The sequence below is a fragment of the Streptomyces sp. NPDC111744 genome (genome assembly GCF_055634995.1).
This window is the reverse complement of the sequence record NZ_JBVKCG010000013.1, coordinates 1-56861: the sequence shown is the minus strand read 5'-3', so window position 1 is coordinate 56861 and position 56861 is coordinate 1. Positions and strand designations below refer to the sequence as shown.

The 56861-nt window shown below is 71.2% G+C and carries 47 protein-coding genes and 4 pseudogenes (1 of these 51 running past the window's edge); 20 read left to right on the top strand and 31 right to left on the bottom strand.

Going from position 1 to position 56861, the window contains the following annotated elements:
• On the bottom strand, positions 1–1076 hold the 5' portion of the coding sequence (locus ACZ7OO_RS26650; protein WP_471508370.1) for a cholesterol oxidase substrate-binding domain-containing protein. 631 nt of this gene lie to the left of the window's left edge; 1076 of the gene's 1707 nt are visible here — the first part of the coding sequence; the start codon lies at positions 1074–1076; its stop codon lies off the left edge, out of view.
• Positions 1077–1213: 137 nt separating this feature from the next.
• On the opposite strand from ACZ7OO_RS26650, the gene ACZ7OO_RS26645 reads away from it, so the two are divergent.
• The gene (locus ACZ7OO_RS26645) at positions 1214–2197 is read left to right on the top strand and encodes an aldo/keto reductase (protein ID WP_471508368.1); all 984 of its coding nucleotides are present in this window, start codon (positions 1214–1216) and stop codon (positions 2195–2197) included.
• A gap of 84 nt (positions 2198–2281) precedes the next feature.
• Complete coding sequence (locus ACZ7OO_RS26640; RefSeq protein ID WP_471508366.1) at positions 2282–2767, top strand: DUF6328 family protein; 486 nt, start codon at positions 2282–2284, stop codon at positions 2765–2767.
• A 23-nt stretch (positions 2768–2790) separates the two neighbouring features.
• On the opposite strand, the pseudogene ACZ7OO_RS26635 reads toward ACZ7OO_RS26640, so the two are convergent.
• From ACZ7OO_RS26635 to ACZ7OO_RS26595, 9 genes and pseudogenes are all read right to left on the bottom strand, one after another.
• A pseudogene (locus ACZ7OO_RS26635) lies at positions 2791–2934 on the bottom strand (DUF2238 domain-containing protein); the annotation flags it as partial.
• 209 nt (positions 2935–3143) lie between these two features.
• Positions 3144–3569, bottom strand: coding sequence for an SsgA family sporulation/cell division regulator (locus ACZ7OO_RS26630; protein ID WP_471508648.1), 426 nt, complete (start codon positions 3567–3569; stop codon positions 3144–3146).
• Positions 3570–3631: 62 nt separating this feature from the next.
• Positions 3632–4684: a hypothetical protein gene (locus ACZ7OO_RS26625; RefSeq protein ID WP_471508364.1), complete on the bottom strand. Its 1053-nt coding sequence runs from the start codon at positions 4682–4684 to the stop codon at positions 3632–3634.
• Positions 4685–4775: 91 nt separating this feature from the next.
• Positions 4776–5747 (bottom strand): LLM class F420-dependent oxidoreductase, encoded by a 972-nt coding sequence (locus ACZ7OO_RS26620; RefSeq protein WP_471508362.1) that lies wholly within the window; start codon positions 5745–5747, stop codon positions 4776–4778.
• A 37-nt stretch (positions 5748–5784) separates the two neighbouring features.
• On the bottom strand, positions 5785–7398 hold the full coding sequence (locus ACZ7OO_RS26615) for a serine/threonine protein kinase (protein WP_471508360.1): 1614 nt from the start codon (positions 7396–7398) through the stop codon (positions 5785–5787).
• Between the two features lie 199 nt (positions 7399–7597).
• On the bottom strand, positions 7598–8557 hold the full coding sequence (locus ACZ7OO_RS26610) for a threonine/serine dehydratase (RefSeq protein WP_471508358.1): 960 nt from the start codon (positions 8555–8557) through the stop codon (positions 7598–7600).
• A gap of 150 nt (positions 8558–8707) precedes the next feature.
• A complete protein-coding gene (locus ACZ7OO_RS26605; protein WP_471508356.1) occupies positions 8708–9385 on the bottom strand; it encodes an AIM24 family protein in 678 nt (225 codons plus the stop codon).
• A 56-nt stretch (positions 9386–9441) separates the two neighbouring features.
• Complete coding sequence (locus tag ACZ7OO_RS26600; protein WP_471508355.1) at positions 9442–10785, bottom strand: CAP domain-containing protein; 1344 nt, start codon at positions 10783–10785, stop codon at positions 9442–9444.
• Positions 10786–10894: 109 nt separating this feature from the next.
• The gene (locus tag ACZ7OO_RS26595) at positions 10895–12121 is read right to left on the bottom strand and encodes a serine hydrolase domain-containing protein (RefSeq protein ID WP_471508353.1); all 1227 of its coding nucleotides are present in this window, start codon (positions 12119–12121) and stop codon (positions 10895–10897) included.
• Between the two features lie 311 nt (positions 12122–12432).
• On the opposite strand from ACZ7OO_RS26595, the gene ACZ7OO_RS26590 reads away from it, so the two are divergent.
• From ACZ7OO_RS26590 to ACZ7OO_RS26570, 5 genes are all read left to right on the top strand, one after another.
• Positions 12433–14211, top strand: coding sequence for a M4 family metallopeptidase (locus tag ACZ7OO_RS26590; RefSeq protein WP_471508351.1), 1779 nt, complete (start codon positions 12433–12435; stop codon positions 14209–14211).
• Between the two features lie 193 nt (positions 14212–14404).
• Complete coding sequence (locus ACZ7OO_RS26585; protein ID WP_471508349.1) at positions 14405–15595, top strand: ROK family transcriptional regulator; 1191 nt, start codon at positions 14405–14407, stop codon at positions 15593–15595.
• A 31-nt stretch (positions 15596–15626) separates the two neighbouring features.
• A complete protein-coding gene (locus tag ACZ7OO_RS26580) occupies positions 15627–17423 on the top strand; it encodes an alpha-galactosidase D (protein ID WP_471508347.1) in 1797 nt (598 codons plus the stop codon).
• Between the two features lie 98 nt (positions 17424–17521).
• Entirely contained in the window at positions 17522–19867 is a 2346-nt protein-coding gene (locus tag ACZ7OO_RS26575) for a glycosyl hydrolase family 95 catalytic domain-containing protein (protein WP_471508346.1), read from the top strand.
• On the top strand, positions 19864–21084 hold the full coding sequence (locus tag ACZ7OO_RS26570; RefSeq protein WP_471508344.1) for an SGNH/GDSL hydrolase family protein: 1221 nt from the start codon (positions 19864–19866) through the stop codon (positions 21082–21084). Before ACZ7OO_RS26575 ends, ACZ7OO_RS26570 begins: the two co-directional genes overlap by 4 nt.
• An 18-nt stretch (positions 21085–21102) precedes the next feature.
• Here the strand turns inward: ACZ7OO_RS26570 and ACZ7OO_RS26565 are convergent, their stop codons facing one another.
• The 4 genes from ACZ7OO_RS26565 to ACZ7OO_RS26550 form a co-directional block, all read right to left on the bottom strand.
• Positions 21103–21366 carry a hypothetical protein gene (locus tag ACZ7OO_RS26565; RefSeq protein ID WP_471508343.1) on the bottom strand — a complete coding sequence of 88 codons (264 nt, stop codon included), beginning with the start codon at positions 21364–21366 and terminating at the stop codon, positions 21103–21105.
• Between the two features lie 77 nt (positions 21367–21443).
• Positions 21444–21797 (bottom strand): UBP-type zinc finger domain-containing protein, encoded by a 354-nt coding sequence (locus ACZ7OO_RS26560; RefSeq protein WP_471508341.1) that lies wholly within the window; start codon positions 21795–21797, stop codon positions 21444–21446.
• Entirely contained in the window at positions 21794–23272 is a 1479-nt protein-coding gene (locus ACZ7OO_RS26555; RefSeq protein ID WP_471508340.1) for an ATP-binding protein, read from the bottom strand. Before ACZ7OO_RS26555 ends, ACZ7OO_RS26560 begins: the two co-directional genes overlap by 4 nt.
• A complete protein-coding gene (locus tag ACZ7OO_RS26550; RefSeq protein ID WP_471508338.1) occupies positions 23269–24945 on the bottom strand; it encodes an NAD(P)/FAD-dependent oxidoreductase in 1677 nt (558 codons plus the stop codon). The genes ACZ7OO_RS26555 and ACZ7OO_RS26550 overlap by 4 nt, the downstream gene beginning before the upstream one ends.
• 195 nt (positions 24946–25140) lie before the next feature.
• Between ACZ7OO_RS26550 and ACZ7OO_RS26545 the strand changes: the two genes are divergently transcribed.
• On the top strand, positions 25141–26025 hold the full coding sequence (locus tag ACZ7OO_RS26545) for a universal stress protein (protein WP_471508337.1): 885 nt from the start codon (positions 25141–25143) through the stop codon (positions 26023–26025).
• On the opposite strand, the gene ACZ7OO_RS26540 is transcribed toward ACZ7OO_RS26545, so the two are convergent.
• The 3 genes from ACZ7OO_RS26540 to ACZ7OO_RS26530 form a co-directional block, all read right to left on the bottom strand.
• Positions 26012–27247 carry a DUF4032 domain-containing protein gene (locus tag ACZ7OO_RS26540; protein WP_471508335.1) on the bottom strand — a complete coding sequence of 412 codons (1236 nt, stop codon included), beginning with the start codon at positions 27245–27247 and terminating at the stop codon, positions 26012–26014. The two genes, ACZ7OO_RS26545 and ACZ7OO_RS26540, sit on opposite strands and share 14 nt — an antisense overlap.
• A 9-nt stretch (positions 27248–27256) precedes the next feature.
• Positions 27257–28006 carry an MBL fold metallo-hydrolase gene (locus tag ACZ7OO_RS26535; protein ID WP_471508333.1) on the bottom strand — a complete coding sequence of 250 codons (750 nt, stop codon included), beginning with the start codon at positions 28004–28006 and terminating at the stop codon, positions 27257–27259.
• An 87-nt stretch (positions 28007–28093) separates the two neighbouring features.
• Complete coding sequence (locus ACZ7OO_RS26530) at positions 28094–28720, bottom strand: alpha-ketoglutarate-dependent dioxygenase AlkB (protein ID WP_471508331.1); 627 nt, start codon at positions 28718–28720, stop codon at positions 28094–28096.
• A gap of 118 nt (positions 28721–28838) precedes the next feature.
• On the opposite strand from ACZ7OO_RS26530, the gene ACZ7OO_RS26525 reads away from it, so the two are divergent.
• Positions 28839–29465: a TetR/AcrR family transcriptional regulator gene (locus ACZ7OO_RS26525; RefSeq protein ID WP_471508329.1), complete on the top strand. Its 627-nt coding sequence runs from the start codon at positions 28839–28841 to the stop codon at positions 29463–29465.
• A gap of 17 nt (positions 29466–29482) precedes the next feature.
• A complete protein-coding gene (locus ACZ7OO_RS26520) occupies positions 29483–31156 on the top strand; it encodes an FAD-binding dehydrogenase (RefSeq protein ID WP_471508327.1) in 1674 nt (557 codons plus the stop codon).
• Here ACZ7OO_RS26520 and ACZ7OO_RS26515 read toward each other — a convergent pair.
• Positions 31153–31503 (bottom strand): DUF488 domain-containing protein, encoded by a 351-nt coding sequence (locus ACZ7OO_RS26515; protein ID WP_471508325.1) that lies wholly within the window; start codon positions 31501–31503, stop codon positions 31153–31155. The two genes, ACZ7OO_RS26520 and ACZ7OO_RS26515, sit on opposite strands and share 4 nt — an antisense overlap.
• A gap of 173 nt (positions 31504–31676) precedes the next feature.
• Between ACZ7OO_RS26515 and ACZ7OO_RS26510 the strand changes: the two genes are divergently transcribed.
• From ACZ7OO_RS26510 to ACZ7OO_RS26495, 4 genes and pseudogenes are all read left to right on the top strand, one after another.
• Entirely contained in the window at positions 31677–33080 is a 1404-nt protein-coding gene (locus tag ACZ7OO_RS26510; RefSeq protein ID WP_471508323.1) for a M1 family metallopeptidase, read from the top strand.
• A 49-nt stretch (positions 33081–33129) separates the two neighbouring features.
• Positions 33130–33868: pseudogene (locus ACZ7OO_RS26505) on the top strand (hypothetical protein).
• Between the two features lie 30 nt (positions 33869–33898).
• The gene (locus ACZ7OO_RS26500; RefSeq protein WP_471508321.1) at positions 33899–34597 is read left to right on the top strand and encodes a response regulator transcription factor; all 699 of its coding nucleotides are present in this window, start codon (positions 33899–33901) and stop codon (positions 34595–34597) included.
• Positions 34594–36453 (top strand): HAMP domain-containing sensor histidine kinase, encoded by a 1860-nt coding sequence (locus tag ACZ7OO_RS26495; protein WP_471508319.1) that lies wholly within the window; start codon positions 34594–34596, stop codon positions 36451–36453. The genes ACZ7OO_RS26500 and ACZ7OO_RS26495 overlap by 4 nt, the downstream gene beginning before the upstream one ends.
• Here ACZ7OO_RS26495 and ACZ7OO_RS26490 read toward each other — a convergent pair.
• Positions 36446–36700: a WhiB family transcriptional regulator gene (locus ACZ7OO_RS26490; RefSeq protein WP_471508317.1), complete on the bottom strand. Its 255-nt coding sequence runs from the start codon at positions 36698–36700 to the stop codon at positions 36446–36448. The genes ACZ7OO_RS26495 and ACZ7OO_RS26490 overlap by 8 nt on opposite strands.
• 111 nt (positions 36701–36811) lie before the next feature.
• A pseudogene (locus ACZ7OO_RS26485) lies at positions 36812–37009 on the bottom strand (ATP-binding protein); the annotation flags it as partial.
• A gap of 2 nt (positions 37010–37011) precedes the next feature.
• On the opposite strand from ACZ7OO_RS26485, the pseudogene ACZ7OO_RS26480 reads away from it, so the two are divergent.
• A pseudogene (locus ACZ7OO_RS26480) lies at positions 37012–37173 on the top strand (TetR/AcrR family transcriptional regulator); the annotation flags it as partial.
• Here the strand turns inward: ACZ7OO_RS26480 and ACZ7OO_RS26475 are convergent.
• On the bottom strand, positions 37153–38037 hold the full coding sequence (locus ACZ7OO_RS26475; protein WP_471508315.1) for a LysR family transcriptional regulator ArgP: 885 nt from the start codon (positions 38035–38037) through the stop codon (positions 37153–37155). The pseudogene ACZ7OO_RS26480 and the gene ACZ7OO_RS26475 overlap by 21 nt on opposite strands.
• A gap of 86 nt (positions 38038–38123) precedes the next feature.
• On the opposite strand from ACZ7OO_RS26475, the gene ACZ7OO_RS26470 reads away from it, so the two are divergent.
• Both ACZ7OO_RS26470 and ACZ7OO_RS26465 read left to right on the top strand, forming a co-directional pair.
• Positions 38124–38741, top strand: a complete 618-nt coding sequence (locus ACZ7OO_RS26470; RefSeq protein WP_471508313.1) for a LysE/ArgO family amino acid transporter — start codon at positions 38124–38126, stop codon at positions 38739–38741.
• A gap of 129 nt (positions 38742–38870) precedes the next feature.
• Positions 38871–40175 carry an MFS transporter gene (locus ACZ7OO_RS26465; RefSeq protein ID WP_471508311.1) on the top strand — a complete coding sequence of 435 codons (1305 nt, stop codon included), beginning with the start codon at positions 38871–38873 and terminating at the stop codon, positions 40173–40175.
• Positions 40176–40255: 80 nt separating this feature from the next.
• Here the strand turns inward: ACZ7OO_RS26465 and ACZ7OO_RS26460 are convergent, their stop codons facing one another.
• The gene (locus ACZ7OO_RS26460) at positions 40256–40705 is read right to left on the bottom strand and encodes a cyclic nucleotide-binding domain-containing protein (RefSeq protein WP_352226438.1); all 450 of its coding nucleotides are present in this window, start codon (positions 40703–40705) and stop codon (positions 40256–40258) included.
• Positions 40706–41121: 416 nt separating this feature from the next.
• Between ACZ7OO_RS26460 and ACZ7OO_RS26455 the strand changes: the two genes are divergently transcribed.
• Entirely contained in the window at positions 41122–41541 is a 420-nt protein-coding gene (locus ACZ7OO_RS26455) for an ATP-binding protein (RefSeq protein ID WP_471508309.1), read from the top strand.
• Positions 41542–41772: 231 nt separating this feature from the next.
• Complete coding sequence (locus ACZ7OO_RS26450; protein WP_471508307.1) at positions 41773–42597, top strand: SigB/SigF/SigG family RNA polymerase sigma factor; 825 nt, start codon at positions 41773–41775, stop codon at positions 42595–42597.
• A 7-nt stretch (positions 42598–42604) separates the two neighbouring features.
• Here ACZ7OO_RS26450 and ACZ7OO_RS26445 read toward each other — a convergent pair whose 3' ends face one another.
• A complete protein-coding gene (locus tag ACZ7OO_RS26445; RefSeq protein ID WP_471508305.1) occupies positions 42605–44854 on the bottom strand; it encodes an FUSC family protein in 2250 nt (749 codons plus the stop codon).
• A 16-nt stretch (positions 44855–44870) separates the two neighbouring features.
• Positions 44871–46247 (bottom strand): NAD(P)/FAD-dependent oxidoreductase, encoded by a 1377-nt coding sequence (locus ACZ7OO_RS26440; RefSeq protein WP_471508303.1) that lies wholly within the window; start codon positions 46245–46247, stop codon positions 44871–44873.
• A 247-nt stretch (positions 46248–46494) separates the two neighbouring features.
• Between ACZ7OO_RS26440 and ACZ7OO_RS26435 the strand changes: the two genes are divergently transcribed.
• Positions 46495–47304, top strand: a complete 810-nt coding sequence (locus tag ACZ7OO_RS26435; protein WP_471508301.1) for a methyltransferase domain-containing protein — start codon at positions 46495–46497, stop codon at positions 47302–47304.
• Positions 47305–47340: 36 nt separating this feature from the next.
• Here ACZ7OO_RS26435 and ACZ7OO_RS26430 read toward each other — a convergent pair whose 3' ends face one another.
• The 7 genes from ACZ7OO_RS26430 to ACZ7OO_RS26400 form a co-directional block, all read right to left on the bottom strand.
• A complete protein-coding gene (locus tag ACZ7OO_RS26430) occupies positions 47341–47775 on the bottom strand; it encodes an ATP-binding protein (protein WP_471508300.1) in 435 nt (144 codons plus the stop codon).
• Positions 47776–47880: 105 nt separating this feature from the next.
• Positions 47881–49785, bottom strand: a complete 1905-nt coding sequence (locus ACZ7OO_RS26425; RefSeq protein WP_471508298.1) for an AMP-dependent synthetase/ligase — start codon at positions 49783–49785, stop codon at positions 47881–47883.
• Between the two features lie 129 nt (positions 49786–49914).
• The gene (locus ACZ7OO_RS26420; protein WP_471508297.1) at positions 49915–51057 is read right to left on the bottom strand and encodes a glutamate--cysteine ligase 2; all 1143 of its coding nucleotides are present in this window, start codon (positions 51055–51057) and stop codon (positions 49915–49917) included.
• A 52-nt stretch (positions 51058–51109) separates the two neighbouring features.
• Positions 51110–53323: a 1,4-alpha-glucan branching enzyme gene (gene glgB, locus ACZ7OO_RS26415; protein WP_471508295.1), complete on the bottom strand. Its 2214-nt coding sequence runs from the start codon at positions 53321–53323 to the stop codon at positions 51110–51112.
• A gap of 4 nt (positions 53324–53327) precedes the next feature.
• Positions 53328–54683, bottom strand: a complete 1356-nt coding sequence (locus ACZ7OO_RS26410) for a maltokinase N-terminal cap-like domain-containing protein (RefSeq protein ID WP_471508293.1) — start codon at positions 54681–54683, stop codon at positions 53328–53330.
• A 31-nt stretch (positions 54684–54714) separates the two neighbouring features.
• Complete coding sequence (gene treS / locus ACZ7OO_RS26405) at positions 54715–56433, bottom strand: maltose alpha-D-glucosyltransferase (RefSeq protein ID WP_471508291.1); 1719 nt, start codon at positions 56431–56433, stop codon at positions 54715–54717.
• Positions 56430–56861 (bottom strand): alpha-glucosidase C-terminal domain-containing protein (locus tag ACZ7OO_RS26400; protein ID WP_471508289.1); only part of this gene is annotated, 432 nt, incomplete at its 5' end. The genes ACZ7OO_RS26400 and treS, both read right to left, overlap by 4 nt.

Here is a 56861-nt window from a genome sequence, read left to right as displayed (position 1 = left end):
GCGTTGCCCAGCACCGGCGCCAGATACCAGGCCGTGTCGCCCACCATCCGCCCCACGAGGTCGGCGACCACTGTCGGCACGCTGTCGGAGAAGGGGTGGTTGTACGGTGACGTGACATGCCGCGAGGCGAGCGGCCTGCTCGGGGCGACGCTCCACTCCTTAAGCCACGGGTACTCGGTGAACGCGAACCAGATCGCCTCGATGCGCCCGGACCGCGTCAGGAAACCGTCGAGGGTGCGCCCGCCGGAACCGGGCGCGGCGAACAGTTCGCCGGCCGGGATGTCGGTCCGGCTGACACACCGCAGATTGCTGTCCGCCCCCACCCGCAGGACGACCTCGGTCACGAACGCGCGCCCCAGATGTGTGAGCAGGGCCGCACAGTCCGCCTCGTCGCGCCGAAAGGTCCGCAGGACATACGCTCCCGCGTTCCCGTCCCACACCACCGCCGTCAGCGACAGCACCAGATTGCTCAGCGAACCGTAGGTGTGCCCAGGCAGTCGCTTCTCGCCGTCGGCAGGTACGGCGGTGCCGTGCGCGTCGATCGCCAGCGCGCCGCCGAGCGTCAGATCGCCGGGCGCGGGCGTGGCCGTGAGTCCGAGACCGTGGCCCTCCAGGAAGGTGAGCAGCGCCTCCATGGTGACGCCGGTCCCGGCCCGTACCTCCGCCCCGGAGTCCAGGGAGAGCCCCGTGAGGTGCGTCCTGGTGTCGACGAGCAGCACCTTGTCGTCGGCGGCCGTCCCCTCGGTGACGGTCAGTGGTGACCAGCCGTGCGAGGAGCCACGCGCGCGTACCCGCCAGCCGTTGCGCCAGGCCCAGTCGACGACCGTGAGCACCTCGTCCGCGTCGGCCGGGGCGCAGGCCCACAGCCCGTCCGCGGTGATCTCGCCGACCCAGTTGCGGTACGCCGAGCGGTACAGCTCGACCGCCGCCGGGAAGCCGGGCAGTTCGGCGGCGGCCACGGCCGGGTCCGCCGCCAGCAGTACCGGTACGGCGGCCAGCGCGGCGGCGGACCGCAGGAAACCCCGACGGCTCCAGCCACCCCTGGCAGGGAAGTTGTTCGCTGAACAATCAGTCACGCCGACACGCTAGGGCCGGGTTGACGTCCCCCGATTTCTGTCGAACACAATCACCCGTGTGGGTGAAGGATTCACAGGTGGGCGGGGTCGAAGAGGCCCGTGACACCGTTGTCGGTGGCGGGTGACAGACTGGCCCCATGGACGAACGCGTAATCGACAGGTCGCAACAGCGGGCATCGGTCGTCGGCCTCGGCACCTGGCAGCTCGGCGCCGACTGGGGCGATGTGGACGACAAGGAGGCCCTGGCCGTTCTGGAGGCCGCTGCCGAGTCGGGGGTGACCTTCTTCGACACCGCCGACGTGTACGGCGACGGGCGCAGCGAGCAGACCATCGCCGGCTTCCTGCGCGGCAGGCCGGACCTGCATGTGCTGGTGGCCACCAAGATGGGCCGCCGGGTCGACCAGATCCCGGAGAACTACGTCCTGGACAACTTCCGCGTGTGGAACGACCGGTCCCGCCGCAACCTCGGCGTGGACCGTCTGGACCTGGTGCAGCTGCACTGCCCGCCGACCCCGGTCTACTCCTCCGACGAGGTGTTCGACGCCCTCGACACCCTGGTCGAGGAGGAGCGCATCGCGGCCTACGGCGTCAGCGTCGAGACCTGCGCGGAGGCGCTCACCGCGATCGCCCGCCCGGGCGTGGCCAGTGTGCAGATCATCCTCAACCCGTTCCGCATGAAGCCGCTGCGCGAGGTCCTCCCGGCCGCCCGCGAGGCCGGCGTCGGCATCATCGCGCGCGTACCGCTCGCCTCCGGTCTGCTGTCCGGCAAGTACACCAAGGACACCGTCTTCGCGGCCGACGACCACCGCACCTTCAACCGGCACGGAGAGGCCTTCGACCAGGGCGAGACCTTCTCCGGTGTCGACTACACCACGGGCGTCGAGGCCGCCGCCGAGTTCGCCGCGCTCGTCCCCGAGGGGTACACCCCGGCTCAGCTCGCCCTGCGCTGGATCGTCGAACAGCCGGGCGTGACCACGGTGATCCCGGGCGCCAGGAACGCCGAGCAGGCCCGCGCCAACGCGGCCGCCGGCAAGCTCCCGGAACTGCCCGCGGAGACGCTCACCGCCATCCGCGAGCTCTACGACCGCCGCATCAAGGACCAGGTGGAGAACCGCTGGTAGCACCCGCCGGGCCAGGGCCGCCACCACGGTGCCGCCCCCGGCCCGGCCCGTTTGAACGACGGGTCCGACGGTTACACGGACCCCATGACGAGCCAGGAGACGAGGAGAGGACGCGACGAGACGGAGGAGGAGCGCGCCGACCGGATGTGGGGTGAACTCATCCAGGAGGTGCGTGTCGCCCAGACCGGTGTGCAGATCCTCTTCGGCTTCCTGCTCACCGTGGTCTTCCAGCAGAAGTACGCCGGGCTGCCCGACGTGGACAAGACGATCTACATCGTGACCGTCTTCCTGGGCGCCTCGGCGACGGGCGCTCTCATCGGCCCGGTGTCCCTGCACCGCCTGCTCGCCGGCCGCAAGGTGAAGCCGGAGGCGGTGCGGCTGGCTTCCAAACTCACCCAGATCGGCCTGTTCCTGCTGCTCGCCACCATGGCCTCCTCCCTGGTGCTGATCCTGCGGGTCGCCACCAGTGGCAGCCATGTGACCTGGTTCGTCGGGGTCGTCGTCGCCTGGTACCTGGTGTGCTGGTACGGCCTGCCGCTGTGGGCCCGGCGCCGTCACACCACCCGCTGAGCCGCCTTCAGGGCTCGCGGCTGCCGATCGTGCAGGCGGCTGAGCAGCAGTAGTGACACCGTCGCCCCGATGAGCGCGCAGAACATGTCCCACTGGGTGTCCCAGACATCGCCCTGCGTGCCGAGGAAGGTGTCCGCACCGTGCCCGCCGATCTCGGCAGCCAGCCATCCCGGGCACCCCACGCCGACACGGCCGTGCCGGCCACCACCACACCGGTGAGCAGGGCGGGCGGGATCCGGCGTGGCACACGGTGCGGAACGGGGCGCGGGGCGGGGTGCACTGCCGTCATGGCGGACTCCTCGTCGTGGGAGCCCCATCGTGGCCGCGCGCCCGGAAGCAGACATGAGTACGGCTACTCAGCCTGTCAGGCGGTTACTCAGCCGGTGGCGAGGATCTCCGCCAGTACGTCGTCCACGCGGACCTCCTCCCGCCCGGGCGGCACGGCCATGTAGGTGTCGCCCAGGAAGGAGGCCAGCGCGGGCGCCCAGGCGAACACGACCGCGTGATGCCGGCCGCCGCCGGGCAGGGGGTCGCCGAGGAAATCCATGCGCACTTCCCTCCAGCGTCCCTGCCGTACGGGACGCAGGCGGACGTCCCCGACCCCGACCGGCTCCCTGAGAGCGTCGTTCAGCATCTCCCGGTCCAGCCGCCACCTGGCGAGCACCCGGCCGTCCAGGGTGAACATCGCGGTGACGGCGAACGGGTCCGAGGTGTCGTACGACAGGTGGGCGAGGACGGGACAGCGGGCCGTTCCGTCCGCGCGGAGCTGTACCACCAGGGTCCTGTGCACGATGGGGTTCACGCGAGAGCCCTCCGAGACGATCGACTTGGTGCCCTCTAGTACCCCTCTCACATGAAAAACGCTCAATCGTGAGCGGAATCCATGGCGGAATCGCCCTTCGTGCCGCGCAGCGCGGCCAGGCAGGAGCCGATGGCCTGCTGGAGTTCCTCCAGGCGCTGGACCATGTCGTCCTCGTAGAAGTCCTGGGCGTCGTCGAAGGTCAGCTCCTCGAACGCCTTGGTCGCCTTCTGCAGGCTGCTGTAGAACTTGGTGCGCTTCTCCTGGACGCGGAGTTCGGGGTCCGCCTCGACCGTCTCGACGACGAGGTTCTTCATGGTGTCGTAGGCCTCGGTCGCCCACTCTCCGGTGTCCTCGTCCTCGTCCAGCTCGTCGAGGAGCGACAGATGGCGCTCGGCCTCCTGACGCAGTCCGACAGGTGCGTCGACCGTCTGCCCGGCCGGTGTCCTGATCTGGCCGGTCTCGGCGATCTGGCGGACGTAACCGATGCGGTCGGCCGAGCGGCTCTCGGTGGCGACGGCCTTCTTCAGGTCGGCCATGCGGACCACGTCGCGGGCCAGCACCGTCTGCAGGTCGGGGTCCTCCTTGATGCGGTCGAGCAACGCGGAGCGGGCCGCGCGGGCGGTGGAGGGGTCGGCGAGGATGGCGGCCCGCAGCGCGGTGGGGTTCTCGGCCACTTCGAGGGCCTTGGTGGGCCGGATGCCCTCGGCCTCGGCGGCCTCGGTGATGGCGGTGCCGCGCTCGGACGTGGCGCTGTTGCGGGAGACGTAGTAGTCCAGCCACACCTCGGAGTCCGGGAGTTCGACCTCCTGGCCCGGGGCGAGAGCCTCGAAGTGCGGGACGACTCCGTCGTCGGCCGCCCTGTCCCACGCCTTGTAGTAGCGCATCACCCGCTCCGGGGAACAGCCGGCCAGCTCCGCGAACTCCTTCGCCGACACCTTCGGCGTCTCGTCCGCGCCCTGCCCTCCGGGCCGCACACTGCGGGCCACCATCAGCCCGAACGTCCACCCTCCGGTGCGTACGTAGGCGCCGAACTCCCGGGCGTCCCGCGCCACGAGGTCGGACAGGGGAGCGGGGGACGCGCTGGACGTCTCGGACGGGTCGATCGCTAGGGTCACGGAGGACGCTCCTGAAGGCTGCCGAACTGCATACGTACCGACGGGCAGCCTATATCGACCCATTGGCCGGGGTTTGCCGCACGGTCGAAGATCAGCCGAGCGCGTCGCGCAGCGCCGGCAGCAGCGTCTTGCGGGACCAGTCCAGGAAGTCCGGCTGCGACTCGCCGCCGATCTGCACCAGGGCGATCTCCCCGAACCCGGCCTCGGCGTACGGCCGTACGGCCTCGACGAAGTCGTCCGGGTCGTCCCCGCACGGGATGGAGGCGGCCACGTCGTCCCGGGTGACGAACTGGGTCGCGGACTCGAAGGAGTCCGGGTGCGGCAGCTCGGAATTCACCTTCCAGCCGCTGCCGAACCAGCGGAACTGGGCGTGTGCGCGCTTCACCGCCGTGTCGCGGTCGGGGTCCCAGCACACCGGCAGCTGGCCGACCCGGGGCTTGCCCGACCCGCCGTGCCGGTCGAAGGCCTCCAGGAGGGACGCCTTGGGCTCGGTGGCGATGGCCAGGTCGGCGAGGTGCCCGGCGAGCTTGCAGGACTGTTCGCCGGAGACCGCGATGCCGATCGGCGGCGGCTCGTCCGGCAGGTCCCACAGGCGGGCCGACTCCACGTCGTAGTGCGGGCCCCGATGGTTGACGTGGCCGCCCGCGAACAGCGCCCTGATGATCTCGACTGCCTCCTGGAGCATCTCGTGCCGTACGTCCACCGACGGCCAGCCGCCGCCCACCACGTGCTCGTTGAGATTCTCTCCCGAGCCGAGGCCCAGCCTGAAGCGGCCCCCGGACAGCAGTTGCATGGTCGCCGCTTTCTGGGCCACGACCGCCGGGTGGTAGCGGAACGTCGGGCAGGTCACATAGGTCATCAGCGGGATCCGCGTGGTGGCCTGGGCGGCGGCGCCGAGCACGCTCCACGCGTACGGGGAGTGACCTTGTGAGCGCAGCCACGGAAAGTAGTGGTCCGAGGTCACCGAGAAGTCGAAACCCGCCTCCTCCGCCCGCACCACATGGTCCACGAGATCACGCGGACCGGCCTGTTCGGTCATCATCGTGTATCCGATTAGCACCATAGCGTCCGAGTCCCCCGACGGGGACGGGGGAAACGGCTCAGCTCGCCGGCCCCCGGAACGTGGCCAGGAACGTCTTCAGCGCCAGCGTGTTCGCGGCGTCGTCCCAGGCGGCGGCGGGTGCCGTGACGCGCAGCGAGAAGCTGCGGCCGCCGCCGAGCAGGAAGCCGCGGCCGAAGGTGCGCACCTGCTCGGCGCCCGTGCCGGAGAGCCACTCCAGGTCGGCCGCCTTGTACCCCTGGTAGGTGGTCGCCCTGATCTCGCCGATCCGTCGGTAACCGTCCAGCCGCTCCAGCTGCGGCTCCACGTCGTCCCGCCAGACCGCGACCGGGTCCGGGCCGGCCTGGGTGCTGTAGGTGACGGCCAGGGTACGCAGGTCCCCGCCGCCCGGGCCGAAGGTGACGCGGTAGGCGAGATCGTCGACCCGGGAGGTGTCGATGCGCTTCCAGCCCTGCGGGAGTGCCACGGAGAAGCCCTCCGGGGCGGTGTAGCGGTGGTACCCGGCCGGGAGGGCACCGGCCGTGGCCGACGGGGAGGGCGACTGGGCGGGCGACGGCGATGTCTTCGGGGAAGAGGGAGACGGGGAGGCGGTGGGCGCGTTGCCGTCCGTGCGGTTGCCCGGCTCGGTGGCCGTCGCGGAGGCGCTCGGCACCGAGCCGGCCGAGGAGCCGCCGCCCGGGAGCCCCTGGGTGGCGGCGAGCACCGCGACCGACACGGTCACCACGGCCAGCGCGGTCCCTCCGATCATGGTGGTCCTGCTCCAGCCCGAGGCCCGCGCCGCCACATAGGCACCGCGCAGCCGGGGCACGGGGGCGGGCTGCCCGATGGCGTCGGGGTCCTCGGCCAGGACACGTGTCAGTGCCTGATGGACCACCGGCCTGCTCAGGCGTTCACGGGAGTTCTTGCGCAGCAGCCCCTGCACGGTCTGGGTCAGCGGCCCGGCCCGCAGCGGGGTGCGCAGCGGCAGCCGGTCCACGCCCTTCAGGGTGGCTTCGGCCCGGCCACGGTCCCGGAACGGCGGCCGTCCCTCGACCATCGTGTAGAGGATCGCGCCCAGCGCCCACAGATCTGCGGCCGGGCCGAGGCGCTCGTCCCTGGCCTGCTCCGGTGAGGCGTACGACGGGGCGCTGACCCGGGGGGCCAGGGTCGCGCCCGCCAGCCCGAAGCCGGTGATCACGACCGGGCCCTTGTCACGGACGAAGATCTGGCCGGGGCTGAGCTCGCCGTGCGTATAGCCCTCGCCGTGCGCGGCGTCCAGCACGTCGAGCACCTCGAGGCCGATCCGGGCGGTCCGCGCGAAGTCGAACGTGGCCTGCTGGAGGAGGAGTTCGGTGAGCGGCGTGCCGTCGATCAGCTCCGTGACCGTCCACAGCGCGCCCGCCTCCTCGAAGGCGTCGATCACCATGGCGACCCGGCCGGGCCGCAGCGCCCCCATGACCTCGGACGTACGCAGGATGCGGGAGGTGGTCCGGCGTACGACGTCCTCGGTGAGGGCGTCGGGGAGCACGATCTGGGTCACCAGGCGCGGTCGCTCGGCCCGCACGTCCTCCGCGTACCAGCTGATGCGGTTCGGCTCGCGGTCGGCGACCTCGAGGAGCCGGTACCTTCCGGCGACCAACTGCTGTGCGGAGACATGCGCCTTGACCATCGTCATCCCTCGCTGGAACCCCTGCCTCGTCTTGACCAGAGGTACGCGGGGGACGCCCGGGTTTGTTCAAAGAATCTGCAACTCCGGGCCCGTTCTTGCCTTTTATTCAAACGCCCGCACCCATCTGGGACTTGCGGACAACGGCCTATGGCCGGGCCCCCACCTGCGGGTAACCGACGGTAAAAGCCCGACTCCGGTCCGCTGGTCAGCCCAGCCCGAAGCGCTCGGTCCACTCGGCGATTTCCCGGTGTGTCACATTGCCCCCGCACACCACGAGCCCGATCCGCGCTCCGTCACCGACCCGCTCCAGCACCTGGCGGGCCGCGGGCAGCAGACATCCGGCGGCCGGCTCGGTCCACACCTTCGCGTGCTCGGCGAACTCCAGACTGCCCCGCACGGCCTCCCGGTCCGGCACCACCACAACCTCCTCCACCAGCGCCGACACATGGTCGTACGTCAGCCGGGACACGGACGGCGCGCTCAGCGTCGTCACGATCGAGGACACCGTGACCGGCAGCGGCCCGTCCTCCTTGAGCGCCTCGGACATGGCCTGCGCGCCCTCCGTCTCCACCCCCCACACCCGCACGCCCGGGCGCCGTGCGCGCAGAGCCGCCGCGACACCGGCGATCAGGCCTCCGCCGCCGATACTGACGATCACATCGGTGACGTCGTCCGCGTCCTCGGCCAACTCCAGGCCCACCGTGCCCTGTCCGGCGATCACGACCGGGTCGTCGAACGGGTGGACCAGGGTGAGCCCCTCGTCCCGCAGCCGCGTCACCAGCTCGAACGCCGTGCCCATGCCGTCGGTCAGCCGCACCGAGGCCCCGGCGGCCTCGACCAGCTCGATCGAGCGGGCGGGCGCCGTACGCGGCATCACCACCGTGGCCTTCACATGGAGGGCCGCCGCCATCACCGCGAGGGCGATGCCGTGATTGCCGCCGCTGACGGCCACCACGCCCGCCGCCCGCTCGGCCTCGCTCAGCGACAGCAGCTTGGCCGTGGCGCCGCGCGCCTTGAACGAACCGGTGCGTTGGAGGAGTTCGAGCTTCGTGATGACCGGGGCGCCGAGCAGTTCCGACAGGCCCGGGCTGGGCACGGTGGGGGTCCGTACGACGTGTCCGGCGATGAGCTGTGCTGCGGCTTCGATGTCCGAGATGCGGATCAAGGCGGTGCACCCTTCAGGCGCGGCGATGTGGTGTGTACTGTGCACCGAAATTCTGCCCTGGCCACAGGGGCCAGGGCCTCGCTGTCGTACATCAGGACGGCGGCACGGCCGCCGGGGTCGGCCGCGTGGTGTGGATCACCGCGCGGGATGTCAGTGCTGCTGTGCCTTCTGCGGGGTCACCTCGCTCGGCCGCACCACGACGTAGCCCTCGCCCTGGAGCATCAGCTGGACCGCTTCCCCCGAACCACCGCGCAGCATCGACCCGATGGACTGCGAGCGGTGCAGCGAGGTCTGCAGCTGTGCGGTCCAGCCCACCACCGCGTCCGTGTCGACGTACACCGGCGCCTGCGGCGAGACCGGGATGACCAGCGGGTTGCCGTCGCAGATCAGCCCCAGTCTGCCCTGTCCGGTGAACACGCTGTTGAACAGACCGCCGCCGGCGATGCCGGACCCCTTCACGGTCTTGATCTCGTACGACAGCGAGGCGTCGAAACACAGGACGTTGCGGCCGTTGACCGTGAACTGGTCGCCGGGCTCGACCTCGACGATGAAACAGTTCTGTGCCTCGTGCGCGAACCAGGCCTCGCCCTGGCCCTGTACGGACATCAGGGGCAGGCCCTCGCCGGTGACCGCGCGCTTGAGCATCCCGCCCACGCCCTGGCCCTTGCGCTCGAACTTCAGATTGCCGCGGTGCACGATCATCGCGCCCTGGCGGGCGTACATCTCACCGTTCACGGTGTACTTGATGCACTTGGCGTTCTCGATCGTCATGCCCGGCTCGACGGCGGGCCCTACCATGTGCTGACTGGAAAAGAGATCACCCTTCATGGCAGGCATGGTGTCCCGGACGGACGCGTTCCGCCAAGATCACCGACCGTATCGGTTCAGGCACCGAACAACTGCGTCCAGTACGTGCCCGCCCGGCCGCCGCCCGCGAAGCCGATGCCGATGTGGGTGAAGTCCGGTTTGAGGATGTTGGCCCGGTGTCCGGGGCTGTTCATCCAGCCGTCCACCACCTCGGCGGCCGAGCGCTGGCCGCAGGCGATGTTCTCGCCGATGGTGCGCCGCCGGGAGCCCGCGGCGGCCGCCCGGTCCCAGGGCTGGGTCCCCTCGGGGGAGGTGTGTGAGTAGAAGTCCCGGGTCGCCATGTCCATGCTGTACGCCTGAGCGGCCGTCGCCAGCTGTGGATCCACCGCGAGCGGTCGCAGCCCGGCCCGGGCGCGCTCCCGGTTGGTGAGGTCGACGACCTCGGCGTGGGTGCGGGTCAGTTCGGACGGGGTGAGGGGTCTGGCCCACAGCGCGGTCCAGTAGGTGTCCCCGTCCCCGGGGCCATGGACGTGGGCCAGGCCGGCGTGGGTGAAGGCCGGGTCGAGCAGGGTGCGCCGGGCGCCCTCGGTGCGCAGGCAGTAGTCGACGAACTCGACCGGGGTGCGCGGGCCGGAGACGAGATGCTCGCCGACCGTGACATACGCGAATCCGGTGCGGCTGATCCGCTGGTGGAGGGAGATGCCGTCCTGGCTCTCGGTGGCGAGGCGGCCGGCGTCGGCCATCGTGGTGGCGTGGGCGAGGGCGGCGGAGGTGAGCCGGGCGTCAGGGGCCACCGGTGGCCGGCCGGCCTGGGCGCGGGCGGAGTTGACCAGACCCAGCAGGCCGTCCGGGTCCGGGAGCGCGGCCGCCGAGGGCCGGGGCGGCGCGGTCGCCGTGCGCTGGGTGGGGATCGTGGCGCGCAGCCCGGGCGCCGGCTGCCGGTCCTCGACGACATCGACCCCGAAGTCCCGGGCCAGCCCCGCCAGTCCGTCCGAGTACCCCTGCCCGACCGCGCGCAGCTTCCAGCCGGTGTCCCGGCGGTATATCTCGGCCAGCAGCAGGAGGGTCTCCGTCTGCGGACGCGGCGGGGCGAACCGCGCCAGCGTCCGGCCCAGGCGGTCGGTGACATGCAGCGTCGACGTGGGCAGCCGGCCGAGCGGGGTGCCCGGCTCGGCGGCGGTGACCGTGAGGGTGACGCGCTGGGCGCCGGTTCGCAGCCGGGCGGGCTCCACGGTCAGCGTGTCGCCGCGCAGCCGGACGCCGGGTGCGTCCGGCTGGTTGTAGAAGACGAAGTCGGTGTCGCCGCCGACCTTGCCGCTCTCGTCGGTGATCAGCGCGGAGACGTCGAAGGGACCGGGCACCCGCAGCGTCAGCGCGCCGTCCGGAAGGGGCAGATTGCCCCCGGGGACCAGCTCGCTCATCGCGCCGCCTCTGCGAGGTCAGGGGCCGAACGTCGCGCCCGGTGGGGGAGTCGCCGGTAGAACGTCCGGCCCGGGCGCGAGGTTCCCTCGGCGAGGTGAGGTGCCGCGGCTACTGCTCCCGCGGCGCGGCCGGTGCGATGTCCTCCCGCTCGACCGGCGTCCCGGCACCGCGCGTTGCCGCGCGCTTGCCGCAGAACGCCGGCTCCAGCGTCTCCGCCAGTGTGTTGAGCACGGCCGAGCTGTTGGAGGCGTTGGCCACCGCGGTCAGGCTGCGCGTGCCGTCCTTGGTGGTGAAGGCGTACGTGTAGTAGCCCTGGACGGCGCCCGTGTGGCCGTACACCGAGATCCCGCAGGACAGGTCGCGGCGGCGCAGCCCCAGGCCGTAGGAGGTGTTGGAGTTGACCCGGGTGAAGCGCTCCATCTCCGCAAGGCGTGCGGTCGACGTCAGCTTCCCGCGGACCAGCGCCGAGTAGAAGGTGTCGAGGTCCTGGGCGGTGGAGATGATGGCGCCCGCACTCTGTGCCCAGGACACCGTCTGGTCCGTCGCGTCGACCGGCTTGGCACCCGACTTGTCCGCGGTGAGATAGCCGTTGGCGTGCTGCCCGGGGATCTTCGTGTCGGGGTGGACATAGAAGGTGTCGCGCAGCTTCAGCGGCTTGAAGATGCGGTTCTCGTACGCGGTCCGCACGCTGTGCCCGGTGATCTTCTCGATCAGCATCCCGGCGACCACGAAGTTGGTGTTGGAGTACGAGTAGGCGGCGCCCGGCGCGTTGGTGCGCGGCTTCTTCAGGGAGAGGTTCACCAGCTGGCGGTAGGTGAAGACCTTGTTCCGCACCGCCTCGAAGCCCGACACACTGCTGGCGAACATGTCGTTGGTGTAGTCGTACAGGCCGCTGCGGTGGCTGAGCACGTGCCGCACGGTGATGCGGTCGTCCGGCAGCAGCCCCGGCAGATAGCGGTTGACCGGCGCGTCCAGGGCGAGCTTGTGCTCGTCCACCAGTTGCAGCAGGACGACCGCCGAGAACGTCTTGGTGACACTGCCGACGCGGAAGCGGTCGCCGGTGGTGATGGCGCGCCTGGTCGTCCGGTCGGCTACGCCCCGCGTCGTCTTGTAGACCTTCGTGCCGTCGTCGATCCGGGCCATCGCGCCCGGTGCCCCCTTCGCCACGACCGAGCTCAGCACCGCGGCCATGCCCGCGGTGTCGGGCGCCGGCAGGGCGGCGGCCGGCCGGGGCTCCGCTCCCGCCTTCATGGGCGCCGCCTGGGCCGGGACCGCGAGCAGCGACAGCGCCACCGCTCCGAGCACCGCGCTTCTGCTCACCTTTGCCGAGACCATTCGAACCCTGCTCCTCTCTGCCTGTTTCCGATGCGAGATGGGTCACATTCGCTTCAGGGAACCCTCTCGCATCCCGTCACATCTCCACAGTCGACGCACAGTTGGTCACTCTGCGATCACCATGCCGTGCGAATTCGCAAAGAATTTCCATGAAGCGCAAGAAAAGCGACGAATTGCGCTTTACATGCACATGACTCGTCCGGAAGGGTTGCGGCCCGGGGCCCGACCAGCCCCTTGGCGCCCAACGGCGCCGTGCCGCAAGGCGGTCGGTGACGATTCCGGCCGCCTTCGAAGGTAAGGAACCCTGATCAGTGCGTAGCGCGCACATACGCAGCGTGGCGGTCGCCGTCGCCGTGACGACGGCCGCCACGGGCCTGACCGGTACGGCCTTCGCCGGTCCCACCACGGGGGTGGAGCAGCAGGCCGCGACCGCCGCCACCACGGCCGCGCAGGTGGTGAGGGCGGCACGGGCCGCGGCCTTCGCCCACGCCTCGGCGACCGGTGTCGGCGCGGGCGACGAGCTCCGGGCACAGGACGTGATGATCGACCCCGAGGGGGCACGTCATGTCCGCTTCCTCCGCACCCACCGGGGCATGGCGGTGCTCGGCGGCGACCTCGTCGTCCATCTTTCCCGCCGGTTGGCCTACGCCGGTGTCACCCGAGCGGCCGACCACGCCGTCCGGCCCGCCACCACCGAGGCGAAGCTGACGGCCCGCCAGGCCGAGCAGAAGGCCGCCTCCGCCGCCGACGGCGACGCCGGCACCGCCGCGCTCGTGGTGGACGCCCGCGGCGGTGCATCGGCCCTCGCCTACCAGGTGGCGGTCGACGGCCCGGACGGCTCCCGTACGGTCGTCGTCGACGCCGTCAGCGGCAAGGTGCGCAGCAATACGCCGGACAACGACGAGTTCCTCTCGCCCAAGGTGCTGGACACCCTCCGCGAGCACGGTGAGACCCTCGACCCGGCCACCGGCACCGGCGCTCAGGCCGACGCCTTCGCCGGCGCGTCCGTCTCCGCAGCCGCCCGCTACCCAGCGACCGCGCACGGCTTCGGCAGGTCCCTCTTCGTCGGCAAGGTCCCGCTCACCACCACGCAGACCGCCCCCAAGAGCTTCCTGCTCAAGGACCCGACCCGCTACGGCACCGAGACCCGGGACGCCAAGGGCAAGGAGACGGAGAGCTTCGCCCAGGGCACCAAGTTCACCAGCGGCACCGACAGCTGGGGCAACGGCGCCACCAGCAGCCGGGGCAGCGCCGCGGCCGACGCCCAGTACGGCATCACCAAGACCCTGGACTTCTACAAGAAGACCTTCGGCCGCAAGGGCATAGCGAACAACTCCAAGCCCGCCCGCGCCATGGTCCACTGGGGCAAGAAGGTCGGCAACGCCTTCTGGGACTCGGACTGCGGCTGCATGCTGTACGGCGACGGCGACGGACAGGAGATCAAGAAGCCGCTGGTCGTCCTCGACGTCACCGGGCACGAGCTGACCCACGGCGTGGTGGACGCGACCGCCAAGCTCGAACCGACCCGGGTCGACAGCGACGGCCAGTACGGCGAGCCGGGCGCCCTGAACGAGTCGCTGGCCGACGTCTTCGGCTCGAACGTCGAGTTCTCCGCGAACAACCCGAACAACCCGCCGAACTACCTGCTCGGCGAGAAGCTGGGCCTGAAACAGAAGTTCCTGCGCCGCCTCGACCACCCCTCGCTCGACCGCATCGAGCAGACGGTCGACTACTGGTCGCCCGAGGTGGCGGACGCCGAGGTGCACGCCGGCTCCGGCGTCTCCTCGCACGCGTACTACCTGCTCGCCGAGGGAAGCGGCCGCAAGAAGATCGGCGCCACCACCTACGACTCGCCGACCTACGACGGGTCCACGGTCACCGGCATCGGCCGTGCCAAGGCCACGGCGATCTTCTACCGCGCCCTGACCCGGTACATGGTCTCCTCGACCGACTTCCACGACGCGAGGGTCGCGACGCTGAAGGCGGCCCAGGACCTCTACGGCGCGAGCGGCGTCGAGTACCGCACGGTCGACCAGGCCTGGGCAGCGGTCAACGTCACCGAGGCCAACACGTCGGCCGGCCGCCACTGACGGGCACGGCACACCGCTGATCCGGGTGCCCTGTCGGGGGGCCGGGCACCCGGATCACCCTCACCGGTGGAACACGAGCCAAGGTCCCCATGTCACCCGCCATTTGAAGGCCACGGCAGCCTCACAGTCAACCTTCAGGTGATTCCTGTTTCTTTTATTGACAGCGGAAAATAAGCCACCTAAGTTCCCGGCCATGCGCTCCACCTCCCGTGCCGAGATGTTCCCGGCCCACACGCCGGCCGCCTCGCAGATCTTCACCACGGTCCTGTCCCACGGCCCCCTCACCCGGCTGGAGGCGGCCCGCCGGGCCGGCTTGTCGGCGGCGGCCGTGACCAAGGCCGTCCGGCCCCTGCTGGCGGCCGGGTACCTGGCGGAGGACGCCGACGGCGAGGCCCGGGCCGCCCTCGGCCGCCCCGCCAACCTGGTGCGGGTCGACGGCGGGCGCGCGCTGTTCATCGGGGTCAAGGTGACCGGCGACGAGGTCATCGCCGTCCTCACCGACCTCTGCTGCCGAATCCGCCTGTCCCGCCGGCTGCCGGTCACGGATCGCGCCGCCAAGGCCGTCCTGACCTCCATCGCCGAACTGGCCCACGAACTGCGCACCGAGGCCGAGGACTTCGGCGCCCCCGTCCTCGGCCTCGGCATCGCCGTCTCCGGCGACGTGGACCGCGCCGAAGGGGTCGTGCGCTATTCGCCCTTCCTCGACTGGCGGGACGTGGCCCTCGCCGAACTCGCCGCCATGACCACGGGGCTGCCGGTCGTCGTCGACAACGACGTACGTGCCCTGACCGTCGCCGAGCAGTGGTTCGGCGCCGGGGTCGGGCTCTCCGACTTCGCCGTGGTCACCGTCGGCGCCGGTATCGGCTGCGGACTGGTGATCCACGGCCGGTTGGTGGCGGGCGCGCACGGGGTGGCGGGGGAGATCGGGCATGTGGCCATCGACCCGGCCGGGCCCCTGTGCCACTGCGGCAACCGCGGCTGTGTGGAGGCGATCGCCGGCGACGCCGCGATCGTCACCCGGATGCGTGAGGTGACGCACCGTCAAGTGACCGACTCCGCCGAGGCGGTGGCCCTGGCCCACGAAGGCGTGCCCGGAGCTCGGGAGGTGTACGCCCGCGCCGGCGAGGCCATCGGCCGGGGCATCGCCACCGTGGCCAACCTCTTCGGCCCCGAACGTGTGATCATCTCCGGCGAGGGACTCGCCGCCTACGACCTCTTCGCCGAGCAGATCCTCGACTCGTTCACCGCGGCCGCCTTCGGCTCGGCCGCGCAGTGCGACGTACAGACCCGCCCACTCCCCTTCGAGGAGTGGGCGCGCGGGGCCGCGGCCGCCGCGATCCAGTCCTTCATCACCTCGTCTCCCACCCCAACGGGCAAGGGCTGAGCCGCCCAAGACCCCGACCCCAGGAGGGCCCATGCGGTCACCTTCGTACTCCGTCCTGCCCGCACGCGGGCTGAGAACCGTGCTGGTGCTGGCACTCACCGCGGCCTTCGCGGCCGCCGTGCCGGCCGCCCAGGCCGAAACGCCCGCCCCGATCGCCGCCAAGCCGTACATGGGCTGGTCGAGCTGGAGCATGCAGTCGTCCAAGTACCCGGGCCTGAACGACCAGGGCGACTACAGCTATCTCACCGAGGCGAACGTCCTCAAGCAGACCGACGCCATGGCGAGCAAGCTGAAGAAGTTCGGCTACGACTACATCAACATCGACGCCGGCTGGTGGATGGACTGGAACTGGAAGTCCGGCTACGACCAGTACGGCCGCCAGAAGGCCGACTCCGCCCGTTTCCCCAGCGGGATGAAGGCCGTCGCCGACCGCATCCACGCCAAGGGCCTCAAGGCCGGCATCTACCTCCCGGCCGGCCTGGAGAAGGGCGCCTACGGCGACGGCAAGACGCCCGTCTGGAACGCCGACGGCTGCACCACCGCTGATGTCGTCTACGACGACCTGCGCACCACCAACGGCTGGGACAGCGCATACAAGATCGACTTCGACAAGCCATGCGCGCAGAAGTACATAGACTCCCAGGCCCAGATGATCGCCGGCTGGGGCTATGACTTTCTCAAGCTCGACGGCGTCGGCCCCGGCTCCGGCAAGAGCGGCGACCAGTACGACAACGTCGCCGACGTCGCCGCCTGGAACAAGGCGATCACCGCCACCGGCCGCCCGATCCACCTGGAAGCCTCCTGGTCCCTGGACTTCGGGCATGCCGCCGACTGGAAGAAGTACACCAACGGCTGGCGTATCGACACCGATGTCGAGTGCTACTGCAACACCCTGGTCAGCTGGGAGAACTCCGTCGACGACCGCTGGGACGACACCCCGGCCTGGACCGACAAGGCGGGCCCCGGCGGCTGGAACGACCTCGACTCCCTCGACGTCGGCAACGGCGCGATGGACGGCCTCACCAAGGCCGAACGGCAGAGCTACGCCACGCTGTGGGCCGTCGCCAAGTCGCCCCTGTTCACCGGCGACGACATCACCAAGCTCGACGACTACGGCGTCTCCCTGCTGACCAACCGCGAGGTCATCGGCGTCGACCAGAGCGACAACCCGCCGGCCCGGCCCGTCACGCCGTCCGACCCGCAGCAGGTCTGGGCGGCGAAGAACGCCGACGGCACGTACACGGTCGCCCTGTTCAACCTCGCGAACTCGCCTTCGGCGGTGACGGCCGACTGGACGGCCCTCGGCTTCACCGGCAAGGCGTCGGTGCGGGATCTGTGGAACCACGAGAACCTCGGCAGCTACCAGAACAAGATCACCCAGGCGCTGCCCGCGCACGGCTCACGCCTGTTCACCGTGACCCCGAAGGGCAGCGCCCTGGCCTCCACCGGCTATGAGGCCGAGGCGAGCGCCAACACGCTGAGCGGCAACGCCTCGGTGGCCGGTTGCGACGCGTGCTCCGGGCAGAAGAAGGTCGGAAACCTGTACCAGGGCGGCAAGCTGACCTTCAACAACGTGGTGGTCGACAAGGCCGGTACGTACCTGGTGAAGGTGGCCTACGTCAGCGGTGACTCCCGGTCGGCCACCATCGCGGCCAACGCGGGGGGCGGGACCAGCCACAAGTTCCCGTCCACCGGGGACTGGGGGACCGTGGCGACGGTGAGCGTGCCGGTCGCTCTGAAGGCCGGTGCCAACACGATCAGCTTCGACAGCGGGTCGGGGTACGCGCCGGACGTCGACCGGATCGACGTTCCCAAGTCGCCTCGGTAAGTGCGTCGTTCGGGAACTGCGGGCCGGTGGGGGCCGGTCGCGCAGTTCCCCGCGCCCCGGAAAGGGGCGCCCTCCTCACGAACGTCGGATTGGAACCCATGGACAACCACCCCAGCAGACGTAGCTTCCTCGCCCTCGCCGCCGCCACCGGAGCCCTCGCCTCGCTCCCCTCCTTCACCGCTTCCGCCGCCCCGCTGCGGTCCTCGGAGCCGCTCGTCTCTCCTCGTCACCAGCTCTGGTGGCAGGCGCCCGCCGGCGACGGGTCGATGATCACGCAGGGTCTGCCGGTCGGCAACGGCCGGCTCGGCGCCCTCGCGAGCAACGACTCCGGCCGTGAGCTCCTCCTGATCACCGACGCCACCCTGTGGACCGGCGGTCTCAACGACACCCTCGACTCGGACGGCCAGTTCCCCTACGGCCGCGCCGACTTCGGATCGCTCACCCTGCTCGCCCGGCTCACCGTCGAGATCCCCGACCACGACCTGGGTGCCGTCTCCGGCTACCGCCGTGCCCTCGACCTCGACAACGGCGTGGTGAGCGCGTCGTACGTCCGTTCCGGAGTGACCTACCGGCGGCAGGTGTTCGCCAGTCGCCCGGACGACGTGATCGTGCTGCACCTCAGCCAGGACGGCGGCGGCCGGTACACCGGAACCATCACCCTCGAAGGCACCCACGGCGAGACCGGCGGCACGGCGGAGTCGTTCGCCGGGGCCTTCGCCAACGGCCTGAAGTACGGGGCCGCCGTGAACGCGTACGGCAGCGGTGGCAGCGTGCGTGTCAGCGGATCGCACATCACCTTCACCAACTGCCGGGAGCTGACGGTCGTAGTCAGCGGTGGTACGAACTACGCGCCGGACGCCGCCGTCGGCTACCGCGACCCGTCCCTCGACCCGCGGGCGCTCGCACGCACCAAGGTCAAGGCGGCCGCCCGGCACTCGGCGGACGCGCTGCTGCGTACCCACGCGGCCGACCACCGGGCGTTGTTCGGGCAGTTCGACCTGTCGCTCGGCACCTCGACGGCCGGCCAGCGCGAACTCGACACCTGGGCGCGCCTCCAGGCCCGCGCCGACACCGGTGACCCCGACCCGGAACTGGAGGCCTCCTACGCCCAGTTCGGCCGCTATCTGATGATCGCCGGGTCGCGTGACAGTCTGCCGATGGGTCTCCAGGGTGTCTGGCTGGACGGCAACGACCCGGACTGGATGGGCGACTACCACACCGACATCAACATCCAGATGAACTACTGGATGTCCGACCGGCTGGGCCTGTCCCAGTGCTTCGACGCCTACACCGACTACTGCGTCGACCAGCTCCCGTCCTGGACGGACCTCACCCAGCGGCTGTTCCAGGACTCCCGCAACCGCTACCGCAACTCCAGCGGCAAGGTGGCCGGCTGGACCGTCGCCATCTCCACCAACCCCTTCGGCGGAGGCGGCTGGTGGTGGCACCCGGCGGGCAACGCCTGGCTGTGCCAGAGCCTGTGGGAGCACTACGAGTTCACCCAGTCCCGCGCCCACCTGGAGAAGATCTACCCCCTCCTCAAGGGCGCCTGTGAGTTCTGGGAGGCGCGGCTGCTCACCACCACCCTGGACGACGGGAAGGAGGTCCTGATCGCGGACAGCGACTGGTCCCCGGAGCAGGGGCCGCTGGACGCCAAGGGCATCACCTACGCCCAGGAACAGGTGTGGATGCTGTTCGGCAACTTCCGCACTGCGGCCGCCACGCTGAAGAGGGATGCTGGGTACGCGGACACCATCGGCGGGCTCCGCGAGCGCCTCTACCTGCCGGTGGTGAGCCCGAAGACCGGCTGGCTGGAGGAGTGGATGTCCCCGGACAACCTCGGCGAGACCACCCACCGCCACCTCTCGCCGCTGATCAACCTCTTCCCCGGCGACCGTATCCGACCCGACGGGTCCACCCCCGCCGAGATCGTCAAGGGTGCCACGGCCCTGCTCACCGCGCGCGGTATGGACAGCTTCGGCTGGGCCAACGCCTGGCGCTCGCTGTGCTGGGCGCGGCTCAAGGACGCCGACAAGGCCTACCAGCTCGTCGTCAGGAACCTTCGCCCGTCCAGCAACGGCAGCAACGGCACCTCACCCAACCTCTTCGACATCTACGAGGTCGAGCAGGGCCGGGGCATCTTCCAGATCGAGGCCAACTTCGGCACCCCGGCCGCGATCGTGGAGATGCTGCTGTACTCCCGCCCCGGTCACCTGGAACTCCTGCCCGCCCTGCCCGCCGCCTGGGCCGCCTCCGGCAGGGTCACCGGGGCCGGCGCGCGCGGTGGCTTCGTCGTCGACCTGAGCTGGCGCGACGGCAGGCCGACCGAGGCCCGGATCCGCAGCGTGGGCGGCCGTACGACGACGGTCGCCTACGGCGGTGAGTCACGCACGGTCACGCTGCAGCCCGGCGCGTCCGTCACGCTGAAGGACTTCGCGCGGTGACCGGCCGGTTCGCGCGACTCCTCAGCCTCGCCGCCGTTTTACTGGCGACGGTCGCCTGCCAGACCGGGCCCGCCCAGGCGTCACCCGCCCCGGTGCGGACCGCCTCCGCCCGGCACGACGTCGTCACCTGGGGGGCCAGCGCCGACCGGATGGGGCAGGGCACCGCCGACCGCGGCTACCGGCTGGTCGTGCACACCAGCGCCGCCGGAAGCGGTCTGCGGGTGCGTCTGTCCAACGCCTTCGGCGACCGGCCGCTGACGCTGGACAGCGTCTACGCGGGCCTCCGGAGCCAGGGCGCCGCCCTCAAGCCGGGCAGCAACAAGCGGCTCACCTTCGACGGCGCCCGCACGGTCACCGTGCCGGCCGGCGCCACCGCGTGGAGCGACCCGCTGCCCGGCAGCCTGCCCGCCGGCAGCGATCTGGTCGTCAGCCTGCACAGCCCGGACGCGGCCGGCCCGGCCACCGGCCACTGGATGGCCATGCAGACCTCCTACACCACCCAGGGCGACCACACCGCCGAGGAGAGCGCCGCCAACTGGACGGAGACCACCGGCTCCTGGTGGTACCTGGACTCGGTCTCGGTACGGCCGTCGAACCCGGCAACCGGGGCCGTGGTGGCGCTCGGCGACTCCATCACCGACGGCTGGGCGTCCACCACCGACCTCGACCGCCGCTGGCCGGACTATCTCGCCCGCCGGCTCCAGAAGGCGGACACCGAGGTCAAGGGCGTCGCCGACGAGGGGATCTCCGGCAACCAGGTCCTCGCCGACGGCGCCGGGCAGGCCGCCCTCAACCGTCTGGACCGTGACGTCCTCAGCCAGCCCGGTGTCCGTACCGTCTTCCTCTTCGAGGGGGTCAACGACATCAAGGCCCACACCGGGGTCACCGCGGCGGACCTGATCGCCGGGTACCGCGAGATCGTCCGGCGGGCGCACGCGGCCGGCAAGTGCGTGGTCGCCTCGACCGTCGGGCCGTTCGAGGGCTGGTCGGAATGGGACACCGCGGGTGAGGCCGTACGCCAGGAGGTCAACCAGTTCGTCCGCACCAGTGGGGAGTTCGACGGGACCGCCGACTTCGACCGGATCCTGCGCAGCCCCTACGACCAGGCGCGGATGCTGCCGTTCCTCGACGGCGGCGACCACATCCACCCCAACGACAAGGGAATGCAGGCCATGGCCGACGCCGTCGACCTCGCCGGCCTCGACTGCGACCGCTGAACCCGCTTACCGGCCTGATCACCCCTGGGCTGTCGGCTCCGGGGTGATCAGGCCCTCGCGACAGGCGATCGCCACCGCCTCCGTACGGCTCGCCGCGTCCGGCCCGGACACCGCACGGGTCCACTCGGCCTCCGCGCGCGCAAGCCAGGCCTGCCCCTCCGGGCCCTGCCGCGCGGCCGAGACCCGGGCCGACTCGACCAGCTCGCCCGCGAGGTCCGTCCAGTGGCCCTCGCCCCCGGTGCCGCGCAGTCCCACCGCCGGCGCCGCCAGCCGGACCGTCACGTCCGGCGGCCGCCCCGACTCGTCGGTCAGCGCCAGGGGCGCGGGGCCGTATTGATCGGCGGCACCCCTTCAGGCACTCAACCCCGCAGCACCTGCGCCCAGTTCCCCGGCACCCGCTCCGCAGGACCCGGCACGGACTGGTCCGCGGGATGGCTCACCGGCGGCGCCAACTCCGGCCCCGCCTCGAACACTTCCTCCGTCTCGTAGTTCCAGAACCATCCCTCACCCGGCTCGTAACTACAGATGATCGGATGCCCCGTGTCACGGAAGTGCTCCGTCGCGTGCTTCGCGGGCGAGTCGTCGCAACACCCGATGTGCCCGCACTGGGCACACCGCCGCAGATGGAACCACCAGCCCCCCGCGTTGTCGCACTCCACACACCCGGCACCGCTCGGCGGAACGTTCGGGTCGATCGTGGTGTCCTCACTCATACGGTCTCCTCGGGTGACTCGGGCGCCGCTGTCTCGGGCGCTGCGGCGGTCAGTGGAAGCAGCACCTGGAAACGGGTGTCCCCGGGTACCGACTCCACCCGCATGGTGCCGTGATGCTTGTTCACGACGATCCGCCACGAGATGTCCAGGCCGAGACCCGTGCCCTGCCCGACGGGCTTCGTCGTGAAGAAGGGGTCGAAGATCCGGCCCTTGATCTCCGGCGCGATCCCGGTGCCGGTGTCCCGGAACTCGACCAGCAGTTGCTCGTGGTCGAGCGCGGTCCGCACGGTCAGCGTGCCGTGGCCGCCGCCGTCGCCGTCCTTCATGGCGGAGACCGCGTTGTCGATGAGATTGGTCCATACCTGGTTGAGTTCGGCGGGGTAGGCGGGGACGGGCGGGACCGTACGGTCGTACTCCTTGACCACCTGGATGTCCTGCCCGATCTTCGCGGACAGCATCAGCAGGGTGCTGTCGAGGAGTTCGTGCACGTCCACGACCCGGTACGGCGCCCGGTCCAGCTGGCTGTACTGCTTGGCCGCGTCGACGAGGTTCGAGATCCGGGTGGTGGAGTCGTCGATCTCGTTCATCAACAGCTCGGTCTCGACGGTGTAGTTGAGCCAGCCGACCGCGTTCGGCAGGATCTCCTCGTCCACGGCCGCCGCGACCTGCTCCAGCCAGTCGACCTCAAGCCCGGCCTGCACGAAGGTCGGCGCCAGCTGCCACCCGTAGTCGATGCCGTGGTCGTCCAGCCAGTCGGAGAGCGCGTCCTCGCGGTCGGTGGCCTCCAGCGGACTCAGCGCCGGGGCCTTGGCGACCCGTTCGGCGGTGCGCTCCTGGAGCTCGATCAGACCGGCCAACTGCTCCCGTGAGAACGGCCCTTCGGCGATCACGGCGAGCTTGCGCCGCATCTTCGCCACCCGCTCGCGCAGCGTGGACGTGGCGCGGACGGCCGCCGCGGCCGGGTTGTTGAGCTCGTGGGTGAGCCCGGCGGACAACGAGCCGAGCGCCAGCAGCCGCTCGCGCTGCCCGATCGCCGCCTGGGTATTCTTCGAACCGAAGAACAGGCCCTCCAGCAGATGCACGGCCATCGGGAACCACTCGCGCATGATGTCCGCGAACGTGTCCGCCGGCAGCACGAAGAACCGCGTCGGCTCGGTCACCCGCATCGAGTTGTTGTACGCCTGCCGCACCCGGTCCCCGAGGTACGCCTGCATGGCACCCGCGTAAACCCCGGGCTGCGAGGTGCGGGTCACCTCGATGTCGTCGCCGGCGACCCGGCGGGAGAGCACCACGGTGCCCTCGATCATCACGTAGAAGCAGGTGGCCGGCTCGCCCTCGGTGTAGACCGGACCGGGCTCGAACAGCTCGACCCGGCCCGCGGCGCACAGCCGCCCCAGCTGCTCCGGCTCCAGTTTCTCGAAGAGGAACAGCGCGCCGATCTCCTTCGGGCTGCAGGGCATCAGCCGCCCGCTCATGACTGTTCCAGATAACGGTGGACGAGCATCACGGCCATGGCTCCTTCTCCGACGGCGGACGCGACACGCTTGGCGGACTCGGCACGCGCGTCGCCCGCCACGAACACTCCGGGCACGCTGGTCTCCAGGTGGTAGGGCGGCCGGTCCAGCTCCCAGGCCGTCGGCGGTCGTCCGTCGACCGTCAGATCGGGCCCGGCCAGGATGAACCCGCGCCCGTCGCGCAGCACGGTGTCGCCGAGCCAGTCGGTCAGCGGGGCCGCGCCGATGAACACGAACATCCACTGCGCCTCGACCGACTCGGTCTCGCCGCTCACCGAGTGACGCAGCGTCAGCCGTTCGAGCCGGTCGGACCCGTGCGCGGAGTCGACCAGCGTGTGGCTGCGCACCGAGATGTTCGGGGCCTCGTTGATCTGCTGGATCAGGTAGTACGACATCGACGTCGACAGGTCGGCGCCGCGCACCAGCAGCGTCACCGACTTGGCGAACCGGGACAGGTACATGGCCGCCTGGCCCGCCGAGTTGGCGCCGCCGACGATGTACACGTCGTGCCCCTGGCAGGAGCTGGCCTCGGTCAGCGCGGAGCCGTAGAACACCCCGCAGCCGGTCAGGTCGGTGCAGCCCTCGGCCTCCAACTGCCGGTACTGCACACCCGTCGCCAGGATCACACTGTGCGCCGCGATCGCCGAGCCGTCCGCGAACCGCACCACCCGCGCGGCCCCGTTGACCTCGAGTGCCGTGACCTCACGGGCGGTCAGGACCTCCGCGCCGAACTTGGCGGCCTGCCGCCGTGCCCGGTCGGTGAGCTGAGCCCCCGACACCCCGTCCGGGAAGCCGAGGTAGTTCTCGATCCTGGAGCTCTGCCCGGCCTGCCCGCCGGTCGCCGCGCGCTCCACCAGCACGGTCCGCAGCCCTTCCGACGCCCCGTACACCGCCGAACCGAGCCCGGCCGGGCCACCGCCGATGACCACCAGGTCGTAGAAGTCCGCCGTGGGCGTGGTCGCGAGTCCGACCCGCGCGGCCAGTTCGGGCGCCTCGGGCTCGACCAGGGGCGTGCCGTCCGGCGTGATCACCAGCGGCAGTCGCTGCCCGTCGGCCCCGGCGGCCGCCAGCAGCCGCTGTCCCTCCGGCTCCTCGACCGAGTACCAGCGGTAGGGCACCTGGTTGCGGGCGAGGAACTCCCGCACGTCCGAGGACCGGGCCGACCAGCGGTGCCCGACGACCTTGGTGGCCGGCACCGGCTTGTACTCGCTGCGCCGCCACGCTTCCAGCAGGTCGTCGAGGACCGGGTACAGCTTCTCCTCGGGCGGGTCCCAGGGCTTGAGCAGATAGTGGTCCAGATCGACGACGTTGATCGCGTCGATCGCCGCGTTGGTGTCCGCGTACGCGGTCAGCAGCACGCGCCGGGCGCCCGGATACACGTCCAGGGCCTGCTCCAGGAACTCGATGCCGTTCATCTGTGGCATCCGGTAGTCGGCCACGATCACCGCCACCAGGTCGCCGCGCAGCTTCAGCTCCCGCAGCGCGTCCAGCGCCGAATCCCCGGACTCCGCGCGCACGATCCGGTACGACGCGCCGTAGCGGCGCCGCAGGTCCCGGGCGACGGCACGGGAGACTCCCGGGTCGTCGTCCACGGTCATGATGACGGTCCGCGCTGCGTCGGCAGCCTGTGCCATACGTCTCCCACCCCGAGCCGTTGGATTCTCTGCACGGCGGGCCCTCCGGAAGGAGCGCGGCCACCGCACCCGCCCATCGTATGTTCGATTGCTCGCCCTCGCTCTTGTACGCCCGTGCACAGCGGGCACCCGTAAGTGCGGAAGACTGATCGCGCATACGCGGAACCGACGCGGAACCGACGAGGAGGCCGGTGCATGACACGCCCGATCACGGCAGGGCTCGACGGTACGGAGGAGAGTCTCGCGGCTCTGGACTGGGCGGCCCGTGAGGCGGTGCGGCGCGGTCTGCCGCTGCGGGTGGTGCACGCCTGGCGGTATGAGGAGCACGAGGCGCTCGGCGGCGACCGGCAGACCCAGCGCGGGTGGGTGTCCGACGGGGTGGCCGAGTCGGTGGGTGCCGTCACCGAGCGGTATCCGGAGCTCGCGGTGAGCGTCGACGTCCTGGCGGGCGGTCCGGTCGAGGTGCTGGTCGAGGCGGCGGCCGGGGCCGAGCTGCTGGCGCTGGGCTCGCGCGGGCACGGGCCGGTCGTCGGGTTCCTGCTGGGCTCGGTCGGGCAGCAGGTGATCGCCGAGGCCGCCCGGCCGGTCGTCCTGGTGCGCGCCGGGGACCGGCCCGTGGGGGAGGCCGCCGGGCGTGAGGTCGTCGTGGGTCAGCAGGGCGGCCCGGAGGACAGCGCGGCCGCGCTGGAGTTCGCGTTCGAGACGGCGGCGGCCCGTGGCGCGACGGTCCGGGTGGTCCGGGCCTGGACCCTGCCGCCGGTCTTCGCCTACAGCCCGGGCTCGCTGAAGCTGCTGGACGAGACCGGCGGACTGGAGCCCTTCGAGAAGAAGGCCCTGTCCGAGGCGGTACGGCCAGTGCGGGAGCGGTTCCCGGACGTGCCGGTCGCCGAGCATGTGGAGATGGGCAGCGCCGGCCAGGTGCTGCTCTCGGCGGCCGGCCGGGCTCAGCTGATGGTCGTCGGCCGGCGCGCCCACCGGACGGCGGTCGGCGCACGCATCGGCTCGGTCGCGCACGGGATGCTGCACCACGCCGACTGCCCGGTGGCCGTGGTGCCGCACGACCGAGTCACTCGGGAGTGACCGGCTCCAGGGTCTCCCGCGCCTTGGGAAGGACTTTCTCGATGTAGTCCTCGACCGCGCTGTCCAGGCCTATGTCGTGCTGCGCCCGCTCGGACAGGTACCAGCGGTGTTCGAGCAGCTCGTGGTAGATCTCGGCCGGATCCATGGAGCCGCGCAGCTCCAGCGGCACGGCCCGCACGGTGGGGCGGAAGACGTCCCGCACCCACCGGTGGGCCAGCACCTCGGGACGGGCGGCCAGGGGGTCGCCGGGGGCGTAGTCGTCCTGGGTGGCCATCCAGCTCTCCAGGTCGTTCAGCAGCCGCCGCGCCTGGTTCTCCTCGGCGTCCAGGCCGGTAAGCCGCAGCAGCTGGCGCTGGTGGTGCCCGGCGTCGACGACCTTCGGCACGAAGGTGACGGTGTCACCGTTGGAGGAGTGCTCGATCTGCATCTCGGCCACGTCGAAGCCGAGCTCGTTGAGCCGTCGGATCCGGCGCTCGATGTAGTGGTACTTGCCCGCCGGATACACCGAGGTCCGGGTCAGCTCCTCCCACAGCTCGCCGTACCGGGTGCAGATCTCGAACCCGAACTCGATCGGGTCCAGCGAGGGGTGCAGCGCCCCCGACGCCTCCAGGTCGAGCAGCTCGCCGCTGATGTTGACCCGGGCCAGATCGAGGTCGTACTCCCGCTGTCCGCTGCTGAGCTGCGGATGCAGGTCGCCGGTCTCGGCGTCCACCAGATACGCCGCGTACGCGCCCGCGTCCCGCCGGAACAGCGTGTTGGACAGCGAGCAGTCGCCCCAGGCGAACCCGGCCAGGTGCAGTCGTACGAGCAGCACCGCGAGGGCGTCCATGAGGCGGTGCATGGTGGCCGGGCGCATCGTCGTCTCGAACATCGAGCGGTACGGCATCGAGCCGCCCAGGTGCCGGGTGACCAGCACCGACTCCAGCGGTTCGCCCGCCGCGTCGGTACGGCCCGTGATCACCGCGAGCGGGTCGACCGCGGGGATGGCGAGCCGGTCCAGGTCGCGCAGCAGCTCGTACTCGCGCAGCGCCGGCCGCTCCGCCAGCTCCTTCACCGCGAGGACCTCGCTGCCGGCCCGGGCGTAGCGCACGACGTGCCGTGAGATACCGCGGGGGAGCGGCACCAGGTATTCCTCGGGCCACTCCTCCAGCGGGACGTCCCAGGGCAGTTCGAGCAGGAGTACGGGGTGCTCCGGGTTGGTGGCGTTGATCTGCAATGCCATGGCCCGGCCTCAGAGGGCGCGTTCGCGGGCCAGCTGGGCGGCCGCCTTGACGGATCCCCGGTGCACGGGGCCGTGCCCGGGCAGCAGCACATCGGCGTCCAGCGCCTCGATGATGGCGAGCGAGTCAACCGCCTGGGACCGCTCGTGGTGGAACATGTCGGGCAGCAGCTGCGGGCCGCTCAGACGTGCGGTGCGGTGGCCGCTGACCAGGGCGTCTCCCGAGATCACGATCCCGGCGTCGGGCAGGTGGTAGACGGTGTGCCCGTCGGTGTGGCCGGGCGTGTGTATCGGGACGGGCCGGCCCGGCAGGTCGAGCGGGCCGTCCGCCACCGGGAACGCCTCGGGCGCGGTGACCGGATGCTGCTCGGTGCCGCCGACCCGCAGGACGTGCACCAGCCACGGCACCACACCCGGCCGCCAGGCGTTCTTCAGCACCGAGCCCACGGAGACCTGCTGGAGGAACTCCCGCCGTGCGTGCGGTACCTCGGCCTCGTGCAGATAGACCGGGGTGCCGTGGGTGTCACGCAGATACTCGGCGGAGCCGAGGTGGTCGTTGTGCGCGTGGGTGATCAGGACGGCCGCGACGGCTTCCGGTGAACTGCCCACCTCCGTGAGGGAGTCGAGCAGCCCCGGCCGGTCCCCGGGGTAGCCGGTGTCCACCAACGTGACGGCGTCGCCGTCCTTGATGATCACCCAGTTGGTGTGCTGCCCGTGCACCAGATAGGTGCCCCTGCCGACTTCATGTACTTCTGCGCGCATGATCTCTCCGACGTTCCCGCAGCGTGCCGACCGAACCGGGGGACAGCCAACCAGATGGTGCGGGGCACCTGTTAACGGGGACCCGGGTCACCGCACCCCGTGCGGCCGGAACTGGACGCTGATGCGCGGACCGGCGGCCCGTGCCGTCTTGGGTACGCAGTGCTCCCAGGTCCGCTGGCAGGAGCCGCCCATCACGATCAGGTCGCCGTGGCCCAGCGGGCGCCGGACGGAGGGGCCGCCGCGCAGCGGGCGCAGCAGCAGGTCACGGGGCGCGCCCACGGAGAGGATCGCGACCATGGTGTCCTCCCGCGAGCCCCGGCCGATGCGATCGCCGTGCCAGGCGACGCTGTCCCGGCCGTCGCGGTAGTAGCAGAGCCCCGCCGTGGTGAACGGCTCGCCCAGCTCGTCGGCGTAGTGCCGGGTGAGCGCGGCCCGGGCCTCGGCGAGGATCGGATGCGGCAGCGGGTCGTCGGCGCCGTAGAAGGCGAGCAGCCGCGGTACGTCCACGACGTTGTCGTACATCGTGCGGCGCTCGGCGTGCCAGGGGACGTCCGCCGCCAGCTGTTCGAACAGTGCGTCGGCGCCGCTCAGCCAGCCGGGCAGCACGTCGATCCAGGCGCCGGAGCCGAGCTCGGTCCGGCCGACTGCGTCGAGAGAGCCGAGCCGCAGCTCGTCGGTCTGGTCGAACAGGGAGCCCTGGAGGTGCGTGGCCATGGAATCAGCGTACTCCTTAATCGAAAGTGTGTTCGCATTCGATCATGACGACCTGGCGCGAGGTCTTTCGATACATTCGTGTATCCGATACATTCGTGTATCGAACGGAGGTCGGGACATGGCAGTGGACGGCGCGACGAAGCGGGTCACCCGGCGCCGGGTGCATACCCGGGCCCGGCTGCTGGACGCCGCGTTCACCGTGTTCGCGGCCAAGGGCTTCGGACGCGTCTCCATCGAGGAGGTCTGCGAGGCCGCCGGATTCAGCCGGGGCGCCTTCTACTCCAACTTCGCCACCCTCGACGAGCTGTTCTTCGCCCTCTACCGGGAGCGCGCCGACGTGATCGCCCAGCAGGTCGCCGACGCGCTCGCCGTCGAGGGACCCGGCCTCGACGTGCCCGCCTCCGTGGACCGGGTCACCGAGGTCCTGCTCCTCGACGTGGACTGGCTGCTGGTGAAGACCGACTTCCTGGTGCACGCCGCCCGGGACCCGGCGGTCGCCGAGGCCCTCCTCGGCCACCGGGCCCGGCTGCGGCAGGCCATCGCCGACCGGCTCTTCCGGGCCCGCGGCCACGCACCGGTCCCCGCCGTGCTCGGCGGGGCCGAGGGAGCCGCACACGCCGTGGTCGCCGCCTACGACGGAGTCACCACCCAACTGCTGCTGGACAGGGACGTGGACCGGGCCCGCGCCTGGCTCAAGCAACTGCTCACCGCGCTGCTGACCGACGGCAGCACCCCATTCGGATAAGAGAGGCAACGGTCGCCATGGACGCGGACGTCATCGTCGTCGGAGCGGGCCTCGCCGGCCTGGTCGCGGCGCACGAACTCACCAGCAGGGGCCGACGGGTCGCCCTGGTCGACCAGGAGAACGCCGCCAACCTCGGCGGCCAGGCGTTCTGGTCCTTCGGCGGGCTCTTCCTCGTCGACTCGCCCGAGCAGCGCCGCCTCGGTGTCAAGGACTCCCTCGACCTGGCCTGGAACGACTGGCAGGGCAGCGCCCAGTTCGACCGGAAGGACGACGAGGACTCCTGGGCGGTGCGCTGGGCACGGGCCTATGTCGAGTTCGCGGCCGGGGAGAAGCGGCCCTGGCTGCAGAGCCACGGCATCGGTCTGCTGCCGACCGTCGGCTGGGCCGAGCGCGGCGACCTGCGCGCGACCGGCCACGGCAACTCCGTACCGCGCTTCCACATCGCCTGGGGCACCGGGACCGGTGTCGTCGAACCCTTCGCCCGGTACGCCAGGCAGGCCGCCCGCGACGGACTGCTCACCTTCCACCACCGCCACCAGGTCGACGAACTCGTCATCGAGGACGGTGCGGTACACGGCGTACGCGGCACGGTCCTCGCCCCCGACGACTCGCCCCGCGGTGCCGCCTCCAACCGCGACCGCATCGGCGACTTCGAACTCACCGCCCAGGCTGTCGTCGTCACCACCGGAGGCATCGGCGCCAACCACGACATCGTCCGCCGCTACTGGCCCGAACGCCTCGGCACACCCCCCGCCGAGATGGTGACCGGCGTCCCCGCCTACGTCGACGGCCGCATGCTCGACATCAGCGCCGAGGCGGGCGTACGCCTGGTCAACCGCGACCGTATGTGGCACTACACCGAGGGCATCCAGAACTGGAACCCCGTCTGGCCCGGCCACGGCATCCGCATCCTGCCCGGCCCGTCCTCGATCTGGCTGGACGCCCTCGGCCGCCGGCTGCCCGACCCCTGCCTGCCGGGGTACGACACCCTCAGCACCCTCAAGTACCTGCGCACCACCGAGGACATCGCCGGACACGACCACTCCTGGTTCGTCCTCACCCGGAAGATCATCGAGAAGGAGTTCGCGCTCTCGGGCTCCGAGCAGAACCCCGACATCACCGCCAAGGACCGCAAGGCCGTGCTGCGTGACCGGCTGCTCGGCAAGGGCGCCCCGGGCCCGGTGCAGGCCTTCGTCGACAAGGGCGCCGACTTCGTGACCGCGTCGTCCCTGGAGCAGCTCGTCGAGAAGATGAACGGGCTCACCGACAAGGCGCTCCTGGACGCGGCCGAGGTACGCCGCCAGATCGTCGCCCGCGATCTGCAGATCCACCACTCCTACAGCAAGGACTCCCAGGTCCAGGGCATCCACAACGCCCGCCGGTACATAGGCGACCGCCTGGGCCGGGTCGCCACCCCGCACCGCATCCTCGACCCGGCCGCCGGGCCGCTGATCGGCGTCAAGCTGCACGTCCTCACCCGCAAGACCCTCGGCGGCATCCAGACCGACCTGGACTCCCGCGCCCTCGGCGCCGACGGGCAGCCGATCGACGGGCTCTACGCGGCCGGCGAGGTGGCCGGCTTCGGCGGCGGCGGTGTCCACGGCTACAACGCGCTGGAGGGCACCTTCCTCGGCGGCTGCCTGTTCTCGGGCCGGGCGGCGGGACGCGCGGCCGCGAAGCAGACGGCTTAGGTGGTGAGGAGCCGCGCCAGTACGGTGGCGTGGCACTGCTGCGGAGTCCTGGACGCGGTGAGCAGGGTCACCGGGCCCCTGCGGGCCGTATCCCGTAGGCCGTCGAGGAGTTCTGCGGCCTCGGGAGCGGTCAGCTCCGCCCCGTAGCGGTCAGCGAACTCGTCGTACGACCCCTCGCCCGCGTGGTACCAACGGCGCAGCTCGTTCGACGGCGTCAGCCCCTTGGGCCACTCGTCCACCCGCGCGTCCGCCTTCGACAGCCCGCGCGGCCACAGCCGGTCCACCAGGACCCGCACACCGTCCTGAGGCTCGGGCGGTTCATAGATCCTGCGGACGCGCACGCTCATGGTCGGGCACCTCCCCGGCTCGGTGGTGATGTCGGTGCCGCGAGCGTATGCGGCGGCCCCGCACCACCGGCTGCCGACGCGGCGCAGCTTGACCAGAATGAGGCAGAATCGCGGACGCCCGCGCGCCTAGTCTGTGGGCCATTGATCACCGGCCATCCCCCGAAGGAGCCCATGTGCAGGGCGCAAGCAGACGTATCGCAGTCCTCCGCCGCGAGGCCGTCCTCGGCACCGTCCCGGTCGCCGTGGCGGCCCTGCTCGCCGCCGCCGGACCGGCCTCGGCGAGCACGATCGGCGCCGCGGGCGCGGGCGACCCCTACTTCCCGCTCAGTGGCAACGGCGGCTACCACGTCGGCCACTACGACCTGACGCTCCGTTACGACACCTCCTCCGGCCATCTCGACGGCAGGGCCGTCCTCACCGCCCGCGCCACCCAGAAGCTCACCCGCTTCGACCTCGACCTCAAGGGCCTGAAGGTCACCCGGGTGACGGTCGACGGCCGGACCGCCCGCTTCAGCCGCAGCGGGCAGGAACTCGTCGTCACGCCGGCGCACGCACTCGCGAAGGGCCGGGAGTTCCGGGTCGCCGTCACCTACAACGGCACCCCCAAGCAGGTCACCGACCCCGACGGTTCGGCCGACGGCTGGATCCGCACCGACGACGGCGCGTTCGTCGCCGGCGAGCCGCAGGGCGCGATGACCTGGTTCCCGGCGAACAGCCACCCCAAGGACAAGTCGTCGTACGACTTCACGATCACCGTCCCCAAGGGCCGCACCGCCGTCAGCAACGGAGTCCTCCTCGGGCAGCACACCGCCGGCGGCCGCACCACCTTCCGCTGGCGGCAGAGCGAGCCGATGGCCGCGTACCTGGCCACCGCCACGGTCGGCACGTTCAAGGTCGAGCAGTACACCACCCGGGACGGGATCAAGGTGTACAACGCGGTCGACCCGCACGAGGCCCGCGGCTCCGCGGCCGTGCTGAAGAAGCTGCCGTCGGTCCTGGAGTGGGAGAGCAGGCTGTTCGGGCCGTACCCCTTCCGTGCGGCCGGGGCGATCGTCGACCACGCGCCGAACGTCGGCTACGCCCTGGAGACACAGAGCCGGCCGATCTACGACTCCGCGCCCGACCTCAGCACGCTGGTGCACGAGAGCGCCCACCAGTGGTTCGGTGACTCCGTCTCCCTCACCGCCTGGAAGGACATCTGGCTCAACGAGGGCTTCGCGACGTACACCGAGTGGCTCTACAGCGAGCAACACGGCGGCGACAGCGCGCAGAAGGCCTTCGACGCGCTGTACGCCAAGCCGGCGAGCGACGAGTTGTGGGCGTACCCGCCCGGCGACCCGGGGAAGGGGGCGAACATCTTCGGCACGCCGGTGTACGCGCGGGGTGCGATGGCGTTGCACGAGCTGCGGAAGGCCGTGGGGGATCCGGTGTTCTTCCGGATCCTGCGGGCCTGGGCGAGTGAGCACCGGTACGGGCACGGGACGACTGCGGAGTTTGTGAAGCTGGCTGAGGGGGAGTCGGGGAGGGACCTCGGTTCGTTGTTCCGGACGTGGTTGTTCGAGACGGGCAAGCCGTAGCGGTCAAAAGCTGACGGGTTTCTCACATTCGTCGGCCAGAGTCGGTTTCATGATCCACCGTAGAACAGCTGTCGCCCTCCTCGCCTCCCCCCTTCTGCTCTCCGGTTGCGGTGGTGGCGCCGAGGCCGCGCCGAGCCGGTCGGACGACGCCCGGCCGGCGCGGACGACGGATGCCCCCACACCGGAGAGCAGCACCCCGCAGCCGCCTGGCATACCGGGGCTGGGGCCGCGCACCACGGCCGCGATACCCGAGCGGGCGGAGCAGGTCGTCGTCGCCGGCGGACGGGGCAGGACTCGCCCGTCTCCGCCGTCGTCCTCTACGAGCGCGACGACAACGTCTGGCAGGCAGGCGCCAGTTGGCCCGCACACAACGGCAGGGACGGCTGGAGCGAGCACCACGTGGCCGGAGACCTGCGTTCGCCCCTCGGCGTCTACGGGCTGACCGACGCCGGGGGGCTGCTCGCCGACCCGGGAGCAAGCTGCCGTACCACCAGTCGTACGGCTTCCACTCGCCCGGCACCGGATTCGAGGGAGAGCCGCTGGAGGGCTCCTTCGACTACGTCGTCGCCATCAACTACAACCACGAGCCGGGCACTTCGCCCCTCGACTGGACCCGCCCCATGGGCGCCAAGCGGGGCGGCGGGGTCTGGCTGCATGTCGACCACGGCGGTCCGACCCACGCCTGTGTCAGTGTCGCCAAGGTGCATATGAAGGAGCTGCTGCGCACCCTGGACCCGGACCGGCATCCGGTCGTCGTCATGGGGTACGCCGACTGGCTCGCCCAGTAGGCCCCGGAACTCCGCTTAGGATCCGAACCTGTGTGCGCACATGTGCTGGTCGCCGAGGACGACGAGATGCAGGCCGAGCTGATCCGGCGCTCCCTGCTGGCCGAGGGCCATACCGCGACCGTGGTCCACGACGGGGCCGCCGCGCTGGACGCGGCGCGCAGGCTCGGACCCGACCTGGTGGTCCTGGACCTGATGCTGCCGGTGATCGACGGCTTCGGCGTGTGCCGGGTGCTGCGCGGCGGCGACCCGGAGATCCCGGTGCTGATGCTCACGGCCCGGTCCGAGGAGGACGACGTGCTGCTCGGCCTGGAGCTGGGCGCCGACGACTACATGACCAAGCCGTACAGTCCACGAGAGTTGATGGCCCGGATCCGGACGGTCCTGCGGCGGAGCGGGCGGGCTGCCGCGGAACGGGAGGAGCCTGCCGTGACCGCCGCCGGGATCAGCGTCGATCCCGTGCGGCACGAGGTGCGCTGCGACGGGGTGCCGGTGGAGGTGACCCCGGCCGAGTTCCAGATCCTGCTCGCCATGGCCGGGGAGCCCCACCGCGTGTTCACCCGGCGGCAGCTGCTGCAGTGCACCCGCGGTTTCGACCGGGCCTCCACCGAACGGGCCGTCGACGTCCATGTGATGAACCTGCGCCGGAAGATCGAGGCCGATCCCCGTCGGCCGGTGCGGCTGCTGACCGTCTTCGGCGTCGGCTACAAGCTGAGCGGCGGCCGTCCGTGAAGGCCCGGATACCGTGGCGCGAACGGCTGCTCGTACGGCTGCTGTTCGCTTCGGTGCTGATCGCCGTGTGCTCGGTGGCGGCCACCGCCTGGCTCGCGGTGACAACCACCACCAGCGCGCTGGAGGAGGCGCAGGGGCAGGACCTCGCGGCCGACAACAAGATCCTCACTCAGCTCAGCGGGTACGCCGCCGACCATCCCGACTGGACCGGGGTGCAGCGCACGGTCCGCGCGCTGGCCGCGAAGACCGGCCGCAGGATCGCCCTGACCACCGCGGACCGCACCCTGATCGCCGACTCGGCGCCCCACGACACCTCGCTGCCACCGCGGCCCGCGGCCGCCGTGGACCCCCTGCACACCGACACCTACACCGAGTTCGGCGCCCAGCTCAGCGGCATCGACCCGCGCGCGGTGGGTCCGTTCCGGCTGGCCGCGATCGAGCGCGAGAAGCTGGACGCGGTCGCGACGAACGAGCAGGGGTGCTTCGACCGAGTCGGCGCCCGGACCACCGTCCAGCACACCCCGGGCGGGCGACCCTATGTCGTCGTCGACGACGGGACGGACGCCGTCCTGTACCTCAAGGCCGGGTGCGGCAACGTCTTCGGCACGCCGACCAGCGGGACGAGCGACGCGCTCGACTTCCCGACCCCCACCGAGACCAAGGCCCTCACCGCGCTGACGGAACTGGCCCGTCCCTGTCTCAAGGCCAATGACATGGATCTCGGCGGCCCGCTCTCCCTCACCTATGACACCACCGGACGCAACCCGGTCTCCGGCGGCTTCCTCATCACCGGGAAGGACGTCAAGCGGGAGATGGACCAGACGGCGAAGAACTGCGTCACCAACGCCCGGCGCACCCAGCTCGAACCGTATGTCGCCCCGGCCGCGGAACTCTTCCTCGGTTTCGGCGACAAGACCGCACCCCGCTTCGACATGTCCCCGGCCAACAAGGCCAGGATCGTCGGCGTGGCCGGCCTGGTCCTCGCCGTCACGGTCGCCGTCACCGCGGTGGTCGCCACCCGCCTGGTACGGCCGCTGCGCGCGCTCACGGCCGCCGCCCAGCAGCCGCCCGAACTGCACGCCCGGGCGCCGGTGCGGACCCGCGACGAGATCGGGCTGCTGGCCGAGGCGTTCAACGACCTCACCGAGCGGCGGGAGCGCCTTGAGGAACAGCGCAAGGCCATGGTCAGTGACATCGCCCATGAACTGCGCAGCCCGCTCACCAACATCCGGGGCTGGCTGGAGGTCACCCGGGACGGCGTGGTCGACCCCGACCCGGCTCTCCTGGCCTCGCTGCACGAGGAGGCGCTGCTCCTCCAGCGGATCATCGACGACCTCCAGGACCTCGCGGCCGCCGACGCCGGCACCCTGCGCATGCACCGCGAACCGGTCCGCGCCGCCGACCTGTTCGACCAGGTCTCCGCCGCCCACCGGGTGGCCGCCGACGCGGCCGGGGTCACCCTGCTGACCGACGCGGACGCCACCGCCTGGCTCGACGCCGACCCGGTGCGGATGCGGCAGGCGCTGGGCAACCTGGTCTCCAACGCCATCCGGCACACCCCCGCCGACGGAACGGTGACCCTGGCCGCCCGCCGGGACGGCGCCGAGGTCGTGCTCACCGTCACCGACACCGGCAAGGGCATCGCCCCCGACGATCTGCCGCACGTCTTCGAACGGTTCTGGCGCGCGGAGAAGTCCCGCAGCCGCCGCACCGGGGGCAGTGGGCTCGGCCTCCCGATCGTGCGCCACCTGGTCGCCGCCCACGACGGGACCGTCGGGGCCGCGAGCGAAGCGGGCAAGGGCGCCGAGTTCACCCTGCGACTGCCGGCCGCCGAGGCGCCGGCCGACGTCAGCTGAGCCGGCGCGCGGCCTTCTGCCGGCGCCGGGTCAGCAGCCGGCGCTCCGCCTCGGTCGTACCGCCCCAGATGCCGACGGCCTGCGCGGTCTCCATTGCCCAGCGCAGGCACGGCTCCTGGACCGGGCAGCGCTCACAGACGGCCTTCGCGCGCCGTGTCTGGTGCAGCGACGGGCCGGTGGTACCGACCGGGAAGAAGAGGTCGGGGTCCTCGTCGCGGCATTCGGCGTGGTCTCGCCAGTCGTCCATCGAAGTCACCTGCGATCCAAGTCGGTTCTGCCGTTTCGTGTGCGTACTCCGGTTCGGGTCACCGGAGCGGGCGCGGCCGAAACGGCCAAGTCGCCAGGAGATCGCGGACGGTCACTGCTCGCGCAGGCCCCAGGGCGAGCCGGACTCGGTCAGGAGGTCGAGGAACGGGCGAGCCGGGAACGCCTCCGGGCCGAAGACGCCCGAGCCCGACCACGCGCCGGTGGCCAGGAGTTCGAGGGCGACGACAGGGCTGAGGGCCGTCTGCCACACCACGGCCTGACAACCGTACTCCGCCATGGACCACTGGTTACCGGACCCTGGCCTTCACGGCCCTGGACGCCGCATCCCTGGCCCTGCCCCAGGACTCCCAGCGGGCGGACGAGGCCAAGTGGAACTCGACATACGCCCGCCTGCCCGCCACGACCCACCCGCGCGGTAAACGAGCTGACCCGCTACGGCTGGCGCAGCGCGTCCCCCGCCGTATTCGCCACCGCTTCCGCCACCGCCCCCAAAGCCGGCGAATCCAGCTTCCACTGCTGCCAGTACAACGGCACGTCGACCCGCAACTCCCGCCCGCCGAGCCGCACCAATCTCCCCTCCCGCAACCGCGGTTCCGCCTGCACCTCCGGCACCATGCCCCACCCCAGCCCAGCCGTCACGGCGTCCACGAACCCCTCGGACGTCGGCATGTGATGCCGCAAAGCACTCGCGCCGGAGCGTCCCAGGCGCCGTAGGAACCCGTCCTGGAAATCGTCCCGCCGGTCGAACACCATCACCGGCGCCTCGGCGAGCGCATCCGGCAGCGGCCCGGTGAGATACGCCGCCGCGAACTCCGGCGCGGCCACCGGCAGGTACCGCATCCGTCCCAACGCCCGCACCGAGCAGCCCGGCACCGCGTCCGGCGACGAGGTCACCGCCGCCATCACCAGCCCCTCCCGCAGCAGCGCGGCCGTGTGATCCTCGTCCTCGCGCCGCAGTTCGACGAAGACGCGCGGGAGACCGGTCAGCGCTCCGAGGAACCATGTCGCCAGCGAGTCCGCGTTGACCGCGACCGACACCCGGGTCGGCTCCCCGGCACCGCTCATGCCCAGCTCGCCGCGCGCGTCGCGTTCCAGCCGGGCCAGCTGCCGGGCGAACCTCACCAGCACCTCGCCCGACTCCGTCGGCCGCACCGGCTTGGTGCGCTGGAGCAGCACCCGGCCCGTGCGCTGTTCCAGCGCCTTCACCCGCTGGCTGACCGCCGACGGCGTCACACGCAGGGCCGCGGCCGCCGCGTCGAACGTGCCCTCGTCCACCACCGCCAGCAGCGTCCGCACCTGGTCGAGGGGAAGTTCCACCGTTCCACTCCCATCTACAGCTGCGCTAAGGGTACGTGAAAATCTTTAGCTGTACGTCCAGAGCTCGCTTCCTTACCGTCGAGGGCATGTCCAGCCCCTTCGCCGCCGCTGCCGCAGGTTTCGGCAGCGGCCTCTCGCTCATCGTCGCCATCGGCGCCCAGAACGCCTTCGTCCTGCGCCAGGGCGTGCGCCGGGACGCGGTCCTCGCGGTCGTCGGCATCTGCGCCCTCTCCGACGCGGTCCTCATCTCCCTCGGCGTCGCCGGGGTGGGCGCGCTGGTGGCGGCCTGGCCGGGCGCGGTGCGGGCGGTCGGTCTGGTCGGCGGTGCCTTCCTGCTCTGCTACGGCGTGCTGGCGGGCCGCCGGGTCCTGCGGCCCGGCACCGGTGGCCTGCGCGCCGAGGGCGCGGCGGCCGGTTCCCGGCGGCGCGCGGTGCTCACCTGCCTCGCCATGACCTGGCTGAACCCGCATGTCTACCTGGACACGGTGTTCCTGCTCGGCTCCCTCGCCGCCGACCGGGGCGACCTGCGCTGGACCTTCGGTCTCGGTGCCGCGCTGGCCAGCCTGTGCTGGTTCGCGGCGCTCGGCTTCGGCGCCCGGCTGCTCGGCCGGTACCTCGCCAAGCCGGGCGCCTGGCTGGTGCTGGACGGGCTGGTGGCCCTGACCATGATCGGGCTCGGCCTGATGCTCGCGGCGGGCTCCTGACGCCCCCGGACACTGGTGGGGCCGCATCCTGAGACAACCGGTCCGGCCAGGCACAGAAGTTGCTGGGATAGTGAGCCTGCACTCGAAAGATGTAGCGAGCACCAAGAGGACCAGGACACCAGGAATTCCGTGGACACCAGCGAGAGCGGCACCCAGTCCGGCATACAGCCCCCCGAAGACACCACGGCGCCCCCGCCCCGGCGAGGCTGGCGCCGCTGGGCGATGGACACCCGCCCGCTGGCCATCCCGGCCTACCGACGGCTGTGGACCTCCACGATCGTCACGTCGGTCGGCAGCCAGCTCACCGCGGTGGCCGTGCCCAAGCAGATCTACGACATCACCGGCTCCTCGGCCTGGGTCGGCGCCGCGAGCCTCGCCGGACTGCTGCCGCTCATCGTGTTCGCGCTGTGGGGCGGCGCGGTCGCCGACGCCATGGACCGCCGCAAACTGCTGCTGATCACCAACTGCGGTATCGCCGTCACCTCGCTGCTGTTCTGGCTCCAGGCCGTCACCGGCCTCGAATCCGTGGCCGCGCTGATGGTCCTGCTCGCCATGCAGCAGGCGTTCTGGGGGCTCAACGCCCCCGCCCGTACCGCCTCCATAGCCCGGCTCGTCCCCGAGGGGCAGCTGCCCGCGGCCAACGCCCTCGGGTCGACGGTCATGCAGACCGGGCAGGTGATCGGCCCGCTGCTGGCCGGTGCCCTGATTCCGGTCATCGGCCTGCCGGAGCTGTATCTGATCGACGCGCTGGCGCTGTGCGTGACGGTGTGGGCGGTCTACCGGCTGCCGACGCTGCCGCTGCTGGCGCGTGCGACGGCCCGCCGGGCCGGGGTGCGGGAGATCGTGGAGGGGTTCCGCTACATCTCCATGCACAAGGTGCTGCTGCTGTCGTTCCTGGCCGACATCATCGCGATGGTGTTCGGCATGCCCCGCGCCCTGTTCCCGCAGCTGGCCGCCCAGACCTACGGCTCCTACGGCGAAGGGCTGGCGCTGGGCCTGCTGTTCGCGGCGATCCCCGTCGGCGCGGTGCTCGGCGGGCTCTTCTCCGGCACGTTCTCACGGGCGCGCCGGCACGGCTGGATGGTGATCGGCGCGGTCGTCGCCTGGGGAGCCGCCGTCGCCGGGTTCGGGCTCAGCCGAAACCTCTGGGTGGCGGTCGCCTTCCTCGCCGCGGCCGGGGTCGCCGACATGGTCTCGATGGTCTTCCGGGGCGCGATCCTGCTGTCCGCCGCGACCGACGAGATGCGCGGCCGGATGCAGGGTGTGTTCACGGTGGTGGTCGCGGGCGGTCCGCGGCTGGCCGACGTCCTGCATGGCACCACGGGGTCGGTGTTCGGGCCGCGCGCGGCCGTCACGGGCGGCGGGCTGCTGGTCGTGGCCGTGATGCTGACCCTGACCGCCGCCGTGCCCGCCCTGCGCCGCTACCGCATCTGACCGTTCCTTGAGACCGGGCGGGAGGAGCGCGCCCGGCCGCCCGCCGCGAACGGACTTGGGCGCACCGATCAGCCCCACCCCTACGCGGGCCGCCGCCCCACGTACGCGTCCAGCAGCTTGCCCCGGGTGACCTCCAGCCGACTGGCGAGGATCTCGGCGACGGTCCGCACCAGCGAGAGCCCCAGCAGCGGATCCTCCACGCACAGCGCGAGCACGGCCGAGGCGTCGTACTCGTAGGCCCGCACCTGGCTGAACGCCACTGCCCCGAAGTCCCAGGTGTACGGCGGGAACAGCCATGACCAGCCGAGGAGGTCGCCGGCGCCCAGGCTGGCGACGGTGACCCGTTTGTGGGAGGTCACCTCCTGGTCCAGGTTGACCGCTCCCGAGCGGATCACCCAGAAGCGGTCCGCGGTGCCGCCGGCCTCGAAGATGCGGGCGTCCTCCGGGAAGGAGACCTCCTGAGCCAGTTCCATGAGGCGCTCACGCTGCGCCTGCGGGAGGGCGGTCAGCAGTTTGATGGCTTTGGTCATGGCGCTGGGCTCCTCGCCGGCGAGGGTACGGGGGCTTTGCCTATGCCCCATTTCAGCCGCTGCCGACACGCCGGGCACCTCGAAGGACATGAGAATCGCCGCCCGGGAGCCGTCCGGGCATAAAAAAGCCCTGGCTGGACGGGGGAGGCCAGCCAGGGCCGTCAAGCGGTGGTGCGGGAGGACCTGATGTCGACTCCTCGACCACTTATGGATGAACGCTAAACCATCGAGGGCCCTTTCGGGTACCTGGGAACAGGGTACGTGACCCGTTTCACTTAGGGGAGCCCTTGCCGCCCCCGGATGTGTTTGGCAGCGCCCCGACAGGTGAGCCGAACAAGGAGAGACCCGCGCGGACGGGCCAGTCAGACCAACCGGTTCACCACTCAGGGAGCGAGTCGACCTCAGGGAGCGAAGGGATGCGCGAGAAGCACCGGACCGAGTCAGTAGGGGCACAACCCGACTTCCGCCGGCTGTCGCTACAGCCGGCCGACGCCCGCAGAGCGGTCCGTGGCGCCGTCGCCCGGCAGTCCGTGCCGTGCGCCGCCGAGGCCTTGGAGGACGCTCTGCTCGTCACCTCGGAACTGACCACCAACGCGATCCTGCACGGCGACGGGATCACCGGCTTCGACGTGGATGTCGACGGATGCACGGTGCGCGTGTCGGTCTGCGACCGAAGCGACTCACTGCCGGTGGCCGAGCAGGCCCCGGACGGGCGCGACCGCGGCCGGCCCGGCGGCCGGGGCTGGCCGATCGTCTGCCGGCTGGCCCGGGATGTCGAGGTCGCCGGACTGCCCCGCGGGGGCAAGCGGATCACCGCGGTCGTGTCCCTGGCCTGAGGCGGCGAACCGAACTTCGCACTGCGGTGTTTGCGCCGGGAGCGAAGGGGCAGGCGGACTGTCGTGCTTCGGACCGGAGGCGCGCGCCAGTGGGAGCAGTCATGTCGCCCCCGGGCCCGCAAAGCGGTCCGGGCGATGCTCCCGCGGCGACTCTGACAATGCAGTTCGGGTCGAGTCCCGGAACCACGTTCCGGTGAGGCCCTGGAACCCACAGTTCAGGAGCGATTCCGCATGCTCACCGACTTGACCAACGGCCGCCCCAGCACGCCCGACCACGCCACGCACGCCCCGTCCCGGCGTTCGCACGACGACGCCCCCGATACGGCCTCTCTCTTCGCCCGTCTCGCCGCTCTCGGTGACGGCCCCGAGCGGGATGCCATGCGCGACGAACTGGTGGCCGCCTGGCTGCCCATGGCCCACCGCATCGCCGGCCGTTTCCGTGACCGCGGTGAGTCCGTCGAGGACCTGCGCCAGGTCGCCGCGCTCGGCCTGGTCAAGGCCGTCGACCGCTACGACCCCTCCCGCGGCGCCTTCGAGAGCTACGCGGTGCCCACCATCACCGGCGAGGTCAAGCGGCACTTCCGGGACCGGATGTGGGCGCTGCGCGTGCCCCGCCGGGTGCAGGAACTGCGCAACCGGGTACGGGTGGCCCGCCGCGAACTCACCCAGAACCCCGGCTCAGCCGAGCCCACCGTCGCCGACCTGGCCGCCCACACCGGCCTGACCGAGGACGAGGTCTCCGCCGGTCTGGAGGCCCTGGAGAGCTTCAGCACCCTGTCCCTGGACGCCGAACTCTCCGCCGGCGAGGACGGCTACAGCCTCGCCGACACCCTCGGGGACTCCGACGGCTCCTTCGACACCGTCATCGACCGGGAGGCCGCCAAGGAGGGGCTGCGCCGGCTGCCCGAGCGCGAGCGGGCCATCCTCTACATGCGCTTCTTCGAGGACATGACACAGAGCCGGATCGCCGACCGCCTCGGCATCTCCCAGATGCACGTATCCCGACTGATCAGCCGCAGCTGCGCCCGCGTCCGGGCCGAGGCCCTCGGCCAGTGACACCGCGTCAGGCGGTGCGCGGCCTGACCGGTACGTTCAGTGGCCGGGCCAGGCCCGTCACCACCTCGTCGAGGCGTTGCAGATGCCGCAGCACGCGGTCGGTCACCCGGTCGTAGCGCGGAGCGCGCAGGGTGCCCGGCTCCAGCATCGACGCGATGCTGGGGCCGGTCTCGATCTCGGCGGAGGGCCGCCGGGTGTCGACGTGGGCGGCGAGCGCCTCGATGTTGTGTACGATCCGCTGCCCCGCCGCGCGCAGCCGGGGGTCCGCCGCGATCGCCGGATGGGTGGGCAGCAGCTCGGCCGTGGCCGCGAGGGACCGCGCGTGATAGGCGCACGTCTCGAGGAGTGCCACCACATAGCGCGCACTGTCCCGGCGGGAGCGCAGCGGCGTGATCGGGTGCGTCAGCGGCTGCACCGCCGCCCGCAGGTCGGCCAGCGCCTGGTCCAGGTCACGGGCCTTCTCCACCAGGTCGACCGGCGGCGCCCCGCTCAGCTGGTCGACAGCGGCCCGGGTGACGTCGGCCAGCCGGTCCAGCGTCTTGACGAGCAGTTCGTCGGTACGGCGGTCGGTGTTTACCGGCAGCACCACCGCGGCCGCGATCACACCGCACACCGCACCGAGCGCCGTCTCCTCCACCCGCAGCACCAGGACGTCCAGACTGTAGGTGTTGAGCAGCGTGTACAGCAGGCCCAGCATCGCCGTCACGAAGAACGACATCAGGGTGTACGACAGCGGCGCCGAATAGAACATCGCGAAGACGAACAGCAGCACCAGACCGAACGCCGTCCAGGTGTGGTGCCCGACCAGCCCCGCCAGCCCGATACCGGCCACCACACCGAGGACCGTACCGACCAGTCGCCGGTAGCTCTTCACCAGGATCTCGCCGGTGGACGCGGTGTTGATGAACACGATCCAGCACGTCAGCACCGCCCAGTACCAGCGCTGGGCGGACAGGAACTCGCCGCCCACGATGGCCAGCGACGAGCCGACGGCCACCTGCACCGCCGCCCGCGTGGTGGGCCGGCGCAGCCCGGCCGGCTCCTCGGACTCCGGTTCCGCCTCCTCGGCGCCCCCGATGGCCGCGTCCTCGGCGTGCAGTTCCTCGCGGGACCGGGAGGTGGCCGGGGTGTCGTCCGACTCGTCCTGCGGCTCGTCCAGCGCCATCCGCAGTCCCAGCACCGCCCGCGCGGCCTCGCCGATCCCCCTGAAGACGTCCTGGACGGCGGGGGAGGCGGGCGGCAGGTTCTCCTCCTCGCGGTAGCCGAGCAGCCGGTTGCGCACCTGGGCCACCGCCGTCCCCTCCTCCGGGCCGACCGGCCGCAGCACCAGCAGCCGCAGCGCCTCCAGATCCAGGTGCAGCCGCTCGATCGCCTCGTCCCGTACCGGCGACCGGGCGGCCGAGGGCAGCGTGGCACCCGGCAGATGCATGGTGAGCGTGTCCGCCCGCTGCTCGCTGCGCGCGGTGAGCAGCAGCAGCCCGAGCCGCTCGGCGGCGATCTCGGCGTCCGCGATCCGGCGCTGCACCAGCCGGGCCGTCGCCTCGTCGGAGGTGCCGTCCGTGAGCCGCCCCTGGATCAGCAGCGCCGTCTCGTGCAGCCGGGCGGTCCTGACCCGGACCTCCTCCACCGCCTTGTCCAGCTCGTCCGGCCCGGCGTCGAGCAACTCCTCCTGGGCTGAGACCAGTTGGGCGAACCGCACCCGGAAGGCCCGCCGCAGCCGGCCGAGGATGCCCGCAGGTGTCTGCCGTACGAGCACGAAGCGCGCCAGGGCGGCGCAGCCGAACGCCACCGCGATCACGGCGTACAGAGTCGGCAGCACAGGCACGGTCGCGTGCACGAACAGCGAGGCGAAGTAGATCTGGAAGCCGATCAGCCCCAGCGCCGTACCCCGGTCGCCGAAGCGGCGGCTGTAGACCGCGCAGAAGATGAGCGCCACGAAGAACAGGTCACCGACCACGACCTGCTGGTTGAGGAGCGCGCCCAGGGACATCGAGGCCAGCGCCACCGGCAGGCCCAGGGCCAGCGTGACGGCCTGCTGCGACCGCCCCTTCTCGCGGATCGCGAACGTGGCGACCATCGCAGTGATGGCCCCCGCCACCAGATGGGACACGTCGAACCGCAGGGCCGCCAGGACGGCGAGTGTCAGCGCGATGGACGTGACGGTCCGCAGGCCGACGGTGAAGCGGAGCAGCCCGGGGTCGGCCGCCGCGAGCCGTCCCCGCGCCTCCGCCCACACCGACCGCCCCGCCGCTCTCACTCCGCCGCGCTCTGTGTCAGGCCGTGACTTCGCCGGGGCCCTCGACGCGGGCCCGGACCTGCTCCGGCGTCAGATACACGTCTGTGTACTCGAAGTCCTTGAGCCGGGCGGCCTTGCGGGCCTGGAAGCCGGTACGGACGAAGTCGTCGCCTGCCACCGCGTTCAGCAGCCAGTTGGTCGCCACCCGGGTCTTGGCCACGTTGGTGCGCAGCGCCGACCAGTGATAGCCGCGGGCCACCGCCTGGGCGGGGAGTCCGCGCAGTTCGATGCCCAGCGGCTTGGAGACCGCGTCCTTGCCGCCGAGGTCCACCACGAGCCCCAGGTCCTTGTGGACATACGGGTGGAGCGGCTCGTTGCGCAGGGCCGCGATGACGTTGTCGGCGACCACCTTGCCCTGCCGCATGGCGTGCTGCGCGGTGGGCGGGCAGACCGCGCCCTCCTCGTCCTTCGCCTTGTCCGGTACGGCGGCCGCGTCGCCGAGCGCGAACACCCCGTCGTGGCCAGGCAGGGTCATCTCGGCGCTGACCGCGAGCCGGCCCCGGACCGTCTCCGCGCCGAGGGTGGCGATCAGCGGGCTGGCGACCACACCGGCCGTCCAGATGAGGGTGTGGGTGGGCACCACCCGGCCGTCGGTGAAGGTGACCTCCTCGGGGCCCGCCTTCTCGATCGACACCCCGAGGGAGACCTCGATGCCACGGCGGCCCAGGATCTCCTGGGCGCTGCGGCCGAGTTTGTCGCCCAGCTCCGGCATCAGCTTCGGGGCGATGTCGATCAGATGCCACTTGATCAGTTTCGGGTCCAGGTTCGGGTAGCGCTGCAGCGCCGCGTGCGTGAGCCGCTGCAGACAGGCCGCGGTCTCGGTGCCCGCGTACCCGCCGCCGACCACCACGAACTGCAGCCGCGCGGCTCGCTCGACCGGGTCGTCGCTGGCGTCGGCCAGGTCGAGCTGGGAGATGACGTGGTCGCGGATGTAGGCGGCCTCGGCCAGGGTCTTCATGCCGAAGGCGTGCTCGGTCAGACCGGGGATGTCGAAGGTGCGGGTGACGCTGCCCGGGGCCAGCACGATGTAGTCGTACCGCTCGTTCACGAGTTTGTCGGTGATGGTGCGGACGACGCACACCTTGGACTTCAGGTCCACGCCGATCGCACCGCCGGGGATGATCCGGGTGCGGTACTTCTTGCTGCGGCGCAGCGAGACGGCGATCGACTGTGGAGTCAGCACGCCCGAGGCGACCTGTGGGAGCAGGGGCAGATAGAGCTGGTAGGCGAAGGGCGCCACCAGGGTGATGTCGGCCTCGTCGGGGGCGAGTTTGCGCTCCAGGCGCTGGACGCACCCCACTCCGGCGAAGCCGGCGCCCACCACCAGGATCCTGGGTCGTGTCACGGTGTCCATACCTTTCCGCTGCTCCAAGGGCCGGGGTCACGCCCTTCGCCTGCCCTGGAACGCTTGCTTCGCACCACTTCGATCCCACCGTGCCCGACGCCGTTCCGCCAGCCGGGCGGCGCAGGCAGACGAACGCGTGGGCTCCAGCATGCCCTCCGATCGAGAGGAGTAACCGGCAGCCGCACAGTTATGCGCCGAACTTCTGTCAGGTGCGAGGCCGTCCATGGCGATCACGTACGCCAGTAGAGTGCCCGCCATGGCTCAGACCCAGCCCGGAACGGGCTTCCAGAAGCGGCACATCGACCCCGACCGCGTGGCCCCGCTGGTAGGCGCCCTGGACTCCCAGGACGCCAATCCGGGCGTACAGCGGTTGCGCGCCTGGGCCGAGGAGGCGCTGGCGGTACGGGCCGGCGAGCGACTCCTCGACGTCGGCTCCGGAACCGGCTCGCAGACCCGGACGCTGGCCGCCGCCGTGGGCCCGGACGGCGTCGCGATCGGCGTCGAGCCCAACCCGAGTCTGCGTGCGGTCGCCGAGGAGCGCTCCGTCGGCAGCCGGGCCCGCTTCGTCCACGGCGAGGCGGCCGCGCTGCCCGTGCCCGACGGCTCGATGGACCTCGTGTGGTGCGAGCGGGTGCTCCAGCACCTCCCCGACCCCGACCGGGCCGTCGCCGAGATGGCCCGGGTGCTGCGTCCCGGCGGCCGGGTGGCGTTGCTGGACACCGACTGGGGGACCACTCTTCTGCACCCCGGCGACCCGGGGGTGGTGCGCACGTTGATCGCGGCCGCCCTCAACGGTGCCAACCCCTACTCCGGGCGCCGCCTGGTCGGCCAGCTCAGCGCGGCCGGGTTCGTGGTCGACGACCGCGGCTCCCAGGCCCTGCTCCAGGACCATCGCACGGTCGCCTGGCCGCTGATCCGGATGCTCGGCGAGTCCGCCGTGCGCACCGGCGCCCTCACCGAGGAGCAGCGGGACACCCTGTACGCCGACCTCACCGAGGCCGCCGAGCAGGGGGCGCTGCACATGTCGGTGACGATGTTCGGAGTGGTCGCACACCGACCCGAGTGACCGCGCCCACCCTCACCCGGGCCGGGAACCCACCGCTCACCAGGGCAGGAAGGCGTGGATGTCCTTGCCGGTGTCGGTGACGACCACGCTGACCTGGTCGCACAGGGTGTGCAGCAGGTGCCAGCCCACACCGCCCCCGCCGTGACGCGGATGGAAGGGGCGCGGCTCGGGCTTGACCTGGCTTGTGTCGTGCATCGTGATGTGCACACCGTCATACGTGCGCCGCATCCGCAGCTCGAACGGCCCCGGCGCGTACTGGACGACGTTGGCGGCCAGCTCCGTCACCACCAGCAGGATGTCGTCCCAGTACTCGGGGGCGGTGGGCGGCGAGGTGCGGGCGAGATCTGCGAGATACCCGTCCGCGGCCAGCCGGGCACCCGTGACATTGCGCAGCTCGCCGGGGAAGGAGACCGCCCGGTCCTGGGTCTCCTCCGTGGAGTTTCTGGGGTCGCGCCGTGGCCCGGTCGCCATCACGTCTCTCCCGGCCCTGGGGGATCAGGGCCGTCATCTGTCCGATCTCTCCCCTCGCGGCGAGTTCCCACTGCCGCACCGGATACGCGTGCCTCGCTCACCTGCTCAGCGGAAGACGTCGTCCGAGTCGTCCCAGTCGGCCGGTTCCGGCGTGCCCGGCCGGCGTACGGCCCGCGAGCGGGCCTGGTACATGGCGTCGATCTCGGCGGCGTAGTGGCGCGCTATGGCGTCCCGACGCAGCTTCATCGACGGCGTGAGCATACCGTTGCCCGGGGCGAACGGTTCCTGGAGCACCCGGTAGACCCGGATCGACTCGGAGCGGGACACCGCACTGTTGGCGGACGCGATGGCCCGGGCGATCTCCTCGCGCAGTGCGTTCTCCTCGCGGGCCTCCCGCCCGGGCGAGTCGCCCGGCAGCGGCAGGGCGCCACGCCAGTGGGCCAGGAAGTCCGGGTCCAGGGTGATCAGCGCGCCCACACAGGGCCGGTCGTCGCCGACGACCACCGCCTGGTGCACGAGCGGATGCATCCGCAGCCGCTGCTCCAGCGGGGCCGGGGCCACGCTCTTGCCGCTGCTGGTGATGATGATGTCCTTCTTGCGGCCCGTGATGGTCAGATAGCCCTCGGAGTCGAGCCGTCCGATGTCCCCGGTGGCCAGCCAGCCGCCGCGCAGCGCGGCCCGGGTCGCGTAGTCGTCACCGACGTACCCCTGGAACACGGACGGCCCGCGCACCAGGATCTCGCCGTCGTCGGCGACCTGGATCTGGGTGCCCGGCAGGGCCTGGCCGACCGTGCCGGACTTCTCGCGGCCCAGCGGCTGCATGGTGATCCCGCCGCTGGACTCGGTGAGCCCGTAGCCGTCGTGCACGAGAATGCCGATGCCCTCGTAGAACAGGGTGAGTTCACGGCTGAGCGAGGAGCCGCCGGAGGTGGCCCGCAGCACCCGTCCGCCGAGCACGGACCGCAACTTGCGGTAAACCGTCCGCTCGTACAGGGCGTGCTGGAGCCGCAGGTCGAACCCCGGGCCCGCCCCGGTGCCCAGCCGCTGCCGTTCCTGGGCGGTGGCGAAGTCCCGCGCGGTGTCCACTGCGCGCTCGAACAGGGCGCCCCGGCCGTGCTGCTGGGCGGTGCGCAGAAACGTCTTGTAGAGCTTCTCCAGGACCGACGGGACGGCGTACAGATAGGTCGGCCGGAAGCTGCGCAGCGCCGTCGCCAGCGCCATCTCCGACATCTCCGGCTCGTGACCCATCAGGACCCCGCCGCGCAGACACAGCACCATCACCATCAGGCCGTACACGTGCGAGAACGGCAAGTAGGCGAGTACGGAGGCCTGTTCGCCCGGACGGGCGGCGGTGTGCCCCCAGCCCGCGAGCAGGGTGTCGCACGGGTACGCCAGACCGCGGTGGCTGAGCGCGCAGCCCAGCGGACGGCCCGAGGTACCGGAGGTGTAGGTGATCGCCGCCGTGGAGTCCGGCATCACGATCCGGCGCAGCGACTCCACCGTGGTCAGCGGGACGAACACGCCCTGCTGCACCAGCTCGGGCAGCGCCCCCGCGTCCAGCTGCCACACGTGCTTGAGCCCGGGCAGACCCTGGCACACCGTGCCGACGGTCATCACCGCCTGCTCGTCCTCGACCACCACGGCCACACAGCGGGCGTCCCGCAGTATCCACTCGACCTGGTCCCGGGCGGATGTCGGGTGGATCGGCACCACCTCCGCACCCACCGACCACAGCGCGAGGCAGAACACCGTCCACTCGTAGCGCGTCCGCGCCATCACGGCCACCCGGTGTCCGGGTGAGATGCCCGAGGCGATCAGACCCTTGGCCAAGTCGACCACTTCGTCGCGGAGTTCGACCGCGGTGACCTCCTCCCAGCCCGTGGCGGCGGCCTCGGGCCGGCGCGCCAGCACGGGCAGGGTCGGGTTCCGGTCAGCCGTCTCGAAGATGCTGTCGGCGAGCCCGCCGGTCAGGGTCGAAGCGGTCGTCGGAGCGAGGGCGTAGTCGCGCATGCGCTGCTCCTGGATGCACGGAGGGTGACCCCACCGATCGGTACTGTTGCTGACGCGGGTCGAATCTAGCTCAGGGGAGCGCGGCCCGTGTCGGGAACGGTCAACTAGTTTCCGCCTGATGACAAGAGCTCAGCCCTGAGTGCGGCGCACACACTCGACGACGACATCCCGCAGGCTGCCCGTGCGCTCCAGTAGGGAGCGCTGCTCGCGGGCTCCGGTGCCCCTGCGCAGCACCTGTGCGACGGCCTCCTCGACGCCGCCGGCGTCACCGCTCTCGGTGAGCGCCTCCGCGGTGTGCGCCAGCAGGGCGCGCACCACCTCGACGGCCGGCCGGGGCCGCATGGTCACAGGATCGAGCAGCTCGTGGTCCAGACCGGAGCGGGCGGCCTGCCAGGAGGCCAGCCGGAGCATGCTCACACTGTGGTCGAGCGGCGGCCGGCCGGCCCGCCAGTCGCGGGCGGCCGTCTCCACCAGGGCCCGGGCCAGGGTGGCGACGAGGACGCTGGTGTCCGCCCGCAGGCACACGTCGGCCACCCGGATCTCCACCGTCGGGTAGTGCACGGACAGCCGGGCGTCGAAGTACACCATCCCGGTGTCGAGGATGACCCCGCTGGCCACCATGTCCTCGACCTGCCGCCGGTACCCCTCGGCCGAGCCGAACAGCTCGGTCGGCCCCGCCGACGGGCCGCGCGCCCACAGCCGGCTGCGGAAACTGGCGTAGCCGGAGTCCCGGCCCTGCCAGAACGGCGAGTTGGCGCTCAGCGCACGCAGCACCGGAAGCCACGGCCGCAGCCGGTCGAGGATGGCGACGCCCTCCTCGTCGGACTCCACCGACACATGCACATGGCAGCCGCACACGAACTGGTCCAGCGTGGCGCTGCCGAACCGCCCGGCCATCCACCGGTACCGCTCGTGCGCGCTGAGCGCGGGCGTCACCGGCAGCGGGCAGGTGGCGAGCGCCGCCACCGCGCAGCCGATCTCGCCGGCGAGCCGGGCCGCCTCCTTGCGGCAGCGCGCGATCTCGGCGCCGAGGTCCGCCATGTGCCGCTGCGGACTGGTGGCCAGCTCCAGCATCTGCCCGAACAGTTCCTTCTGGAACACGGCCTGCCCGGGATCGTCCAGCGCGGCACGGTCGAGGACGGCGGCCGACTGGGGCATCGGCTCCCCGCTGTCCGGGTGGACCAGCAGAAGTTCTTCCTCCACTCCCACGGTACGTAGCACCGAGGACCACCCTCCGGCCGGGCCGCGACCGGGCGCGGCGGGGTCTTTCATCCCGAACTGCCCCGGCCCGCCCATGCGGACACGTGACGGCGTCCTCGACGGGCTACGGGGCGACAGGCTCCAGCCACACCGTGCCGAGCGGCGGCAGTGTCAGCCGTACAGCACCCTCGTCGGCCAGCAGCGGCCCCCGGCTGACGACGTCGCCGCCGCCGTATCGCGCGCTGTCGGTGTTGAGGATCTCGCGCCAGACTGCGGCGCCCCGGGGCACGCTCAGCCGGTAGTCGGGACGGACCACGGGGGAGAGGTTGGACACCGCCAGCAGCGGCCGGGCCTCGGCGTCGAACCTCAGGAAGGCGAAGACGTTGTCCTCGGCCGCGTCCCCCACGACCCACTGGAAACCCGCCGGATCGGTGTCGCGCTGCCACAGGGCGGGGTGTGTGCGGTACACGGAATTGAGATCGCGGACCAGATCCCGGACACCCCGGTGATCGGCCTCGGCGCCGTACTCCGGGTCGAGCAGCCACCAGTCGGGGCCGTGGGCCTCCGACCACTCGCCGCCCTGGGCGAACTCCTGCCCCATGAAGAGCAGCTGTTTGCCGGGATGGGCCCACATGAAGCCCAGATAGGCGCGGTGATTGGCGCGTTGCTGCCACCAGTCGCCGGGCATCTTCGAGACCAGGGCCTGCTTCCCGTGGACGACCTCGTCGTGGGAGATGGGCAGCACGTAGTTCTCGCTGTACGCGTACACCATCGAGAAGGTCATCTCGTGGTGGTGGTACTTGCGGTGGACCGGCTCGTGCTGGATGTACTCCAGCGAGTCGTGCATCCAGCCCATGTTCCACTTCAGCCCGAAGCCCAGCCCGCCGCTGTCGGTCGGCCGGGTCACCCCGTCCCACGCGGTGGACTCCTCGGCGATGGTCACCACGCCCGGCGCACGCCGGTACACGGTCGCGTTCATCTCCTGCAGGAACGCCACCGCGTCCAGGTCCTCACGTCCGCCGAACACGTTCGGCGTCCACTGCCCGGAGTCCCGCGAGTAGTCCAGGTAGAGCATCGAGGCGACCGCGTCCACCCGCAGCCCGTCGATGTGGAACTCCTCGCACCAGTACACGGCGTTGGCGACCAGGAAGTTGCGCACCTCCACCCGGCCCAGGTCGAACTCGTAGGTCCCCCAGTCCGGATGCTCGGCCCGCCGTTCGTCCCCGGGCTCGTACAGCGGGTCCCCGTCGAAGCGGGCCAGCGCCCAGTCGTCCTTGGGGAAGTGGGCCGGCACCCAGTCCATGATCACGCCGATCCCGGCCCGGTGCAGGGCGTCGACCAGGTACTTGAAGTCGTCGGGGGTGCCGAGCCGGGCCGTCGGCGCGTAGAAGCCGGTGACCTGGTAGCCCCAGGAGCCGCCGAAAGGGTGCTCGGCGACCGGCATGAACTCGACATGGGTGAAGCCCAGGTCGTTGACGTACGCCGGGAGTTCCTCGGCCAGCTGCCGGTAGGTCGACCCCGGCCGCCAGGACGGCAGATGCACCTCGTACACCGAGAACGGGGCCTCGTGCACCGGTGTGTCGCCCCGGTGCGCCATCCACTCCGCGTCACTCCACTCGTGGCGGGAGACCGCCACGATCGACGCGGTCGCGGGCGGCACCTCGGTACGGCGGGCCATCGGGTCGGCCTTGAGGAACCGGTCGCCGTACCGGGAGGTGATTTCGAACTTGTAGCGGGCACCTTCGCCGACGCCCGGCAGGAACAGCTCCCACACCCCGGCCGCGCCCAGCGAACGCATCGGGAACTGGGTGCCGTCCCAGCAGGTGAAGTCCCCGGCCACCCGCACGCCTTGCGCGTTCGGTGCCCACACCGTGAACCGGGTCCCGGCCACCCCCTCGTGGGTCATCGGCTCGGCGCCAAGTGCCTTCCACAGCTGCTCGTGCCGCCCCTCACGGATCAGATGCAGGTCGAACTCACCGAGCGCGGGCAGGAAGCGGTACGGGTCGTGCACCTCGTGCCCGCCGTCCTCCCCGTCCTCGTATTCGACCAGCAGCGTGTACGACGGGACCTCGGCGTACGGGAGTACGGCCGCGAAGAAGCCGTCGCCCTCCGACGCCAGGGGGCTGCGCACCCCGTCGACGAGCACGCTCACGGCCCGGGCGTGCGGGCGCAGCGCGCGGAAGAGGGTGCCGCCGTCCACCGGGTGGGCGCCGAGCAGGGCGTGCGGATCGTGATGGGTGCCCGCGAGCAGACGCCCGCGGTCCTCGGGATCCAGCGGCGGGGCCGTGGACCGGGAGGGGCCGGAGGGTTCGGGAAGCGAAGAGTCGCGCAGTGCCATGAGGTCAGCCTCCCCAGCGGGCGAGCCGCTCGATCGCGGCCATCGGAACCGGAAGCCAGGCCGGCCGGTGCCGGGCTTCGTACACCAGCTCGTACACCGCGCGGTCCGTCTCATGGGCGCGCAGCAGCGCGTGCTTCTTCCGCGGGTCCCAGCCGGCCCGGGAAGCGTAACCCGCGCAGTAGGCCTCCCGGCAACGGCGGGCCCACTCCGGACGCCAGGGACGGCGCTGCCGGGCCGCGTAGTCGAAGGACCGCAGCATGCCGGCCACGTCGCGCACCGGCGACTGGGTGCTGCGCCGCTCGGCGAGCGGCCGGGACGGCTCACCCTCGAAGTCGATGACGAACCACTCGCGGTCCGCCCGCAGCACCTGCCCGAGATGCAGATCGCCGTGGATGCGCTGTGCGTGCGGCCCCGCGTCACAGGTGGCCAGGGCATCGAAGGCGCCCCGCAGCCCCGGCACGAAAGGCCGCAGCGCCGGGACCGCGTGCGCGGCCGCCTCCAGCCGCGCCGACATGGCCTCCGCCGTACGGCCGTGCTCGTCGTGGACGGCGGACGGGAAGGCGGCGGCGAGCGCGAGATGCACATCCGCGGTGGCCCGGCCCAGCTCGTGCGCCTCGGTGGCGAAGTCGTCGCCGGAGGCGAGCGCGCGCAGGGCGAGGGTCCAGCCGTCGGCCGCGTCCGGCAGGAAGGGCTGCAGCACCCCGAGGGTCGCCGGGCTCGGCTCGGTGGTGCGGAACCAGGCCACCGGCGCGGGCACCCGCGCACAGCCCTGCGCGGCCAGCGCTCCGGGCACCTCCAGGTCCGGGTTGATGCCCGGCTGGATCCGCCGGAACACCTTCAGGATGTAGGAGTCGCCGTACACCAGCGAGGAGTTGGACTGCTCGGCGGCCAGCAGCCGGGGCGCGAGTCCGCCGGGTATCCGGGTCCGCGGGGCGGTCTCGAAACGCAGCGGGCCTACGGTGCCGGGTATCCGCAGCCGTTCCAGGAGCAGTTCGGCGGCGCGCGGGTCGTGCAGGGCGTCGTAGACCGCGAGCCCGGCCAGCGGGCCCTCCTCGGCCCGGCCGATGTACGCCCGCTCCAGCCGGGGCGTGCGGTGTTCGCGTACGCCGAGCAGAAGCTGGTAGCAGTCACCGGAAGGGGCGCCGTCCCCGCCGGGGGAATGGTCGGCGTGAACGAGCAGATGCAGACAGCCGGGGAAGAGCTCGGTCAGGGACAGTACGGACAGATCCGTGACGGGCCGGTCCTTGCCGGCGAACCAGCGCTGCCGGGGCAGCCAGTCGCGCAGCAGTCCGCCGAGTGAGGCCAGCGGCCGGTCGAGGCCGGTCGCCGTGCTCCGGGGTAGGTCAACGGTCTTCGTCATGGTGACGCGTCCTTTCCTCGGCTCCGCACGCTCAGCGCCGACGGCCGATGCGGGAGGCGACTCGGGAGAGCCGGAACCAGTAGAAGCCGTGCCCCGCGAGGGTGAGCAGATAAGGCAGTTCACCGATGGCGGGGAAGCGCACCCCGCCGATCAGCTCGACCGGATGGCGGCCGTTGAAACGCCGCAGGTCCAGTTCGGTGGGCTGGGCGAACCGGGAGAAGTTGTGCACACACAGGACCAGGTCGTCCTCGTGCTCCCGCAGGAACGCGATCACCGCCGGGTTCGACGACTGCAACTCCGCGAACGTGCCGAGTCCGAACGCGGGGTTCTGCTTGCGGATCTCGATCATCCGGCGCGTCCAGTGGAGCAGCGAGGACGGCGAGGACATCGACGCCTCGACGTTGGTGACCTGGTAGCCGTAGACCGGGTCCATGATGGTCGGCAGATACAGGCGGCCCGGGTCGCAGGTCGAGAAGCCGGCGTTGCGGTCGGGTGTCCACTGCATGGGGGTGCGGACGGCGTCGCGGTCGCCGAGCCAGATGTTGTCGCCCATGCCGATCTCGTCACCGTAGTAGAGGATCGGCGAGCCGGGGAGCGAGAGCAGCAGGGCGGTGAACAGCTCGATCTGGTTGCGGTCGTTGTCGAGAAGGGGGGCCAGCCGCCTGCGGATGCCGATGTTGGCGCGCATCCGCGGGTCCTTCGCGTATTCGGCCCACATGTAGTCGCGTTCCTCGTCGGTGACCATTTCGAGGGTCAGCTCGTCGTGGTTGCGCAGGAAGATGCCCCACTGGCAGCCGGACGGAATGGCCGGCGTCTTGGCGAGGATCTCCGAGACGGGGTGACGGGACTCCCGGCGCACCGCCATGAAGATCCGCGGCATCACGGGGAAGTGGAACGCCATGTGGCATTCGTCGCCGCCCTTTTCGTAGTCGCCGAAGTAGTCGACGACGTCCTCGGGCCACTGGTTCGCCTCCGCCAGCAGCACGGTGTCCGGATACATCGCGTCGATCTCGCGCCGGACCCGCCTCAGGAACTCATGGGTGGGCGGCAGGTTCTCGCAGTTGGTGCCCTCTTCCGCGTACAGATACGGCACCGCGTCCAGGCGGAAGCCGTCGATGCCCAGGTCCAACCAGAACCGGAGCGCGGCCAGGACCTCCTCCTGAACCGCCGGGTTCTCGTAGTTGAGGTCCGGCTGGTGCGAGAAGAAACGATGGAAGTAGTACTGGCCACGCACGGGATCGAAGGTCCAGTTGGAGACCTCGGTGTCGACGAAGATGATCCGCGCGTCCTGGTACTGCTTGTCGTCGTCCGCCCACATGTAGTAATTGCCGTACGGCCCCTCGGGGTTCGTCCGGGACTCCTGGAACCAAGGGTGCTGGTCGCTGGTGTGGTTGACGACGAAGTCGATGATCACCCGCATACCGCGCTGGTGGGCCGCGTCCACGAATTCCACGAAGTCGGCGAGGTCACCGAATTCGGGGAGTACGGCGGTGTAGTCGGAGACGTCGTAACCGCCGTCCCGCAGCGGCGACTTGAAGAACGGAGGCAGCCACAGGCAGTCGACACCGAGCCACTGCAGATAGTCGAGCTTGGCGGTCAGGCCCTTCAGGTCGCCGATGCCGTCGCCGTCGCTGTCCTGGAAGGAACGGACGAGGACCTCGTAGAAGACGGCGCGTTTGAACCAGTCCGGGTCCCGGTCCTTTGCGGGAGTGTCCTCGAAGGTGTCCGGGACGGGGTCGTTGACAGTCATGACGCGCTGGGCCCTCCGTTCGCTGGTATTGGTCGCCCTACCCGGAGCACATGCGCCGGTGCCTGGCCGGGTGTGAGGCGCACATAGTTGGTCCTGCCCCATGAGTAGGTCTCACCCGTCAGTTCGTCCCGCACGGACAGGGCGGAGTTCCAGTCCAGGCCGAGTTGCGGCATGTCCAACGAGACCGTGGCCTCCTGGGTGTGGTGCGGATCAAGGTTGACGACCACCAGGACGGTGTCCTCCCCGGCGCGCTTGCTGTACGCGATGACGGAGTCGTTGTCCGTGTGGTGGAAGCGCAGGTTTCGCAGCTGCTGGAGCGCGGGGTGACGGCGTCGGACGGTGTTGAGGCGGGTGACGAGGGGTGCGATGCCCTCCGTCTCGGCGCGGGCCCAGTCGCGGGGTTTGAGCTGGTACTTCTCGGAGTCGAG

What these genes read in the sequence shown, in the direction of transcription:
- ACZ7OO_RS26645 (WP_471508368.1), top strand. Translation starts at nt 1,214, where the DNA reads ATGGACGAACGCGTAATCGACAGGTCGCAACAGCGGGCATCGGTCGTC.
- ACZ7OO_RS26640 (WP_471508366.1), top strand. Translation starts at nt 2,282, where the DNA reads ATGACGAGCCAGGAGACGAGGAGAGGACGCGACGAGACGGAGGAGGAG.
- ACZ7OO_RS26620 (WP_471508362.1), bottom strand. Translation starts at nt 5,747, where the DNA reads ATGGTGCTAATCGGATACACGATGATGACCGAACAGGCCGGTCCGCGT.
- ACZ7OO_RS26615 (WP_471508360.1), bottom strand. Translation starts at nt 7,398, where the DNA reads ATGACGATGGTCAAGGCGCATGTCTCCGCACAGCAGTTGGTCGCCGGA.
- ACZ7OO_RS26605 (WP_471508356.1), bottom strand. Translation starts at nt 9,385, where the DNA reads ATGAAGGGTGATCTCTTTTCCAGTCAGCACATGGTAGGGCCCGCCGTC.
- ACZ7OO_RS26600 (WP_471508355.1), bottom strand. Translation starts at nt 10,785, where the DNA reads ATGAGCGAGCTGGTCCCCGGGGGCAATCTGCCCCTTCCGGACGGCGCG.
- ACZ7OO_RS26595 (WP_471508353.1), bottom strand. Translation starts at nt 12,121, where the DNA reads ATGGTCTCGGCAAAGGTGAGCAGAAGCGCGGTGCTCGGAGCGGTGGCG.
- ACZ7OO_RS26585 (WP_471508349.1), top strand. Translation starts at nt 14,405, where the DNA reads ATGCGCTCCACCTCCCGTGCCGAGATGTTCCCGGCCCACACGCCGGCC.
- ACZ7OO_RS26580 (WP_471508347.1), top strand. Translation starts at nt 15,627, where the DNA reads ATGCGGTCACCTTCGTACTCCGTCCTGCCCGCACGCGGGCTGAGAACC.
- ACZ7OO_RS26575 (WP_471508346.1), top strand. Translation starts at nt 17,522, where the DNA reads ATGGACAACCACCCCAGCAGACGTAGCTTCCTCGCCCTCGCCGCCGCC.
- ACZ7OO_RS26560 (WP_471508341.1), bottom strand. Translation starts at nt 21,797, where the DNA reads ATGAGTGAGGACACCACGATCGACCCGAACGTTCCGCCGAGCGGTGCC.
- ACZ7OO_RS26555 (WP_471508340.1), bottom strand. Translation starts at nt 23,272, where the DNA reads ATGAGCGGGCGGCTGATGCCCTGCAGCCCGAAGGAGATCGGCGCGCTG.
- ACZ7OO_RS26550 (WP_471508338.1), bottom strand. Translation starts at nt 24,945, where the DNA reads ATGGCACAGGCTGCCGACGCAGCGCGGACCGTCATCATGACCGTGGAC.
- ACZ7OO_RS26545 (WP_471508337.1), top strand. Translation starts at nt 25,141, where the DNA reads ATGACACGCCCGATCACGGCAGGGCTCGACGGTACGGAGGAGAGTCTC.
- ACZ7OO_RS26540 (WP_471508335.1), bottom strand. Translation starts at nt 27,247, where the DNA reads ATGGCATTGCAGATCAACGCCACCAACCCGGAGCACCCCGTACTCCTG.
- ACZ7OO_RS26535 (WP_471508333.1), bottom strand. Translation starts at nt 28,006, where the DNA reads ATGCGCGCAGAAGTACATGAAGTCGGCAGGGGCACCTATCTGGTGCAC.
- ACZ7OO_RS26530 (WP_471508331.1), bottom strand. Translation starts at nt 28,720, where the DNA reads ATGGCCACGCACCTCCAGGGCTCCCTGTTCGACCAGACCGACGAGCTG.
- ACZ7OO_RS26525 (WP_471508329.1), top strand. Translation starts at nt 28,839, where the DNA reads ATGGCAGTGGACGGCGCGACGAAGCGGGTCACCCGGCGCCGGGTGCAT.
- ACZ7OO_RS26520 (WP_471508327.1), top strand. Translation starts at nt 29,483, where the DNA reads ATGGACGCGGACGTCATCGTCGTCGGAGCGGGCCTCGCCGGCCTGGTC.
- ACZ7OO_RS26515 (WP_471508325.1), bottom strand. Translation starts at nt 31,503, where the DNA reads ATGAGCGTGCGCGTCCGCAGGATCTATGAACCGCCCGAGCCTCAGGAC.
- ACZ7OO_RS26490 (WP_471508317.1), bottom strand. Translation starts at nt 36,700, where the DNA reads ATGGACGACTGGCGAGACCACGCCGAATGCCGCGACGAGGACCCCGAC.
- ACZ7OO_RS26470 (WP_471508313.1), top strand. Translation starts at nt 38,124, where the DNA reads ATGTCCAGCCCCTTCGCCGCCGCTGCCGCAGGTTTCGGCAGCGGCCTC.
- ACZ7OO_RS26460 (WP_352226438.1), bottom strand. Translation starts at nt 40,705, where the DNA reads ATGACCAAAGCCATCAAACTGCTGACCGCCCTCCCGCAGGCGCAGCGT.
- ACZ7OO_RS26455 (WP_471508309.1), top strand. Translation starts at nt 41,122, where the DNA reads ATGCGCGAGAAGCACCGGACCGAGTCAGTAGGGGCACAACCCGACTTC.
- ACZ7OO_RS26450 (WP_471508307.1), top strand. Translation starts at nt 41,773, where the DNA reads ATGCTCACCGACTTGACCAACGGCCGCCCCAGCACGCCCGACCACGCC.
- ACZ7OO_RS26440 (WP_471508303.1), bottom strand. Translation starts at nt 46,247, where the DNA reads ATGGACACCGTGACACGACCCAGGATCCTGGTGGTGGGCGCCGGCTTC.
- ACZ7OO_RS26435 (WP_471508301.1), top strand. Translation starts at nt 46,495, where the DNA reads ATGGCTCAGACCCAGCCCGGAACGGGCTTCCAGAAGCGGCACATCGAC.
- ACZ7OO_RS26430 (WP_471508300.1), bottom strand. Translation starts at nt 47,775, where the DNA reads ATGGCGACCGGGCCACGGCGCGACCCCAGAAACTCCACGGAGGAGACC.
- ACZ7OO_RS26425 (WP_471508298.1), bottom strand. Translation starts at nt 49,785, where the DNA reads ATGCGCGACTACGCCCTCGCTCCGACGACCGCTTCGACCCTGACCGGC.
- ACZ7OO_RS26420 (WP_471508297.1), bottom strand. Translation starts at nt 51,057, where the DNA reads ATGAAAGACCCCGCCGCGCCCGGTCGCGGCCCGGCCGGAGGGTGGTCC.
- glgB (WP_471508295.1), bottom strand. Translation starts at nt 53,323, where the DNA reads ATGGCACTGCGCGACTCTTCGCTTCCCGAACCCTCCGGCCCCTCCCGG.
- ACZ7OO_RS26410 (WP_471508293.1), bottom strand. Translation starts at nt 54,683, where the DNA reads ATGACGAAGACCGTTGACCTACCCCGGAGCACGGCGACCGGCCTCGAC.
- treS (WP_471508291.1), bottom strand. Translation starts at nt 56,433, where the DNA reads ATGACTGTCAACGACCCCGTCCCGGACACCTTCGAGGACACTCCCGCA.